This window comes from Lacrimispora xylanolytica (assembly GCF_026723765.1).
Taxonomy (GTDB): domain Bacteria; phylum Bacillota; class Clostridia; order Lachnospirales; family Lachnospiraceae; genus Lacrimispora; species Lacrimispora xylanolytica.
On record NZ_CP113524.1, the window covers coordinates 4,117,501 to 4,175,171 of the forward strand.

The 57,671-nt window shown below is 43.1% G+C and carries 52 protein-coding genes (2 of these 52 only partly in view); 19 read left to right on the forward strand and 33 right to left on the reverse strand.

What is annotated here, in order from left to right; all coding sequences use genetic code 11:
* Positions 1-1,275: the 5' portion of an IS1096 element passenger TnpR family protein gene (locus tag OW255_RS18985; RefSeq protein ID WP_268114987.1), read on the reverse strand. The gene continues 291 nt to the left of window position 1, outside the view; 1,275 of the gene's 1,566 nt are visible here — the first part of the coding sequence; it begins with the start codon at positions 1,273-1,275; the stop codon falls past the left edge of the window.
* Positions 1,276-1,663: 388 nt separating this feature from the next.
* Between OW255_RS18985 and OW255_RS18990 the strand changes: the two genes are divergently transcribed.
* From OW255_RS18990 to phoU, 5 genes are all read left to right on the forward strand, one after another.
* Positions 1,664-2,587 (forward strand): phosphate ABC transporter substrate-binding protein, encoded by a 924-nt coding sequence (locus OW255_RS18990; RefSeq protein WP_024838221.1) that lies wholly within the window; start codon positions 1,664-1,666, stop codon positions 2,585-2,587.
* A 78-nt stretch (positions 2,588-2,665) separates the two neighbouring features.
* Positions 2,666-3,601: a phosphate ABC transporter permease subunit PstC gene (pstC, locus tag OW255_RS18995; RefSeq protein ID WP_024838220.1), complete on the forward strand. Its 936-nt coding sequence runs from the start codon at positions 2,666-2,668 to the stop codon at positions 3,599-3,601.
* Positions 3,594-4,496 (forward strand): phosphate ABC transporter permease PstA, encoded by a 903-nt coding sequence (pstA, locus tag OW255_RS19000; RefSeq protein ID WP_268114988.1) that lies wholly within the window; start codon positions 3,594-3,596, stop codon positions 4,494-4,496. The genes pstC and pstA overlap by 8 nt, the downstream gene beginning before the upstream one ends.
* Positions 4,497-4,498: 2 nt before the next feature.
* On the forward strand, positions 4,499-5,263 hold the full coding sequence (gene pstB / locus OW255_RS19005; RefSeq protein WP_024838218.1) for a phosphate ABC transporter ATP-binding protein PstB: 765 nt from the start codon (positions 4,499-4,501) through the stop codon (positions 5,261-5,263).
* 35 nt (positions 5,264-5,298) lie between these two features.
* Entirely contained in the window at positions 5,299-5,961 is a 663-nt protein-coding gene (gene phoU, locus OW255_RS19010) for a phosphate signaling complex protein PhoU (protein WP_024838217.1), read from the forward strand.
* Between the two features lie 268 nt (positions 5,962-6,229).
* Here phoU and nagA read toward each other — a convergent pair whose 3' ends face one another.
* The 5 genes from nagA to OW255_RS19035 all read right to left on the reverse strand — a co-directional run bounded on the left by nagA (position 6,230) and on the right by OW255_RS19035 (position 12,982).
* Positions 6,230-7,369, reverse strand: coding sequence for an N-acetylglucosamine-6-phosphate deacetylase (gene nagA, locus OW255_RS19015; RefSeq protein ID WP_268114989.1), 1,140 nt, complete (start codon positions 7,367-7,369; stop codon positions 6,230-6,232).
* A 117-nt stretch (positions 7,370-7,486) separates the two neighbouring features.
* Positions 7,487-9,748 carry a sensor histidine kinase gene (locus tag OW255_RS19020; RefSeq protein WP_024838215.1) on the reverse strand — a complete coding sequence of 754 codons (2,262 nt, stop codon included), beginning with the start codon at positions 9,746-9,748 and terminating at the stop codon, positions 7,487-7,489.
* Entirely contained in the window at positions 9,720-10,433 is a 714-nt protein-coding gene (locus OW255_RS19025; protein WP_024838214.1) for a response regulator transcription factor, read from the reverse strand. Before OW255_RS19025 ends, OW255_RS19020 begins: the two co-directional genes overlap by 29 nt.
* Positions 10,434-10,680: 247 nt before the next feature.
* On the reverse strand, positions 10,681-11,625 hold the full coding sequence (locus OW255_RS19030) for a 3'-5' exoribonuclease YhaM family protein (RefSeq protein ID WP_268114991.1): 945 nt from the start codon (positions 11,623-11,625) through the stop codon (positions 10,681-10,683).
* Between the two features lie 46 nt (positions 11,626-11,671).
* Positions 11,672-12,982, reverse strand: coding sequence for a S1C family serine protease (locus OW255_RS19035; protein WP_268114993.1), 1,311 nt, complete (start codon positions 12,980-12,982; stop codon positions 11,672-11,674).
* A 204-nt stretch (positions 12,983-13,186) separates the two neighbouring features.
* Here OW255_RS19035 and OW255_RS19040 point away from each other — a divergent pair, with 204 nt between their 5' ends.
* The 5 genes from OW255_RS19040 (at position 13,187) to OW255_RS19060 (ending at position 20,795) form a co-directional block, all read left to right on the forward strand.
* Entirely contained in the window at positions 13,187-15,580 is a 2,394-nt protein-coding gene (locus OW255_RS19040) for an endonuclease MutS2 (protein ID WP_268114994.1), read from the forward strand.
* A gap of 20 nt (positions 15,581-15,600) precedes the next feature.
* Positions 15,601-16,311 carry a response regulator transcription factor gene (locus tag OW255_RS19045; RefSeq protein ID WP_024838210.1) on the forward strand — a complete coding sequence of 237 codons (711 nt, stop codon included), beginning with the start codon at positions 15,601-15,603 and terminating at the stop codon, positions 16,309-16,311.
* Positions 16,312-17,718: a sensor histidine kinase gene (locus OW255_RS19050; protein WP_268114995.1), complete on the forward strand. Its 1,407-nt coding sequence runs from the start codon at positions 16,312-16,314 to the stop codon at positions 17,716-17,718.
* 233 nt (positions 17,719-17,951) lie between these two features.
* Positions 17,952-18,791 (forward strand): BglG family transcription antiterminator LicT, encoded by an 840-nt coding sequence (gene licT, locus OW255_RS19055; RefSeq protein WP_268114996.1) that lies wholly within the window; start codon positions 17,952-17,954, stop codon positions 18,789-18,791.
* Between the two features lie 87 nt (positions 18,792-18,878).
* Positions 18,879-20,795, forward strand: coding sequence for a beta-glucoside-specific PTS transporter subunit IIABC (locus tag OW255_RS19060; RefSeq protein WP_268114997.1), 1,917 nt, complete (start codon positions 18,879-18,881; stop codon positions 20,793-20,795).
* Positions 20,796-20,864: 69 nt separating this feature from the next.
* On the opposite strand, the gene OW255_RS19065 is transcribed toward OW255_RS19060, so the two are convergent.
* The 16 genes from OW255_RS19065 to OW255_RS19140 form a co-directional block, all read right to left on the reverse strand.
* A complete protein-coding gene (locus OW255_RS19065) occupies positions 20,865-22,226 on the reverse strand; it encodes a PhoH family protein (RefSeq protein WP_268114998.1) in 1,362 nt (453 codons plus the stop codon).
* Between the two features lie 144 nt (positions 22,227-22,370).
* On the reverse strand, positions 22,371-23,468 hold the full coding sequence (locus OW255_RS19070; RefSeq protein WP_268115000.1) for a GntR family transcriptional regulator: 1,098 nt from the start codon (positions 23,466-23,468) through the stop codon (positions 22,371-22,373).
* Positions 23,469-23,489: 21 nt separating this feature from the next.
* Positions 23,490-24,656, reverse strand: coding sequence for a multiple monosaccharide ABC transporter permease (gene mmsB, locus OW255_RS19075; protein WP_268115001.1), 1,167 nt, complete (start codon positions 24,654-24,656; stop codon positions 23,490-23,492).
* Positions 24,657-24,658: 2 nt separating this feature from the next.
* Positions 24,659-26,206, reverse strand: a complete 1,548-nt coding sequence (mmsA, locus tag OW255_RS19080; protein ID WP_268115002.1) for a multiple monosaccharide ABC transporter ATP-binding protein — start codon at positions 26,204-26,206, stop codon at positions 24,659-24,661.
* 213 nt (positions 26,207-26,419) lie between these two features.
* Positions 26,420-27,598: a multiple monosaccharide ABC transporter substrate-binding protein gene (chvE, locus tag OW255_RS19085; protein ID WP_268115003.1), complete on the reverse strand. Its 1,179-nt coding sequence runs from the start codon at positions 27,596-27,598 to the stop codon at positions 26,420-26,422.
* Positions 27,599-27,974: 376 nt separating this feature from the next.
* The gene (gene trmL, locus OW255_RS19090) at positions 27,975-28,472 is read right to left on the reverse strand and encodes a tRNA (uridine(34)/cytosine(34)/5-carboxymethylaminomethyluridine(34)-2'-O)-methyltransferase TrmL (protein ID WP_035317739.1); all 498 of its coding nucleotides are present in this window, start codon (positions 28,470-28,472) and stop codon (positions 27,975-27,977) included.
* A gap of 6 nt (positions 28,473-28,478) precedes the next feature.
* Entirely contained in the window at positions 28,479-29,648 is a 1,170-nt protein-coding gene (locus tag OW255_RS19095; protein ID WP_024838200.1) for an aminotransferase class I/II-fold pyridoxal phosphate-dependent enzyme, read from the reverse strand.
* On the reverse strand, positions 29,645-30,127 hold the full coding sequence (locus OW255_RS19100) for an Lrp/AsnC family transcriptional regulator (RefSeq protein WP_024838199.1): 483 nt from the start codon (positions 30,125-30,127) through the stop codon (positions 29,645-29,647). The genes OW255_RS19095 and OW255_RS19100 overlap by 4 nt, the downstream gene beginning before the upstream one ends.
* Before the next feature lie 32 nt (positions 30,128-30,159).
* Positions 30,160-30,729: an AIR synthase-related protein gene (locus OW255_RS19105; RefSeq protein ID WP_268115007.1), complete on the reverse strand. Its 570-nt coding sequence runs from the start codon at positions 30,727-30,729 to the stop codon at positions 30,160-30,162.
* 9 nt (positions 30,730-30,738) lie between these two features.
* On the reverse strand, positions 30,739-32,235 hold the full coding sequence (locus OW255_RS19110) for a VanW family protein (RefSeq protein WP_268115008.1): 1,497 nt from the start codon (positions 32,233-32,235) through the stop codon (positions 30,739-30,741).
* Between the two features lie 53 nt (positions 32,236-32,288).
* The gene (locus OW255_RS21010; RefSeq protein WP_081752386.1) at positions 32,289-32,399 is read right to left on the reverse strand and encodes a synaptobrevin-B; all 111 of its coding nucleotides are present in this window, start codon (positions 32,397-32,399) and stop codon (positions 32,289-32,291) included.
* Between the two features lie 16 nt (positions 32,400-32,415).
* Complete coding sequence (locus OW255_RS19120; protein ID WP_268115009.1) at positions 32,416-33,123, reverse strand: 3'-5' exonuclease; 708 nt, start codon at positions 33,121-33,123, stop codon at positions 32,416-32,418.
* Positions 33,124-33,140: 17 nt separating this feature from the next.
* Entirely contained in the window at positions 33,141-33,803 is a 663-nt protein-coding gene (gene nth / locus OW255_RS19125) for an endonuclease III (RefSeq protein WP_268115010.1), read from the reverse strand.
* Positions 33,773-35,542, reverse strand: a complete 1,770-nt coding sequence (locus OW255_RS19130; protein ID WP_268115011.1) for a B12-binding domain-containing radical SAM protein — start codon at positions 35,540-35,542, stop codon at positions 33,773-33,775. Before OW255_RS19130 ends, nth begins: the two co-directional genes overlap by 31 nt.
* A 1-nt stretch (position 35,543) precedes the next feature.
* Complete coding sequence (locus tag OW255_RS19135; protein ID WP_024838193.1) at positions 35,544-36,038, reverse strand: deoxycytidylate deaminase; 495 nt, start codon at positions 36,036-36,038, stop codon at positions 35,544-35,546.
* Positions 36,035-37,114: an L-threonylcarbamoyladenylate synthase gene (locus tag OW255_RS19140; protein WP_268115013.1), complete on the reverse strand. Its 1,080-nt coding sequence runs from the start codon at positions 37,112-37,114 to the stop codon at positions 36,035-36,037. Before OW255_RS19140 ends, OW255_RS19135 begins: the two co-directional genes overlap by 4 nt.
* A 169-nt stretch (positions 37,115-37,283) precedes the next feature.
* Here OW255_RS19140 and asnA point away from each other — a divergent pair, with 169 nt between their 5' ends.
* From asnA to OW255_RS19160, 4 genes are all read left to right on the forward strand, one after another.
* Positions 37,284-38,291, forward strand: coding sequence for an aspartate--ammonia ligase (gene asnA / locus OW255_RS19145; protein ID WP_268115014.1), 1,008 nt, complete (start codon positions 37,284-37,286; stop codon positions 38,289-38,291).
* 20 nt (positions 38,292-38,311) lie between these two features.
* The gene (locus OW255_RS19150) at positions 38,312-39,019 is read left to right on the forward strand and encodes a LytR/AlgR family response regulator transcription factor (protein WP_268115015.1); all 708 of its coding nucleotides are present in this window, start codon (positions 38,312-38,314) and stop codon (positions 39,017-39,019) included.
* Between the two features lie 47 nt (positions 39,020-39,066).
* Entirely contained in the window at positions 39,067-40,284 is a 1,218-nt protein-coding gene (locus tag OW255_RS19155; RefSeq protein ID WP_268115016.1) for a sensor histidine kinase, read from the forward strand.
* Between the two features lie 116 nt (positions 40,285-40,400).
* Complete coding sequence (locus tag OW255_RS19160) at positions 40,401-41,144, forward strand: hypothetical protein (RefSeq protein ID WP_268115017.1); 744 nt, start codon at positions 40,401-40,403, stop codon at positions 41,142-41,144.
* A gap of 279 nt (positions 41,145-41,423) precedes the next feature.
* Here OW255_RS19160 and OW255_RS19165 read toward each other — a convergent pair whose 3' ends face one another.
* The 4 genes from OW255_RS19165 to OW255_RS19180 form a co-directional block, all read right to left on the reverse strand.
* A complete protein-coding gene (locus OW255_RS19165; protein ID WP_268115018.1) occupies positions 41,424-42,437 on the reverse strand; it encodes a hypothetical protein in 1,014 nt (337 codons plus the stop codon).
* Positions 42,438-42,667: 230 nt separating this feature from the next.
* Positions 42,668-43,093 carry a hypothetical protein gene (locus OW255_RS19170; protein WP_268115032.1) on the reverse strand — a complete coding sequence of 142 codons (426 nt, stop codon included), beginning with the start codon at positions 43,091-43,093 and terminating at the stop codon, positions 42,668-42,670.
* 70 nt (positions 43,094-43,163) lie between these two features.
* Positions 43,164-43,571, reverse strand: a complete 408-nt coding sequence (locus OW255_RS19175) for a hypothetical protein (RefSeq protein WP_268115033.1) — start codon at positions 43,569-43,571, stop codon at positions 43,164-43,166.
* A gap of 49 nt (positions 43,572-43,620) precedes the next feature.
* A complete protein-coding gene (locus tag OW255_RS19180; protein WP_268115034.1) occupies positions 43,621-44,055 on the reverse strand; it encodes a hypothetical protein in 435 nt (144 codons plus the stop codon).
* Between the two features lie 940 nt (positions 44,056-44,995).
* Between OW255_RS19180 and OW255_RS19185 the strand changes: the two genes are divergently transcribed.
* Positions 44,996-45,451: a tyrosine-type recombinase/integrase gene (locus tag OW255_RS19185; protein ID WP_268115035.1), complete on the forward strand. Its 456-nt coding sequence runs from the start codon at positions 44,996-44,998 to the stop codon at positions 45,449-45,451.
* A gap of 89 nt (positions 45,452-45,540) precedes the next feature.
* Here OW255_RS19185 and OW255_RS19190 read toward each other — a convergent pair whose 3' ends face one another.
* The 6 genes from OW255_RS19190 to OW255_RS19215 form a co-directional block, all read right to left on the reverse strand.
* A complete protein-coding gene (locus OW255_RS19190) occupies positions 45,541-46,209 on the reverse strand; it encodes an N-acetylmuramoyl-L-alanine amidase (protein ID WP_408643069.1) in 669 nt (222 codons plus the stop codon).
* Between the two features lie 105 nt (positions 46,210-46,314).
* On the reverse strand, positions 46,315-47,733 hold the full coding sequence (locus tag OW255_RS19195) for a metallophosphoesterase (protein ID WP_268115036.1): 1,419 nt from the start codon (positions 47,731-47,733) through the stop codon (positions 46,315-46,317).
* A 33-nt stretch (positions 47,734-47,766) separates the two neighbouring features.
* On the reverse strand, positions 47,767-49,428 hold the full coding sequence (locus tag OW255_RS19200; RefSeq protein ID WP_268115037.1) for a glycosyl hydrolase family 18 protein: 1,662 nt from the start codon (positions 49,426-49,428) through the stop codon (positions 47,767-47,769).
* Positions 49,429-49,626: 198 nt separating this feature from the next.
* On the reverse strand, positions 49,627-49,872 hold the full coding sequence (locus OW255_RS19205) for a hypothetical protein (protein ID WP_024838184.1): 246 nt from the start codon (positions 49,870-49,872) through the stop codon (positions 49,627-49,629).
* A gap of 87 nt (positions 49,873-49,959) precedes the next feature.
* Entirely contained in the window at positions 49,960-50,559 is a 600-nt protein-coding gene (locus OW255_RS19210; protein WP_268115038.1) for a hypothetical protein, read from the reverse strand.
* 20 nt (positions 50,560-50,579) lie between these two features.
* Positions 50,580-52,085 carry a serine/threonine protein kinase gene (locus OW255_RS19215; protein ID WP_268115039.1) on the reverse strand — a complete coding sequence of 502 codons (1,506 nt, stop codon included), beginning with the start codon at positions 52,083-52,085 and terminating at the stop codon, positions 50,580-50,582.
* A gap of 872 nt (positions 52,086-52,957) precedes the next feature.
* Between OW255_RS19215 and OW255_RS19220 the strand changes: the two genes are divergently transcribed.
* A complete protein-coding gene (locus OW255_RS19220; RefSeq protein ID WP_024838181.1) occupies positions 52,958-53,677 on the forward strand; it encodes an adaptor protein MecA in 720 nt (239 codons plus the stop codon).
* Between the two features lie 88 nt (positions 53,678-53,765).
* Here the strand turns inward: OW255_RS19220 and OW255_RS19225 are convergent, their stop codons facing one another.
* Positions 53,766-54,779: a substrate-binding domain-containing protein gene (locus tag OW255_RS19225; protein ID WP_268115040.1), complete on the reverse strand. Its 1,014-nt coding sequence runs from the start codon at positions 54,777-54,779 to the stop codon at positions 53,766-53,768.
* A 154-nt stretch (positions 54,780-54,933) separates the two neighbouring features.
* On the opposite strand from OW255_RS19225, the gene OW255_RS19230 reads away from it, so the two are divergent.
* The 3 genes in view from OW255_RS19230 to OW255_RS19240 are tightly spaced (at most 18 nt apart) and all read left to right on the forward strand, a layout consistent with a single transcriptional unit that may run on beyond the window.
* The gene (locus OW255_RS19230) at positions 54,934-56,334 is read left to right on the forward strand and encodes an L-fucose/L-arabinose isomerase family protein (RefSeq protein WP_024838179.1); all 1,401 of its coding nucleotides are present in this window, start codon (positions 54,934-54,936) and stop codon (positions 56,332-56,334) included.
* A gap of 18 nt (positions 56,335-56,352) precedes the next feature.
* Entirely contained in the window at positions 56,353-57,171 is an 819-nt protein-coding gene (locus OW255_RS19235) for a transketolase (RefSeq protein WP_024838178.1), read from the forward strand.
* Positions 57,168-57,671 carry the 5' portion of a transketolase family protein gene (locus OW255_RS19240; protein ID WP_268115041.1) on the forward strand. The gene runs 432 nt beyond the window's last position, so 504 of the gene's 936 nt are visible here — the first part of the coding sequence; its start codon is at positions 57,168-57,170; its stop codon lies beyond the right edge, outside the window. The genes OW255_RS19235 and OW255_RS19240 overlap by 4 nt, the downstream gene beginning before the upstream one ends.

Consider the following 57,671-nt stretch of genomic DNA (forward strand, 5'->3'; position numbering starts at 1 on the left):
AATCTGGCGTAGAATATATGGAAGCAAGTCCTCTGATACATTCATCTGCTCCTTTAAGAACTGGCTTAGCTGGTCTAACTCTGGTGTCATTAAGAAGCCGTCATTGTCAGCCATGAAACGGATTTCCTGCTGAGTCGGGATATAATATGGAACCTTCTTCTGCACGCCAAGAAGATCCTTGTAGCTTTTCTGCTCTGCCAGGGCCGCATCTACGAAGCAGCCATCAAGCCAAACCACAAGGCAGCGGTGTGGAAGCAGCTGTTCATATGCCTGCATCAATTCTTCCTGAGTGAGTTTTTTTGCTTCATATTTATTAAAGGTTTCCAATAATACAGATGGAGGCGTGATGGCGTAGAGAGAATTGGCAGCACAAAGATAATCTCCGATGCTTGCCAGACGGCTCCGCTCCTCCTGAAATTCAGGGGTGTTGATGGTGTTGTATGCTTCTACTACCTCTTTTGCCACTTTTAATCTGGTGTCAGACCCAGAGGTCAGGTAGCCACCGGCATAGAGGTAATCAAGCTCAGCCATATCTTCGGTCATAACCTGGGAATCATCTGCTGCCAGCTGCTCAAATAATTTCATTTCTGAGTCACGGACACAAAGGAAATACTTTCTCATGACTTCCTTATCTAAAATATAGGATATGGTCCGTTCTGTCAGCTCTTCCTTCTTTAATTTACCAAGCCCACTGATGCCATGTCTTTTGGCGATCTCTGCGATGCTGTTTTTATCATAGTAATGGAAGACCTCTTCCATATGAACTTCTTCTGATGAAGCTTCACCGCTATGGCCTAAATTTCTGTTAACGGCATCTACGTCATATTCCTTTATGCTTTGAGGGGCATTTTCAAGAAGATCGTAAAAAGCGGATAAGCCTCCGCAGTTTTCCGGAATGACATCTCCTTTGAATTTTATTACCTGGGCATAGCTTTCTTTATAATCGGAATGAACCTCTTCCACCTGAATGACATGTTCCCAGTTATCCTTGAAATCGTAGGTATATGTAAATTTAGCAGCCTGAGAAACCAGAGTATCAATGGTTTCACTCACTGGCATGGAGGTGAACTTTTTGGATTTACTTTCTCCGTAGGGGATAACCTGTATGCCCTCGGAACGGAACTCGAATTGGTACAGGTGTTCACCGCTCCAGGAAAATGCAGTCTGAATCACCTGATGTAGTCCTTCAAACGTAATCCCCTCCGGTACCAGAATCCTTCTCCATATCGGTGGCTTACTGCCTTTGATCGTGATTTTCAGTTGATATGCTCCCATGAAACGTCCTCCTGTCTCGTATCTTTCGTATCCGTTTTAAGGTAACGGATCTATTATGAAGTTTCTCTGTATAATAAAGCGCACGTTCCAATTTACCACACTTTATCCATTTCTGTCCAGTCTATTCCACATATTTTAACAGCGTAACTACAGGATTTTTTATGAAATGCTTCATTTTAGAAAGAAAGACTCCTTCTTTATAGAAGAAAAGGAATTGTAACGGTTAAAATGACAAATACTCCTTTATATAGAAGCAACTCAAATATACCTTCTTTACACAACCTTTACAATACTTATACAAAAACATGATATCAGGATGTTCGGCTGACTGTTATACTCCAACATGTAAGCGAAAGCAATTTATCTTAGAAAAGAGGAGATAGTGATTATGAAAAAAAATATGATGAAGACATTGGCAATTACAGGATTAACAATCCTTGCTATGGGTGCTTTGGCTGGATGTGGAAGCCAGAATGCAGAAACAAAAGCTGCTGATACAACCACCACCGCTGCCGCTGCAAATGATACAACTGCTGCCGGGTCTACAGCTGGTACAGAGGCTGCAAAAGGCGATTTAAAAGGCTCTATCAGCATGGTTGGTTCTACTTCTATGGAAAAATTTGCGACAGCTTTAGGTGAGGTCTTCATGGAGAAATATCCAAGCGTTACTGTTCAGACTGAATTCGTTGGTTCTGGTGCAGGCATTGAGGCAGTTGGAAATGGTTCTGCAGATATCGGTAATTCCTCCCGTAACTTAAAGGACGAAGAAAAAGCAAAGGGCATCAATGAAAATATTGTTGCTATTGATGGAATCGCAGTTGTTACTGATTCTAAGAATGCTGCTGAGAACCTGACGAAAGATCAGTTAATTAATATATATAACGGAACAACGAACAACTGGAAGGATTTAGGCGGCGCAGATCAGCCAATCGTAGTCATTGGACGAGAGTCTGGATCCGGTACCAGAACTGCTTTTGAAGAGCTGTTAAAGTTAGAGAACAAGTGTAAATACAGCAACGAGCTTGACAGCACCGGCGCTGTTATGGCTAAGGTTGCATCTACTCCTGGTGCTATCGGTTATGTATCTCTTGATGTTCTTGATGATACCGTTAAAACCTTAAAGCTGGAAAACACAGATCCAACCCCTGAAAATATCAAAGCTGGCTCTTACTTCTTAAGCCGTCCATTCGTTATGGCTACTAAGGGTGAGATTTCTGCTCAGAATGAAAATGTAAAGGCTTTGTTTGACTTCATTTACTCTGATGAAGGAAAAGAATTAGTGAAATCTGTTGGTTTAATCCCTGCAAATTAATGGACTGACAGAATCATTTTTCGGGGACGCAGCTGCTTAACTACGTTGCGTCCCTGTTTTTTGAAAGGAGCTGCTTATATGCAACCAAAGACATATTCCATATTCGGTGGCCATGGAAGTAAATCAGGAATCGAACGCGCTGCAGAGATTATCTTTACAATCTGCGGCTTCTTTGCTGTTCTGGCTGTGGCCTCAATCTCTTTATACATGCTCATAAGCGGTACTCCGGCACTTTTTAAGGTTGGTATTCTTGATATTCTTTTTGGAACCACCTGGATGCCGGATGCCGCTACTCCTGGTTTTGGTATTCTTTATGTTATTTTGACTTCTATCGTAGGAACTGCCCTGGCTATTTTAATCGGTGTTCCCATTGGTGTAATGACTGCTGTTTTCCTGGCTGAGGTAGCCCCTCCAGGGCTTACAAGGCTGGTACGCCCGGCGGTTGAGCTTTTAGCTGGTATTCCTTCTGTTATTTACGGGCTTCTTGGTATTTTGGTTTTGAATCCGCTGATGTATAAGCTGGAGCTTAAGATTTTTGCAGGGTCCACGACCCATCAGTTTACTGGCGGTGCCAACTTAATTTCCGCTGTTTTGGTTTTGGCTCTTATGATTCTTCCTACTGTGATCAACATCAGTGAAACGGCTCTTCGGTCTGTTCCACAGCATCTAAGAAGCGCTTCCCTGGCCCTTGGGGGTACACAGATCCAGACCATTTTCCATGTAGTCATTCCGGCTGCGAAATCCGGTATCATCACGGCTGTCGTTCTTGGAACTGGCCGTGCCATTGGAGAAGCCATGGCAATCAGTCTGGTATCCGGAAGCTCTGTAAATATTCCGCTTCCATTTAATTCGGTTCGGTTCCTGACAACCGCTATTGTTTCTGAAATGTCATATTCTTCTGGCCTTCACAAACAGGTTCTCTTTACCATTGGACTTGTATTGTTTGCATTTATTATGATTATCAATGTATCCCTTAACAGCATACTAAAGAAAGGAGGCGCACAGCATGATTAATCAAGTGGTACTGCCTGCTCCGCATGGAGCTTCTGCTTCTGGCAGCATTTATAATAAGAAGAGCCGTATTTCTGATACTATTTTACTGGTACTTATTTATCTTTGCGCTTCTATTTCTATCCTTGTACTGATTGGTATTATGGGATACGTATTTGTACGGGGCATTCCGGCCATCAGCCTTTCATTTTTAACAACCGTTCCCAGTACGATTAAAGGAACCTTTGGAATTGTTGGAAATATTGTAAATACTCTTTATATTGTGGTGATTACCCTGCTCATTGCTACTCCTCTTGGGGTCGGGGCTGCAATCTATTTGAATGAATATGCAAAAGGTGGTAAAATAATCCGTATCATAGAATTTACCACGGAGACCTTATCCGGTATTCCTTCTATTATCTTTGGTTTGTTTGGATATGTGTTTTTTGGTATTACTCTTGGACTTGGATACTCTATTTTAACGGGTGCACTGACTTTGGCCATTATGGTTCTTCCCCTGATTACCCGAACCACTCAGGAGGCCTTAAAGACCGTTCCCGCCAGCTATCGTTCTGGTGCTCTTGGTATTGGCGCGACTAAATGGTATATGATCCGCACCATTCTCCTCCCCAGTGCCATGCCTGGTATTTTAACCGGCATTATTCTGGCTATTGGACGTATTGTAGGAGAATCGGCCGCACTTTTATTTACAGCTGGAAGCGGATACCTTCTTCCCAAGGACTTTTTCGGAAAAATCTTTGAATCCGGCGGTACCTTAACCATACAGCTTTACTTATGCATGCAAAAGGCAAAATACTCGGAAGCCTTCGGAATCGCAGTGGTTCTTTTAGTCATTGTTCTGGCTATTAACGGACTTGCAAAATTCCTTTCCCATAAATTCAACACGGAGGTCAAATAATCGTGAATACTAACACCGTTAAAATATCTTCCAGCAACCTAAACTTATATTATGGCACCAACCATGCCTTAAAGGATGTTAATCTGGAGCTGTATACCAATAAAATTACTGCATTTATCGGTCCTTCCGGATGCGGTAAGTCAACCTACTTAAAAACTTTAAACCGAATGAACGACCTGGTTCCCAATGTAAAAATAGAAGGAGAAGTCCTTCTTGATGGAGAGAATATCTACGATCAAAGGGTAGACACTACCCTGCTTCGTAAAAAAATCGGTATGGTATTCCAGCAGCCCAATCCATTTCCCATGAGCATCTATGACAATGTGGCTTATGGCCCAAGGATTCACGGAATTAAGCATAAAGCAGAGTTAGATGCCATCGTAGAAAAGAGCTTAAAGGGAGCCGCCCTTTGGGATGAGGTATCAAGCCGTCTGAAAAAATCAGCCCTCGGCCTTTCCGGCGGACAGCAGCAGCGTCTTTGCATTGCCAGAGCCCTGGCCGTGGAACCGGAGGTACTTCTAATGGATGAGCCGACTTCCGCTTTGGATCCTATCTCCACCTTAAAAATTGAGGACTTAATGGATGAACTGAAAGAAAAATACACCGTAGCCATCGTAACCCACAACATGCAACAGGCAACCAGAATCGCCGATCACACTGCCTTTTTCCTTGTAGGGGAAGTTGTGGAATATGCTCCTACTACAGAGTTGTTTACAGTACCTAAGGATAAGAGAACGGAAGATTATATTACCGGTCGTTTTGGCTGATGGATATGATAGCAGAACAATAAAGGAGAATCGTAATGACAACCAGAGTGAATTATGAGAATGAACTAAACCTTTTAAATGAAGATATTAAAGAAATGGGACGTATGGTGGAGCATTCCATTGAACAGTGCTTTATTGCTTTCGAGGATCAGGATTTTGAGAAAGCAGAGGACATTATTAAGGGCGACAGAACCATCAACGATATGGAGCGTTCCATTGAAGCCCGCTGTCTCTCCTTAATTCTCCGTCAGCAACCAGTAGCTGGTGACTTAAGAGTGGTATCCAGTGCCCTTAAGGTGGTCACAGACCTGGAGCGTATCGGCGACCATGCATCGGATATTGCAGAACTGATTCTTCGGATTAAGGGAGAGCACGTATATCATGTCGTACGTCACATTCCGGCAATGGCAACTGCTGCCAGAGAAATGGTTCGTTGCTCGATTGAAGCTTTTATCACACAGAATATCGAGACAGCGAAACAGATCGAGCAGCAGGATGATGTAGTGGATGAATTATTCGATAAGGTAAAGACAGATGTGGTAGATTTGCTAAAGCAGTCTACAGAGCATATTGACCAGTGTATCGATCTTCTCATGGTGGCTAAATATTTAGAGCGTATTGGGGATCATGCGGTAAATGTATGCGAATGGACAGAATTCGCAAAAACCGGGGCTTTGAAGAATGTACGGATCTTGTAAAGCTACGAGCAGTGCGCCCTGAAAAGCGAAAATGCAGATAAGAATGCTGGCATTCTTATCTGCATTTTTGTATTTCAAGGCATACGGCGACAGCCGTCAAGCGAGAAGGAGCGAAGCGGATTCGAGCTTGGCACTGCGGACTAGCTCCCGAAACATCCTCTTTTAATCTTTTATCATTTATTCCTTCCAATCCCACCCAAACTATGGACAAAGAACCATAAAAACTGGGCAACCGACGCTCCCTCGCACCAGCTGCCCAGCCTGCCTATCATAACATAGCGATCCCACGACAATAAGTCTGAACCACATCATAAGAATCCGAAAGCACCACCAGATCCGCATCATACCCTGCTGCCACCCGTCCCTTCCTGTCATCAACCCTTAAACACCTTGCCGGATTTAACGTACAGGAATTCAGCGCAGTATCAAACGGAACCATAGCTTCCTCCACCAAAATCTGAAGCCCCCGATTCATATTCAGGGTACTCCCAGCAATGGTCTGAGTCCCCTTTAAGTACGCCAACCCATTATCCCGAATCTCAACATCGTGTCCTCCCAGCTTGTAGGATCCTCCCGGCGGACAATGCTTTGCCCGAAGAGAATCGCTGACCATAATGCCATACTCTCTTCCCTTGGCTGTAAAGAAGTTATTAAGCGCTGCCACATGAGAATGGCACCCGTCACAAATAATCTCTCCATAAATATCCCTGACCCGAAACGCCGTTCCCACCAGCCCGGGATTCCTATGATGATAAGGAGTCATCCCATTATAAACATGAGTCATAGATATCGCTCCGTTAGCAATTCCCATCAAAGCCTGCTCATAGGAAGCAGAGGAATGTCCCATACTAACCACCACCCCGTTCCTGCATAAATACCTGGTCAGTTCAAACCCTGCATCATGCTCCGGAGCAAGAGTAATATATCGAATCAGTCCCCTGGCTGCCTCCTGGTATCCCTGAAATTCTGCTATAGTTGCTTTGGCAATAGCCTCAGGAGGCTGAGCCCCCTTGTATTTCATATCAAGATATGGTCCCTCAAAGTGAATTCCAAGAATCTCAGCCCCATCATACTCACCTTCCGCCACATCCGCAACACTGGAGACAGCCTTTAAAAGCACTTCAGGAACCTGGGTTACTGTAGTCGGCAAGATGGAAGTAACCCCTTCTTCCGGAATCCGCTTCATCCACTCACGAAGCCCATCCGGCTCTCCATCATTGGTATCATAGCCGTATGCACCATGAGTATGAATGTCAATGAATCCCGGGACGATCCTGTCTCTTCCATAATCAGCGTCAACCGTCATTTTCCCATACTCATAAACTGCTTCTATTTTCTTATCTTCCACCTGTAACTGTGCGGGAATAAACTGTCCCCCGATCCAAATACGTTTGCTTTGTATGATCATAATTCTTATCCTCCCTTCACACGGTACTCTCTTTTCTTTAGTATACCAGTTCTGTCAGGGTTTTCAAGAATTTATGAAAATATTTTCTTTTTTCTTTATGCTTTTAAAAATTATATCCTAATCCACTGGCCAGCGTATGCTGACACGGAATAAATCTGCCTCGATTTCTACAAAAAGCTTTCCGTTTTGAAGCTCTACAAAGCTTTTGGCAATGGCCATTCCAAGGCCTGAGCCTTCCGTATTCCTGGACTGGTCTCCTCTTGCAAACCGCTCTGTGATTTCGTTTGGATTAAAGGTCAGCTCAGCGGCAGAAACATTTTTAAGGCTGATTACCACAAATCCGTCTTCCTTTTTCATATCAATATAGGCTCTGGTATTTGGCATGGCGTATTTTATGATATTGGTCAGAAGGTTGTCAAAGATGCGGTAGGTTTTCTGACCATCTAAGGGAAGAACAATTTTTTCATCCGGCAGATTCCAGCGAAAATCAATGGTGGATTCTTCAATTTTATCGCTTAACTCCAGGCTTACTTCCTTTAAGAGGCTGACTATATCTACCTCTTCCAAATTCAGGGTCACATTATTGCTGTTGGCTTTGCTAATCTCGAAAAGGTCTTCAATCAGGGACTTCAAACGCATGGACTTCTGTTCCAGTATATCAATATAAGCCTTACGCTGTTCCGGCGTCACTCTTTCATCCTTTAAGAGATTTACATAGGTGATGATGGCAGTCAGTGGTGTCTTTAAGTCGTGAGACATGTTGCTGATCAAGTCCGTTTTCAGCTTCTGGCTTTTCACTTCCTCATCAACTGCTACTTTAAACCCGCTTTGTATTTTTTGAATCTCCTTTTTAAATGGTTCGAACACACTTAGATCCTCCTCTATGGACACCTCTAAGTTTCCTTCCGCAATCTGGTTGGTGGCTTTTAAAAGCACTCGGTATTTCCCACTTAGGTCTCTGTAATACTTCCTCATAATAAAGAATAAAAGAATGGAATAAAAGAATAGTGCTCCAATTCCAAAAAACCACAGGCTGCAGAGAATGGCAAGGATAAGAAAGTTAACTCCAACAATACGAAATATGGTTTTGTCTGACTGTTCTTTTAAATTAATATCTCCTACATAATGGTAGACTTTAATGCATATCATCTTTAACCAGCCACAGAACCACCCGATTAAGGTACGTTCTCTAAGATAACGTTTGATACCAATACTAAGTACATCCCGCAGGCACAGAACTGCCCAATAGACGACTGCAAAAGGCAGTGACCACCAAAGAAGGTTCCATAGCTTTACCATGATCCCTGCCACACCGGGAAGAAAATTGGCCCTCAGAAGGGTTTCAAATAAATCTCCCTGATTGGTAACAATGACAAGATTGGTAAGGCCGGCACCAAAAGCAACTCCGCCACAGCCCACACCTGTTACGATTTCAAATGGAGTTCTGAAAATCCGGCTGCTGTCTGGCAATGTCACATCCAGAAAAGAGAACAGGAATGCAAGAACGGTAACGGCACAGATGAGTCCTACAAATATTTTCAGAATGCTGTCGGAATCGTCGTAAGTGTTAGAAAAACCAGCGGCTGTATCCTTAAAAGCAGTAATCTGATCTGCTGTCATTCCATAGGTGATGGTTATATTTTTAGGATTCTGAAGCCTTAGATCCGGTTCATATAAAAACTGCTCCCAATAATCCTCCATCATAGGGTCCTTATCCCCAAAATCCTGCAAAAGTGTAAGAAGCCTGGCTGTATTGTCTCCGTGAATGGAGACTACTTCCATTCTGCCCATGCCGTCGTACTTAAGTACGGTCTGGAACTCATATTTATCATTCCCCAGTATGGTCTTTCCACCGGAGTGGTCGGATATCACCTGCCCATTTTCATTGAGAATCTGGTAATCCAGAGAGTTTCTTATGCTGTCAAAGCAGTTTTTCCAGTTATTGTAGCTGCGCATGGTCTTCTGGCGAAGATGGGATAAATATTCAGAACGGGTTCCGCTATTACTCTCACTTAAATCCACCGTAATTTCATTCTCGATCGCCCCCTCCTGGACATCCGCATCCGCCTGATTCGTCTCCGCTGCGGCCACGGTTTCCTCTGTCTGGTTTTTCATCTCCTCTGCTGCTTTGGGAAAGAAAAACTGAAAGGGGGATATGATGTCGCCTTGATTATTACGGACCTGTTCCATGGAAAGAACATAATTTCCATATACAAGATATTTTAAAAATGTCTGCTGCTGGTATACCGGCTCCTCGTATCTGGCGGACTCATTCTTAAAAAAGGGATAGAGTCCTACCATGACAGCGGCAGCGGATACAATTACAACAATTGCAAGAAGTATGCTGATCTTATGCCTGTTTTTCAATTTTGTATCCAACTCCCCACACCACCTTTAGATATTTTGGTTCCTTAGGATCTATCTCAATCTTTTCCCGGATTTTTCTTACATGCACCATAATGGTATCTGTATTAATGGCACGTTCGTTCCAGACTCTTTCGTATATCTCTTCTGCCGAAAAAACTCTTCCGGGATTTTTCATAAGAAGAGCTAGAATCTTAAATTCAATGGGAGTTAACTTTACCGGCTTCTCATCTACGAACACCTCCACCGTGTCCTCGTTAAGCTCCAGTCCTCCGATGACATAGACATTGCTCCGTTCCTTCTCTTCCTTTGCTTCCAGCATATCCATATACTTTTTGTACCGTCTTAACTGGGAATTGACCCTGGCTAACAGCTCCATTGGGGTAAATGGCTTGGATACGTAATCATCCGCACCGATATTAAGCCCCATGATCTTATCCACTTCTTCTGATTTAGCTGATAAAATGATGACAGGAAAATCGTATTTTTCTCTCAGCTTTACGGTCATGGTGATTCCATCCATTCTGGGCATCATTACATCCACGATTGCCAGGTGAATCTCTTCCCTATCAAGAATCTTAAGCCCTTCTAACCCATCTGCCGCCTGGAACACCTCATATCCCTGGCTTCTTAAGTATATTTCCACTCCTTCTCGGATTTCTTTATCATCTTCCACTAATAAAATGTGATTTGCTTCCATGCTTTCTTTCCTCCTTGACCTATTCTGATATTATGGCACCTGCAAAAGCTGCATTGCCCTACCTGCATTTTTTGGCAAAATGTTCAATGACCCACGATCTTAATATTATTAGGATAAAGAACCATTCTTAAAATGATTGACAGAGAAACCGAAAGAAATTCTAAAAATATTTTTCCGGAATCGAAAAACAGAGGATGAAATATTTTCAACCCTCTGCTTTCCTAACGCCATATGGTAAAAACGGCGCTTATTCTGTCGTCTTTCTGATATTTGTGTCCATGAGACGGTTAAAACCAAGCCAGCCACTGTTATCTCCTGCCCCTCTTAACACTTCGATCATGCTTTCCATCTTTGCATCCGTATTATCTGCAAAATTAAGAGCAAGCGCTTCTATAATCGCCGGTTTTTTCGGCGAGCCGTATTCCAGTTCCCCATGGTGGGCCAAAATGCAGTGCTTAAGCTCAGTTGCAGTCTTTTCCGGGAATCCAGGAATGGTTTTCATTCTCTCACTGATCATCTCGGTTCCGATGATGATGTGGCCTAAAAGCTGTCCGTCGTCGGTATAATCATTTTCCGGAAATGCAGAGAGTTCCTTTGTCTTGCCCACATCGTGGAACATGGCTGCAGTTAAAAGCAGATCCCGGTTGATAAGAGGATAATATCCTGCATAGTAGTCACACAGCTTTACTACGCTTAAGGTATGCTCTAACAGTCCTCCTACAAACCCATGATGAACACTTTTCGCTGCGGAATGGAATTGAAATGCCTTGGCAAATGCAGCATCCTCTACAAAAAAGCTTTCTAACAGCTTCTTTAAGTAAGGATTCTTTAAGGATCTGATAAAGCCAAGGAGCTCTTCATACATGAGTCCAATGTCTTTCGTGGAAACAGGCAGATAATCCCCAGGCACATATTCTCCTTCTTCTGCTTTGCGGGCACGTTTGATGTTAAGCTGATTGGAATTCTGGAATACGGTAACATCTGCATCAATGAAAACGTAATCCATGGATTCAAAATTGCCGATTCCAGGAGAATTCAAATCCCATATCTTGGCATCAATCGTGCCTGTCTTATCCTGAAGGATCACATTGCCGTACTCTTTTCCTGATTTTGTCAGGCAAACCTGTCTGTTTTTACATAAATACACATCTGAAACATGCATCCCTTCACGGAATGATTCTATATATCTCATTTATTTCCTCCACATTTGACTCGGGTAACAAGGAGAGCCAGGAAGATCACCTGGCTCCGATGGTTACCTGAAATTGTATCTTTTTATATTCTTCCCTTCCGCTTCGGGAAACCGTGACAGGTATGACCTGTCCGGGGGTGGATTTTTCCAGTAGAATCTGAAAATCCTTCATGGTGACAATGGTATCTCCTCCCATGGAGGTAATGATGTCACCGCACTGGATTCCGGCGTTATAGGCTGGACTGTCCCCATTGACCTCAACTACATAAACTCCCAGCGGCATTCCGCTGCTGTTCATGGCGGCACTGACTTCCTGGCCTTTGATTCCAAAGTATGGATATGCCTCTCCGTTGCTGATCTTTTCCAAAATATTCTTGTAATCGGAAATGGCCATAGCAGCCGTCATATTTGTATTTCCTTCATTCTTATATTCATCCGTTGTCCAGCCGATGATCTGGCCCGACGTATTCATAAGAAAGGTTCCTGTTCCTGCATTCCCCTTTACATCCGTATAAAGGACACGGGTCATACCATCTGTAACCTGAACATTCTTTGTAATATAGGAAATAAATCCGTACCCCGAGGAATGAACCATGCCTGCGGGACCGCCAATGGCAATGACTAAATCTCCCTGCTTCACAGAATAGGAATTTCCAAGCTCAAGAGCTTTGATTTCTTCTAAGAGCGCCCTTCCAAGGCCCTCCGTGGACACGCTGACAATTGCCATTCCGGAAAGCTTATCTCTTTGCTTAATGGTACCCTGTACCTCAGTTCCGTCTGTAAATGCCACACGAATGGCATCTGCATCCTCAACCGCACCTTCCGGTGTAAGCACTAGAAGCTCCTGGTTGGCAAAGGCTGTGATCACACCTGCATAGAGGCCTGAATTCTCCACCGGATTGTTAAACCAGTCTTTCTGAGTTTTAACAGAATGAACCGTAACAATACCTTTGTCCGCCTTTTGAACCAATGTTTTCATGTTTCCATAAAGCGTGTTTAAATCTTCCATAGAAAACGGATACTTCTCCATGGCAGATTTTAAGATATCCTCGATGGGTTCTGTCTGGACCTCCGTAGAGGCTGCTAAAGCCTCTGAAGACGCTGCCTCAGGGTCATCCTTGGGTATGGTTACCGGAGTACCTTCCGTGGTGGCTTCTCTTACGAACCACCTTTCAGCAACTGGTCTTGATATGACAAATGTAACCGCCGCAACAAATCCGAAAACAACTGCAGTCGCCAAAAAACCCAGAGACCTTTTTAAAATATCTTCCTTTGACATAGGCTGCTTGACTATTTTTTCGTTAATAAACCGACGGGGCTCCGTCTTTCTATCATCTGGCCCGTTATGATCCGGCATACTTACCCTCCTTTGCAGAAGACCTACCTACTATTATAAGGTTCTTCCTGTCTTAATGCAAGAAAAACCTGTGAAACCCGAAAAACAGGGGCTTTAAGGCCATGAAAAACATCCTGAGGATTGCAGTTTTTATCTCACGTATGCTATACTGTAAACGGTACAAAGGTCAACATTTGGAAAGAAAGTTATGAAAAAGGTAAATATATGAATCAGAAAGCATTAAAAACGTTAGAATACCATAAAATCATTGGAACTCTTATAGAATATGCAACCTCTGACGCAGGAAAAGAGCTGTGCAAACACCTGGTTCCATCTACTGATTACCAGGAAATCGTACAGGCCCAGACAGAAACCACAGATGCGGTTTCAAGAGTTCGTCAGAAGGGGAATATTTCATTTAACGGAGTGAAAGATATCCGCCCTTCCATCAAGCGCCTGGAGGTGGGAAGTTCCCTTGGCATCATTGAAATACTTGCCATTAGTTCCCTGTTAACCATATCTGCTCGTGCAAAGGCTTATGGGCGCCATGAAGACTCAGAGCTTCCTGAGGATTCTCTGGAGGAATTCTTCCGGTTGTTAGAGCCATTAACTCCAGTGAATACAGAAATCAAACGCTGCATTATCTCAGAGGAGGAAGTCAGTGACGACGCTAGTCCGGGACTTCACAAGGTTAGACGGCAGATGCGGTCTATCAACGATAAAATTCATACCCAGTTAAATTCTATATTAAATTCCAACCGTTCTTATCTTCAGGATGCAGTAATTACCATGAGAGACGGCCGTTACTGTCTGCCTGTTAAATCAGAACACAAGTCCCAGGTTTCCGGTATGGTCCACGACCAGTCTTCCACTGGTTCCACCCTCTTTATCGAGCCTATGGCAATCGTAAAGCTTAATAACGAGCTTCGCACCCTGGAAATTCAGGAACAGAAGGAAATCGAGATGATCCTGGCTGATTTAAGCAATCAGCTTATGCCTTATTTAGAAGAGCTTGAGACCGATTATATCACCCTGGCTAAGCTTGATTTTATCTTTGCAAAGGCGGCTCTGTCTAAGCATTACAAGGGAAGCGAGCCTGTGTTTAATACGAAGGGACTCATTCATATTAAAGATGGACGCCATCCTCTTCTTGATCCTCAAAAGGTAGTTCCTATCACCATCCATCTGGGCCGTGATTTTGACTTGTTAATCGTAACAGGTCCTAATACTGGTGGTAAGACCGTTTCCATTAAGACGGTGGGGCTATTCACCCTTATGGGACAATCCGGCCTTCACATTCCAGCCTTTGACGGATCAGAGCTAGCTGTGTTTGATGAGGTCTTTGCTGATATCGGCGACGAGCAGAGCATTGAACAGAGTCTGAGCACCTTTTCCTCTCATATGACGAATATTGTCCAGATTTTGGGACAGGCAGACAGCCGTTCTCTTTGTTTATTTGACGAACTTGGCGCAGGAACCGATCCTACGGAAGGTGCTGCACTTGCCATTTCCATATTGTCATTCCTTCACAACATGAAATGCCGTACCATGGCTACCACCCATTACAGCGAGCTTAAGGTATTTGCCTTAACGACTCCGGGAGTGGAAAATGCCTGCTGTGAATTTGATGTGGAAACTCTAAAGCCTACCTACCGTCTCTTAATCGGTGTTCCGGGAAAGAGTAACGCGTTTGCCATTTCCAAAAAGCTGGGACTTCCGGATTATATCATTGAAGATGCAAAGACACATCTGGAAGCAAAGGATGAAACCTTTGAGGACCTTCTGGCTCATTTGGAGGAAAACCGTATTACCATTGAAAAGGAACGAATTCAGATTGAATCTTATAAGCGGGAGGTGGAACAGCTTAAGACCAGGCTGACCCAAAAAGAGGAGCGGTTAGACGAGCAGCGGGATAAGATGATCCGTACTGCCAAGGAAGAAGCCCAGAGAATTTTACGGGATGCCAAGGATACCGCAGACCAGACCATCCGCCAGATCAACAAGCTGTCTAATGATTCTGGAATCAGCAAGGAATTAGAGGCGGAGCGGAGCCGGTTACGGGGAAAGCTTCAGGATGTGGATGCTTCTCTTACCCTTAAAAAGGAGAAAAGCCGGCAAACAAAGGGAATTGACCCGAAAAAGCTGAAGCTTGGAGAAGGAGTCAAGGTGCTTAGTATGAATTTAAATGGTACCGTCAGCTCTCTTCCTAACGCCAAAGGAGATTTATACGTTCAGATGGGTATTTTAAGATCCCTTGTGAATTTATCTGATCTTGAGCTTTTACAGGAGGACTCTGTATCTTCATCAGGAGGCAAAAACGGTACGAGACAAGGGGGAAGCGGAAGCAGCTCCACCAGAATGTCTAAATCCTTCTCCATTTCACCAGAAATTAATCTCATCGGTATGACCACGGATGAGGCCATTCCACAGCTTGACAAGTATTTAGATGATGCTTATCTGGCTCATCTGCCTCAGGTAAGAGTGGTTCACGGACGGGGAACCGGAGCGTTAAAAGCTGCAGTTCATAAGCATTTAAAAAAGCTTAAATATGTAAAGGAATTCCGTCTCGGTGCCTTTGGAGAAGGGGATTCCGGAGTAACCATTGTTTCATTCAAATAAGAGTAGAAATGGAGTCTATTATGGCAGAGAAACAGCGGATATTGATTGTAGATGATGACAGCAACATTGCAGAATTGATCTCCTTATATTTAATAAAAGAATGCTATGACACGGAAATTGTTGGGGACGGGGAGGAAGCTCTCCGTGTCTTTCCGGAATTTAAGCCAAACCTTGTTCTTCTTGACTTAATGCTGCCAGGCATGGACGGCTATCAGGTATGCCAGAGAATCCGTTCCCAGTCCCAGATTCCAATTATCATGCTCTCAGCCAAGGGTGAGGTCTTTGACAAGGTTCTTGGCCTTGAGCTGGGAGCCGATGACTATATGATCAAGCCCTTTGACTCCAAGGAGCTGGTAGCCAGGGTAAAGGCAGTTTTAAGGCGTTACCAGACCATGCCCTCTCCTTCCTCCTCCCATACGGATCAACAGGGGGATTATGTAGAGTATCCGGATTTGATTGTGAATCTTACCAATTATTCTGTTATCTATATGGGGCATTCCATTGAGATGCCTCCAAAGGAACTGGAATTGTTATACTTTTTAGCCGCCTCTCCCAATCAGGTGTTTACCAGAGAACAGCTCCTTGACCATATCTGGGGGTATGAATACATCGGGGACACCAGAACTGTTGATGTTCATATCAAGCGTCTGCGGGAAAAGATCAAGGATCATTCTGGCTGGTCGCTTTCTACGGTCTGGGGAATCGGGTATAAGTTTGAGGTGAAGCGCTAAATGAGCCATTCTCTCTATACAAAATTTATCCTGGGCTACCTTATATTTGGTCTCCTTGGATTTATTACCATCGCTACCTTTTCTTCCGAAATAACCAATCAATACTTATTAAAACGTTATTCGGAAAACTTATATGATGAAGCAAACCAGATTGCCTCCTCTTACAGCGGAATGTATCATGGAAAGGATATGAATGTCACTGCCTCCTATCCGGAGCTTGTGAAGCTGGCTGGCTATTTAAATGCCCAGATTTGGATTGTGGAACGCCAGGGTACGATTATGGCTGACAGTGAATCAAAAGGGAAAAAAGGTGAGGTCATAGAAAATTTTGACCCGGTGGCCTTTGGGAATAAGCACTATACCACGGGAAATTATTACAATGAATTTACCTACGATGTTCTTAGCGTCCATGCTCCCATTACTGGCAATTATACCACCTATGGCTATGTAGTGATTCATCTTCCTTTGTCTTATCTACAGATAGAACGGGATAATATTTTAAATATTGTCTATATCACTGCCGCCGTTGTTTTTGGTCTGTCCCTTGTGATTCTTCTTGTATTTACAAAGAACGTGTATCTGCCCCTGAAAAAAATCACGGCAGGTGCCAATGAATACGCCCAGGGAAACTTGACCTATCATATTGAAGTGAATACCAGAGATGAGATGGGCTATCTTGCCGGTACTCTTAATTACATGTCCAACGAGTTAAATAAGATGGAGGAATACCAAAAGAATTTTATTGCCAATGTCTCCCATGACTTCAGATCGCCTCTCACCTCGATTAAAGGATATTTGGAAGCAATACTTGATGGGACCATTCCACCGGAAATGCATGAGAAATATTTAAACCGGGTGATATCCGAAACGGAGCGGTTGAATAAATTGACCCAGGGAATGCTGACCCTAAACTCTCTTGACAGCAAGGGCTATCTAAACCGGACCAATTTTGACATTAACCGGATCATTAAGGACACTGCGGCTTCCTTTGAAGGGACCTGCAATGAAAAGAATATTACCTTTGATTTAACCTTTTCTGACAACATTCAGATGGTGTATGCCGACTTAGGCAAAATACAGCAGGTGCTTTATAACCTCATTGACAACGCCATTAAGTTCAGTCACCATGATTCAACCGTGCTGATTCAGGCTTCTGGAAAATATGAGAAGATATTTATCTCCATTAAAGATACGGGAATCGGCATTCCTAAGGAAAGCATAAAGAAAATCTGGGAACGTTTTTATAAAACAGACTCCTCCAGGGGAAAGGATAAGAAAGGGACGGGCTTAGGCCTTGCCATCGTCCGGGAAATCATTCAGTCTCATGGAGAGAACATTGATGTGGTCAGTACCGAAGGGGTGGGCTCGGAATTTATCTTCAGCCTTCCAAGGGCAACGAATTTATAACAACAGATTTCTCACCATTGGTTGAAGGCGGGAAACGAGAGTCTTTTGTACTATTTTTATAATTCATTCTTTACATTTTCAGCTTTATATGTTAATATTTACTCATTGAAGTTGGGGACTAGGTGTAACTGTGGGGAACTTTACAGGCATAACTGGTCATATTTATATCTTTGCATAGGCAAAGTGTAGATATGACCAGTTATTTTTTTACCAATCTAGCATAGGGGTGACTTATGGAAGTAAAACAGGTATTAGGAAATAACATCATCAGCTCATGGGATACCAATGGCGAAGAGATTTTGCTTATGGGAAAAGGAATCGGCTTTTCAGTAAAGCCCGGCAGTCAAGTGGATGAATCCAAAATATCAAAGATATTTTCCTTAAGGACTCAGGAAATCAGCCGCTTCACAGAACTGCTCTCCCAGATTCCGGAGGAGCACATCCAGTGTGCCAGTGAAATCATCTCCTGCGCCAGGGATATATTAAATAAGAAGCTAAACGACAGCATTTACATTACCCTGACGGATCATTTGAATTTTGCATTTGAGCGTAAAAAGCTGGGAATTGAAGTGAGGAATGCGCTTTTGTGGGAGATCAAGCGGTTCTATCATCAGGAATTTTTAGTGGGATTAAAAGCTCTGGAAATTATAAAGGACCGGTTTAATATCCTGCTGTCTGAGGACGAAGCCGGAAGCATTGCCCTTCATATTGTCAATGCTGAGCTGGATACGGATATGGAGCAATCCATTGAGATTACCGGAATGATTCAGGACATCTTAAACATTGTCCGTTACCATTTTACCCTCTCTCTCAATGAAGAGACCCTGTCATACGAAAGGTTTGTCACCCATCTGAAATTCTTTGTCCAGAGAGCGGTGAGAAAACAATTCTACGAAACCGGTGACCCGGAGTTTTGCAATATGATCTACCGCCAGTATCAGGAAGCGCATCAATGTGCATTAAAGGTGGAGGCATATATGATGAAGAAAAAGGATTACGTCTTGTCTGATGAAGAGCTTATGTATTTAACGGTACATATCAGAAGAATTATTAAGGAACATCGAGGCGAGTAACCATGCTTTAAATCACTGTGGACATGGCCGATCACGTGATGGAAAGATAGATAAAGAAATACAAACCACGAAAAGGAGAAAACAGATATGGCAAGTAAATATGATGGACTGGCAAGGATTATTATCCAAAATGTGGGCGGGAAATCCAATGTAATCAGCCTCACACACTGCATTACCAGACTGAGATTTAAGTTAAAGGACGAATCCAAAGCGAACACGGATATACTTAAAAATACCGAAGGCATTGTAACTGTTATGAAGAGCGGCGGTCAGTATCAGGTTGTGATTGGTAATCACGTTCCTGATGTTTATGCCGTTGTATGTGAAATCGGTGGCTTTGGAGGTGACTCCTCAGAGGCTGAGTCAGAGGCTCCACAAAAGCATCAGAAGCTTTCTGCGGCACTGATTGATACCATATCAGGCGTATTCCAGCCTATCTTGGGTGTGTTCTGTGCAACTGGTTTGATTAAAGGCATACTTGCGATTCTTACCTTTACAAAAGTCCTTTCGGTAGAGGATGGAACTTACCAGCTTCTTTATGCTGTGGCAGATGGCTTTTTCTACTACCTGCCGGTTATTTTAGGCTATACGGCTTCTAAAAAATTTGGGCTCAATCCCTTTACCGGAATCGCCCTTGGCTGCGCGCTGGTGTATCCCAAGGTAGTAGCACTCTCCACAGGGGATGTACAGCAGGTTCTTTTTGCAGGCAGCATGTTTGAATCAAATGTCTATGCCACCTTTTTAAAAATTCCTGTGATTATGCCAAAAAGCGGTTATCCCTCTTCGGTTGTGCCCATCGTGCTTTCGGTGTATGCGGCATCGAAGATTGAGAAGATGTGGAAGCGTATCATACCTGATGTTATTAAAAACTTCCTGGTCCCTACCTTGACGCTTTTGGTTGCAGCTCCTCTCACCTTTGTCCTGGTTGGACCCGTAGCCAATTCTATTGCTGCTGTCATTGGTTTCCTGACTCAGGCCGCTTATAATGCAAGCCCGGTACTGGAAGGAGCCATTGTAGGTGCATTCTGGCAGGTACTGGTTATCTTTGGTCTTCACTGGGGACTTGTACCGATTTATATTATGAACTTAAGCACCCAGGGCTTTGACAGCTTTATGCAGCCCTATTTTGCAGCTTCCTTTGCACAGACAGCGGTTGTGTTTGCCGTTATGTTACGAACAAAGGACAAGAACTTAAAGAGCCTTTGTATTCCTGCCGTAATCTCCGGTTTCTTTGGGGTTACAGAGCCAGCCATCTATGGTATCTCTCTTCCAAAGAAAAAACCTTTTGTTATTTCCTGTATTGCCGCCTCCATTGGTGGTGCTATCATTGGATTTGGTAATGTTAAGAAGTACATGTCTGGTGCACTTGGTATCTTTGGTTTTACTACATTTATTAATCCAGCCAACAATGACGCTTCCAGTATTCCATGGGTAGCGGCGGGCGTATTAATCGCATCTTTGGTGGCATTTATTGCCTGCTTCCTTACTTATAAAGATGTGGTAAAAGAAAAAGGTGTAAGTATTTCACCGGAAAATACTAAAAATGGCGGTAAGACACAGACTCTTGTCAGCCCCTTAAAGGGAAATACGGTTTATCTTGAGGATATGGAAGATGCGGCATTCTCATCCGGTGCTCTTGGAAAAGGAATTGCTATTATGCCGGAAGAAGGAATCTTATATGCGCCTGCAGATGCCACTGTAACTGCCATATTCCCAACGGGTCATGCCATTGGTATGGTTACGGATGATGGAGCCGAAATTCTGATTCACATAGGCATGGATACGGTAAAGCTTGAGGGAAGAGGTTTTACTCCCCTGACGGCGGTGGGAAGCCGTGTGACCAAGGGGCAGGAAATCCTTACGTTTGATATGGAAGCCATTCAAAAGGAAGGCTGCTCCCTGTTAACGCCTGTGTTAATCTCCAATTTCTCCAGCTTTTCAGATATCATTCCAACGGATGCTGAAACAGTACGGGTTGGGGAGCCTCTTATTACAATCTTATAATGAAATAATTCAGGAGAAATTGAAACCTGTTACTCCATAAAAAAGAGTCTGGCAAGCCAGACTCTTTTTTTACAGCCGTTTTACTGCATCCATGGCAAGAAGAGAGCGTTCGCATTCCTCAGCGGTCAGGGTTACCTGCCAGCACAGGGAGCTTCCTTTCATGTGTTCTGCCGCAAAACTTAAGCCGTTGGTTCTCTCATCAAGAAATGGTCGGTCTATCTGGTTTGGATCTCCAAGGAGAATTATCTTAGTTCCCTTTCCAGCACGGGTGATGATTCCCTTTACTTGATTGGGTGTCATATTCTGGGCTTCATCTATAATTAAATAGGTCTGTACGATGGAGCGGCCCCGAATGTAGTTGAGGGCTTCGGTCTTTATGAGGCCGCGACCAAATATCTCCTCTATTTTTCCTGCCAGCTCCTCTTCCTTTTCATACCGCTTCTCTTCGTTGGAATCAATGAGCTGCTCCAGGTTATCAATGACAGGACGCATGAGGGGTGATATTTTTTCCTGTTCATCTCCTGGCAGGAATCCGATGTCTGAATCAAACTGGGCATTCGGACGGCTTATCATGATACGGCGGTATTCTCCGGTAGGATTGTTTAAAAGCTTTTCCAGGCCAACCGCCAGAGAATAAAAGGTCTTAGCCGTTCCAGCCATTCCCTTTACGATTACAAGGGGAGCGGTTTCTGCCGGCTGCATTAAGGCTTCCTGGAGAAAATACTGGCCTGCATTTCTGGGCGATATACCATAAGGCTTATGCTTTCCATACTCCAGGGGTACAATTTTTGTTTTGCTCACCCTTCCCAGCACTGTTTTTTTCGTGGACTGGTCAGCCTTTAATAGAATAAACTGGTTTTCTGTAAGTTCTGGTTTTCTTTTTTCTCCTGTTTCATCCATGACATAAACTTGATCTATGGGAATTCCTTTTTTCTTATAATCCTTAAAACTTTCTTCCGGTACATAGACCTCAGTTCTTCCTTGATACTGGTCGGACCGTTCCGGCACCTGCTCTGCAGTGAAATCCTCTGCCTTAACGCCGATGATCTGAGCTTTGATCCGAAGAAGAATGTCTTTGGTCACAAGGACTACGTCCCCCTCCAGCCCCTTACAGACCTTTAAAATCCGGTTATCCATCTTATCATCAGGCAAATCAGGAGGAAGCTTTACATCTACGAAGTTTGTTTCAATCCTTATAGAACCACCCTGCTCCAGCTTAACGCCGGATAGCAAATCACCTTTATGACGGAGCTGCTCCAGATTCCTGATGGCTGCTCTGGCATTGGCCCCCTTTTCTCCTTCCGCCTTTTTCAGATGATCCAGTTCTTCTAAAACCACCACCGGAAGCACCACCTGATTGTCTTCAAAGCAGTATAGGGCATCAGGGGCCTGAATCAGTACATTCGTATCTACCACATAGGTTTTTATCATCTACCGGACTCCTTTTCTTTATCAGAAATATGTTTCCTGCAATTCTCATTATAGCGAAAGAAAAGGGCTCCTGTTACCATGAACCTGTAAAGGCAGTGTAAAAATCAAGGCACTTTTCTGGAAAATACAGGGGCTGACTCCAGTTTATGTCCTATCCAGGCTTATGACTTTGACGGAATTTCGTTCCACTACCTCAGAGTCAAAAAGGTATCCTGCTTCGAAGCTGGGATTTTCAATGAGCTTAATCATATTTTTTGCCGCCTTTTTTCCAAGGGATTCCATCGGGTGAGGAAAGGAAGTGATGGGAACATCTCCAATAACAGACAACTCTGAATTATCAATTCCTACAATGGATATGTCCTCTGGAATCCGGATGCCCCTATCCTTACAAATAGCGGCAAAGCGATATGCTACCTCATCGTTATAGCAGACCAGACCAGTACAGCCGGATAGCCTTTCAAACAGATAATCGGACCATATCTCCATATCCGTTTGGCTTTCAGAATCCATCCACAGAACATTTCTCCCATCTGCCTTTAATCCGGCCTTTTCCAGCGCCCGGATAAAGCCCAAATATCTTAAATGTCCCTGACCGTCGTCACATTTAAACAATCCGCCCAGCTTCCTGTGTCCTGCACCAATGAGATATTCTGCTGCCTTTTCTCCCACCTGGGCGTCGTTTAAGGAGACGTATGGCATATCCAGCGTCTGATATTTGCTGTTGATGAAGAGGACGGGGATTTCCTGCTTCTTTAGCTGCTGATAAAAATGGAGGTTGGGATTTGGGATGGCACTTTTGGCTGGTTCTGCAATGAGACCGTCAATCATGCCCTTATCCACGATCTTTCTAAGGATTTCCCCTTCCCGTTCCACCTGGTTTCCCGTAAAAGCCACTTGCATGGTGTATCCGGACTTTGAGAGCATCTGTTCAATACCCTTTAACACGGAAGGAAATATGTAGCTGTCCACATAGGTACTGACCACTGCTATGTTATAATACCGTTTCAGCCGTTCGGTCCGTCTCTCGGAACCTACATAGGTGCCGCTTCCCTGAATCCGGGTGAGCAGATTTTTTTGCTCCAATACATCAATGGCGTGGCGCACGGTCTGCCGGTTTAAATGAAACCGGAGACACAGCTCGTGTTCTGACGGAAGTCTCTCTCCCTCTTTAAATGTACCATTTTCAATTTGGGATAGCACCCAGTCAGCAACTTCCATATATTTTGGTTTCTGTGTCCCCATACTCTCTTCACTGCCCCTCGGTTATTTTTTCCGTTTCGATAATAAGTCTACCGTAACCGCACCAAGAAGCACGGCTCCTTTTACAATCTTCTGAATATCCGTAGACCAGCCATACAGGGACATACCATTGTTTAAAATGCCCATGATAAAGGCTCCTACCACGGCTCCGATAATGGTTCCTATGCCTCCGGTGGTGGCGGCTCCGCCGATGTAGCAGGCAGCTATGGCATCAAGCTCAAACTGGTCTCCGGCTTTTGGCGTTGCGGATGCATTACGGGCAGAGAGAACAATTCCTGCAATGGCACAAAGAATTCCCATGTTGGTATAGACCCAGAAATAAACCTTATCCGTATTGATTCCGGAAAGCTTAGCAGCTTTTGCATTGCCGCCTAAGGCGTAGATCTGGCGTCCTGCCACGGTCCGGCTGGTGATGAAGTGATAAAGGGCAACAAGAACTCCCATAATAACCAGGACGAATGGAATTCCATTGTATCTGGCAAGTTTGTAAAAGAAGAACCAGACAATGAGAAAAATAACACCGATTTTTAAGGCTGTCTGCCATAGAGGATTCACGGGAAATCCGTATTTCTTCTTGGTCTTTATACTCTTCATCTCAAAGAAAATGATAAGGGCAAAGGCAATGAGTGCCACCCCAATGGATACTAAGTCAATGGTTCCTTTCCCTATATTGACCTTAAGCGTAGGAAGGAATCCAGCTCCAATAAAGGTATAATCTGCGGGAAGGGGACCTTTTGTCTGAGCTTTTAAAAGAGTATAGGTAAGCCCTCTGCCCATGAGCATGGTTGCCAGGGTGACGATAAAGGGAGGAATGGACAGCTTGGAAACAAAGAAGCCTACGAACATACCGGAAAGGGCCCCTATGACAATGGCTGCCAGGATTGCCACCCACATGCTGGTCTTGTAATCCACGATCATGATTCCTACAGAAGCACCGCATAAGGCTACGATGGAACCGACTCCAAGGTCAATGTTTCCGGTTAATACGCACAGAAGCATTCCCACTGCAAGAATGACAATATAGCTGTTCTGCATGATTAAGTTATTGATGTTGGCAGGTGACATATTTTTTCCGCCTGTCATCACTGAAAAGATGAGAAATACTGCAATGAGAGCCAGTATCATTCCATATTCTTTCATATTAATATTTACTGTTTTCTTCTTATCCATCTCTACGCTTCCTTTCCGCTATCTGCCATGATGCATTTCATGATCTTTTCCTGGGATACATCATCCTTTGACATCTCACCGGAGATGTGGCCTTCATTGATGACATAAATCCGGTCACAGGTTCCTATGACCTCTTCAAGCTCTGATGAAATCACTATGATTGCTTTTCCAGCCTTTGCCAGATCATTGATGACGCAGTAAATCTCATACTTGGCTCCGATGTCAATGCCTCTGGTTGGCTCATCTAGAATGAGAACATCTGGCTGGGTGAGCATCCATTTTGCAAGGACTACCTTTTGCTGGTTTCCTCCGGAAAGGGAGCTGACCGTCTGGTTGATGGAGGAAGCCTTTACGTTGATTCGTTTTTTATATTCTTCTGCAGCAAGAATCTCACTGTTTTTATTAACAATCCCCCGTTTGGAAAAGAAGTTACGGAGAGAAGCCAGAGTCATATTTCCTCTGACGCTGTCAATAAGAATGAGGCCATAGCTTTTCCGGTCCTCGGAGACATAGGCCAGCCGGTTATTAATGGCATCCTGAACGTTCCGAATGATGACCTGTTTTCCATGGATCTTTATAGTTCCGCTTATCTTCTGGCCGTAGGATCTGCCAAAGAGGCTCATGGCAAGCTCTGTTCGTCCGGCTCCCATCAGTCCTGCAAAGCCTACCACTTCCCCGGCTTTTACATGAAAGGAGACATCTTTAATGACCTGCCTTCCTGGATCTTCCGGGTGGAACACATTCCAGTTTTCTACTTCAAACATCTTTTCTTTAATGCTGCTGGTTCTGATTGGATAGCGGTTGGTCAATTCTCTTCCTACCATTCCTTTTATAATCCGGTCCTCGCTAATGTCATCGGTTCCCTTTACCAAGGTCTCTATGGTCTTTCCATCCCGGATTACCGTTATGGAATCTGCGATGGAACTGATTTCATTCAGCTTATGAGAAATCATGATACAGGTGATTCCCTGTTTTTTAAGCTCCTTCATAATGGATAGAAGGCGTTTGCTTTCCTCATCGTTAAGAGCTGCTGTGGGCTCGTCAAGGATTAAAAGCTCCACCTCTTTTGCCATGGCTCTTGCGATTTCGATCAGCTGCTGCTTTCCTACGCCAAGGGTGTTTACCGGGGCGTTTAAGTTCTCATTTTCAAGGCCTACCTTTTCTAACATCTCCTGTGCCTTTTTATGGGTCTTTGTCCAGTCCACCACGCCTTTTACTTTTCTTTGCTCATTTCCCAGAAATACATTTTCAGCAATGGATAAATAGGGACTGAGCGCAAGCTCCTGATGGATGATAACGATTCCTTTTGCTTCACTCTGCCTGATGTTGTGAAACTGGCATACGGTTTTGTTGTATGTAACATCTCCGCTGTAGGAGCCGTAGGGATAGACTCCTGACAGTACATTCATGAGTGTGGATTTTCCAGCACCATTTTCCCCGCACAGCGCATGAATCTCTCCTCTTTTCACCTTGATGTTTACGTCATCTAAGGCCTTCACTCCATAAAATTCTTTGGTGATGTGATTCATCTCCAATATATAATCGGACATCTTCCCAGCTCCTTTTCCTTCTTGGCCGATACAAGAGTCTGACTTGTCAGACTCTGGCGCTGACGCGCCGTCACTTTAGTGATATCTTCCTCTTAAACGTCATGTGCATCCTCAATGGAGTGCTTTTTATGATATAGGGGAGTTCGTAGAACTCTCCTATATCATAAAAAACAGGCGGCTGCTCTCCCGCCGCCGCCTGTTTTTTCTTCCCTGTTATTTAGACAGCTGATCTTCGGTGTAATAGCCGCCGTCAATAATAATCTTCTTATAGTTATCCTTATCAACCGCTACCGGTGTGCAAAGATAAGAAGGTACGACGATTTTCCCATTGTTATACTGTTTGGTATCGTTGATTTCCGGTTCTGCACCTTCTAATACGGCCTGAACCATCTTTACGCATTTCTCTGCCAGAAGCCTTGTGTCCTTGTAGATAGACATGGTCTGATAGCCTGAAATGATATTTTTGGTTGCCATAAGCTCTGCGTCCTGACCGGTAACTAATGGCCAGTCGACTCCTACTTTATAGCCAGCTCCCTCTAAGGCTGCCTTACATCCATAAGCGAAACCATCAAAGGCGGTAGCTGCGATATCCAGCTTCTTATCTGCATAAAAGCCGGTTAAGTAGTTTTCGCAGTTCTGCTGGGCTGTTTCCTGAGACCAGCGGAGAATACAGGTATCTTCAAAGGAGGTACGGCCGGATTCACATACCAGTGTGCCGTCATCCAGATATGGCTTTAAGACTTCCATTAAACCGTTGTAAAGGAATAAGGCATTGTTATCATCCGGGGAACCCATGAAAAATTCAATGGTGTAGGATTTTCCTTCTGCTTTTGCCTTATCCAGCTGCTTTGTGTCTTTTATGTATTGGCCGATGGCTGTTCCTACTCCCTTGTTATCAAAGGTCGCATAATAGGAAACGGCATCGGTATCCATGAGGAGACGGTCGTAGGCAATGATGGGAATGCCGGCATTCTTTGCCTGCTCTTCCACATTAACAAGGGCTGAGGAGTCAATGGAGGCGATAACCAGACATTCTACACCGGAAGCAATCATGTTCTCAATCTGGGATACCTGCATCTGCACATCATCTTCGGCATATTGGAGATCCACTTCATAGCCAAGTGCTTCCAGCTGTTTCTTCATGTTTGCGCCGTCGTTGATCCAGCGCTCGGATGACTGGGTGGGCATGGCGACTCCAACCTTTCCTCCCTTTCCTGCTGCCTTTGTTGCTTCTGTGACAGCATTTTGTGTAGCTTCCTCTGATTTAGCGGCTGTGGTGGTGCCCCCATCAACTGCTGCAGTGGTTGCGGCTGCTTTGGAACCTCCGCACCCTGACAAGGAAGATACCACCAACATGGCTCCCAGAATCATACTTAAAATTCTTCGTTTCATAACAATTTACCCCTCCTATGGCTTTTTTGTATATACAATTTACGTTCTTCGTAAAATTGCTATTGATTGGATTCCATACATCTTGTCACTACCCACGTTATATTATGATTGCGATTTTTTATTTATACCTGGATTATTTAATTTACTTTGTTGCATTTGTATGATTTTATTTTGTATTTATTACGCTCTCTCAACATACTGCTTGTATTATTTGCTTTTTGATTTGAGGGTAAGTTGTATATACAAAAAACCTTATGGCGGATAATCCGTATGAACCTTTCAGAGAGGAATAAAGACATAAAAAATGCGTCCTTTACCGGTCAGCTGCCATAGCTGATCTAGTAAAAAACGCATTAAACATTATATCTTTATAACTTTATGATTCTTCCCAATGCAGATGATGAAGCTCTCCCTGCATGGTCATATGTTCAAATCCATTCTGTCTCAATGCCTCATAAAGCATAATAGAAACAGAGTTGGAGAGATTTAAGGAGCGGATATCTCCCCACATGGGAATCCTCACACACCGGTCCTGATTGTCTAAGAGGATTTCTTCCGGGATACCGGCACTCTCTTTTCCAAACATCAGATAATCATCTGGTTCATAGGCCACGTCAGAGTAAACGTGACGTCCCTTCGTTGTTGCCATGTAAATTTTCGCGCCGGGATTTTTATCAAGAAAGTCCTGAAAATCACTGTACACCGTGACGTCAAGCTTATCCCAGTAATCCAGTCCTGCCCGCTTAATCAGCTTGTCGGTAAGCTTAAAGCCCAGAGGCTCTATTAAGTGAAGCTTGGTGCCTGTGGCCACACAGGTACGTCCGATGTTGCCTGTGTTTGCCGGCATCTCCGGCTCTAATAGTACGATATTCATGATTCTTTACGCCTTCCTGTCAAGATTCTTTATAAAACGGTCCATGCGGCTTAAAGCCTCCTTTAAATTCTTTAAGGAGTATGCATAGGAGATACGAAGAAAGCCCTCTCCGCAGTCGCCAAATGCAGTGCCAGGAACGACCGCTACCTTTTCTTCCCGTAAGAGTCTGGTGGCAAACTCATCTGAGGTCATGTGAAACCGCTTGATGCTTGGGAACATATAAAAGGCGCCGTGAGGTTCAAAGCACTCTAAGCCCATCTCGTTAAATGCATGGATGAGATAACGTCTTCTCTGGTCATAGGATTCCCGCATTGCCTGAACATCCTTATCCCCGTCCCGCAGTGCTGCTACTGCTGCATACTGGCTGGTGGTGGGCGCGCACATGATGGCAAACTGATGAATTTTAAGCATCTGCTCTAAGATCACTCTTGGCGCGGCTGCATAGCCAAGACGCCAGCCGGTCATGGCGTAGGATTTGGAAAATCCATTGATTAGTATGGTGCGGTCTCTCATTCCAGGGAAGGAGGCAATGGTGGTATGGTCTCCGCCGTAAGTAAGCTCTGCATAGATTTCATCGGATAATACGAACAAATCCTTTTCAATCACTACTTCCACAATATCTTTTAATTCTTCCTTTGTCATAACCGCACCTGTTGGGTTATTAGGGAAAGGAAGGATAAGAACCTTCGTCTTATCTGTTATCTTTTCTAAAAGCTTTTCCTTGGTCAGCTTAAACTGATCCTTTTCTTCTAAATCAATGGTAACTGGAACTCCATTGGCCAGAATGGTACAGGGCACGTAGGAAACGTAGCTTGGCTGGGGAATGAGCACCTCATCTCCAGGGTTTAACATGGCACGAAGTGCGATGTCAATGGCTTCGCTTCCTCCTACGGTGACCATGACCTCATGGTCAGGATCATAAGTAACTTCAAAGCGTCTGCTTAAATAGCTGGAAATCTCAACCTTTAATTCCTTCAGTCCCGCATTGGAGGTATAGAAGGTACGGCCTTTTTCAAGGGAATAGATGCCTTCCTCTCTGATATGCCAGGGCGTATCAAAGTCAGGTTCTCCTACTCCAAGGGAAATGGCATCCTTCATCTCGCTTACAATATCAAAAAACTTACGGATTCCGGATGATGGAATCTCTACGATTCTGTCTGATAATGGGTTTCTCACGGTGTAATCAACATCCTTTCATCCGGTGTCTCTTCTGAGAGGACGGTTCCGTGGTCCTTATATTTTTTAAGGACAAAATGAGTGGCTGTGCTGAGCACCGATTCCATGGGAGATAACTTCTCGGAAACAAACTGAGCTACCTGTCTCATGGTCTTTCCTTCAATGAATACAGTAAAATCAAAGGCACCGGACATAAGGTATACTGCGTTTACTTCATTATACTGATAGATTCTTTCAGCGATTTTATCAAATCCCATACCTCTTTGAGGCGTTACCTTTACCTCTATTAAGGCTACTACCTTTTCATCACTGGTATTGTCCCAATTGATTAAGGTATGGTACCCGCAGATGATATGTTCTTTTTCCATTTCCGCAATTTCATTGGCAATGGCAACTTCGCTTTCTCCCAACAGTATAGCCAGGTCTTTTACGTCGATTCTGCTGTTCTTTTCAATAATCGCTAATATCTTTTCCCTCATATCCTTACCTCCGGTGATGTTTCATCAAATGATTATTCTATAACTTTATATAACTCATCCTTTGTGGGACGGTCCAGATATCCAACACCATCTCCATGATCCAGGATTCTTCCAATCCCTTCTGTTACCTTACCGATAACAGCTCCCTCTATGCCATGCTCTTTTAAGGCCTCTAAAAGATCTGCCCCGTTATCTGCTGTCATAAGAAAACATCCGGCTGAGTAAAGGCGGTATGGGTTTAAATCGTACCGCTCACATAACTCAATGGTTTCTTGCTTTACGGGTATCCGACGAAGGGAAAAGCGGATTCCTGTCATATAGGCACCGGATAAGTCCCAAAGGGTCTTTAAGATGCCTCCCTCTCCGGATGGCTCCCATTCCGTGGCACCCCATTTTTTCAAATCAGCAAAGTCAATGACTGGTTCTTTTCCTTCCTGACTTAAAATCCGGTCCACGTAATCCTTGGAAAACCACTGATAAAGCTCTTCTTTTTTATGTCCGGCAATCTTTATGGTGCCGGAAAGCCCGGCGTATCCTGCAACCACCAGATCCTGACCGGGCTTTATTTGTCCTGTATTGTCTCGTTCAATGCGTCTCATCATTCCAATTGCCTACATTCCCGGTCCCTGAGGAACCACATCATCTCCAGGAAATACTTCTGGCTGAGCTGGAGCCTGAGTCTCTGCCGGCTGGGTTGCTGGCTGAGTCGCCGGTTCCACTGCTGGCTGATTTTCCTGTGGCTGAGGTTGTACCGGAGTTACCGATGCCGGAGCTGCCGGCCCTACCTTTATAATCGCCTTGGAAGGATTATAAGTGTCGGTATGGAGAATCTCACGGCTCTGTTCCACGCCATCTATATAAACAACTTTCCACAGTCTTGATTTAATTCCTGTATGAGCAGACTGTACCTGTTTTCTGCTACCGGGAGGCATGGCCGGATCCACCACTTCTTTTGGAGCACCTGGATCTGTTACGCTCAGCGTCTCGGATACGAAATCAAAGGTACGGTTCGCCGGTCTTGTCTCTTTGCCATAAATGGTAAAGGTAATGGTCTTCCCAGAGGTATATCCCTCTATATAAATAGGAGTGCTGTAATTGTTTGTGAACTTTAAATCTTTATAAGTTCCTGCAATAGCAGCATCCTGGGAAGGCTTTACATAGCTGACTACCATGGAATGGTTCTGTCTCTGGGCGACTGCAAGCTCTGCCCTTAATACAGCATTATAAAGAGTTGTGGAAATCTGGCAGACACCGCCTCCTACACTATCCACCACCTGGCCGTTTTCATAAGCGGCTGCTGTGGCATAACCGTTGGATACGGTAAATGGATGCATGCATTCATATCCGGATAAGGTTTCTCCTGGCATCAGGATGCGTCCGTTGATTTTTGAAGAACCTACCTGAAGATTTTTTGATCTGGAGGCGCCACTGGATGAAAAACTGGTGGAAAAGGTTCCAAGTGTATCATTAATGGTAGACAAATCCTCTGTGGTAATGGCTGGCTTTACTTCTGCAACGACTGCGGTAGCTGAAACCGGCTTAGAAAGTCCATTTGCCAATGCAGCATTTAAAGCATCTTTTGTTGCCTGAATGTCAACATTCTTACCAGTTACCGATGGAGTGACTGTAAATGCACCGTTTGCGCGGGTAATGGAAGCGTTCTGTGGTGCCACGATTGTAGCCGCACACTTTTCATTGATGAAGGCTTCCAGTCTTCCATCGTCAAGAGCTGTTTCCAACGGAATGATCACATGATTTTTCTCAATATCTTTTTTATTCAGATAACGTTTGATTAAATTACCGCCCTGCCAGGCAGAAGCTGCCTGATTCACTGCTTCTGGGTTGCTCCAGTGAAATCCCAGCTCTTTTGCTGTTGTTTCCATGGGCTGCCCGTCAACCGTTAAGGTAATTTTTTGATTTTCCATCTCAGCTACCTGATCTTGAATCTTTTTGTTGGCTTCTTCTTCCGTCATACCTCCTAAATTATACTCTCCGACATAGATACCATCCGGAAGTGTATCAGCCATGACATATACCGGAGAGAGAAATCCAATTCCTGCAGCCAGCAGAACTGCTGCCAGGCTAATGGATAAAGTCTTCTTTTTCATATTCATTCCTCATGCTCTACTGTGTCTGTATGATGTGGTGATGCCCCCAATGCCTAGAATCTAAGCATAATAGGAAGTATCATGGAAACGATTAATAATACTACAACTCCCATTAAAACGACTGACATAATCTTTCTGTTGTTTTTATTGTTAAAATTCATCATATTGCTATCACCTCTCTTATATTCTTCCATACTGTGCTATGATTTTATCCGTGATTCTTGATATTTCATTTCTGGATAAATGATCCGTTTGCACAGATAAAACTATTTTATGATATTTTAATAAATCCTGCAAGTGTTCTTTTTGCCTTTTTGAGGCTGGCTGTTCCCTTTTTACCTTGTAAATCAAAGCCTGCGGTTCAAATGCTTCCGGCTCCTGACTTCCATATTGCTTTTTTAATTCCTGGTATAAGTCATGAGCAGCCATGCTGTCTGATAAGGCACGGTGACTTTTTTCCTGTTTGATACCAAAATATACGCAGGCATCCTTTAAATTCTTTTTTTCGTCTGGGGGCATAAATCGTCTTGCCAGCTTCAAAGTATCAATTCCCTGACGTTCAAATTCTTTTCCTTCATTAACTGCCGCCCGTTTTAAAAAACTAAAATCAAAAATAACGTGATGCCCTAAAATAGGAAGATGGTCTGCAAACTCTAAAAATTCTCCGATAACGGTTTGAATTCCCGGTGCCAATTCAATCTCTCCATCCGTAATTCCAGTCAGGGCTATGACCCGTTCTTCCAGCTTTCTGTAGGGATTTACAAAGGTTTCATAGCGGGCTGTTACCTTGCCGTCAACTACCCGCACCGCACCGATTTCAATGATCTTATCCGCCTTGGGATCAAGACCTGTTGTTTCTAAATCTACCGCAATATAAGATGAAACCATGGATTCCTTCCCCTCTCCTAGGATGGCTGAATCTGGGCACTTGGGCATAATTTCCTTAAAAAGCATTCCACACATTTGGGGCTTCTGGCTACGCAGATGGACCTGCCCAGTGTTATAATCTGTATGTTCCAGAGTATCCAGTGTTCCTTTGGAAGCACCTTCATCAGTTCATACTCTATTTTTTCCGGATCGTCTGATTTTGCAAATCCCAGCTTTTTTGAAATTCGTTTTACATGGGTATCCACCACAATACTTGGCTGGTTGTAGATATTACCAAGGATTACATTGGCTGTTTTTCTTCCTACTCCTGCAAGGGAGAGAAGCTCCTCCATGGTATCAGGGACATTACCTCCAAACCGGCTCATTAAGTCCTGACAGCAGGAAATGATATTCTTGGCCTTCATGTGGTAAAAGCCAAGGGAGTGGATATCCTTTTCAAGCTCCCTTAAATCTGCCTCAGCAAAATCCTTAGGTGATTTGTATTTCTGAAACAGATCCACTGTAACCATATTTACTCTGGCATCCGTACACTGAGCACTTAAAATAACGGCTATCAGAAGCTGCCAGGGAGTCTCATGATTCAAATAACAGATATACTCCGTTCCATATTCCTGATCAAGGGCTTTAAGAACCTTTTCTACCCTTTCTTTTAACTCTGCTTTTGTTTCTCGTTTTGCCATTCCTTCCTCCAAATGTCAACTTCATATACCGCTGCGTTATGGGTTAAGGGATCTCTTTTCTTATAATCAAAAAGTACCGCCCGTTTTCCTCCAAACACTTCTACATGGGCCATTTTAATTAACTGTCTGGCCTCATAGCCTTCATATCCTTCTTTTAAATACTGAAACGTTTTTGCTTCCTCTGCAAAAAAGGCTCTCACCTTTTCTTTAAACGGCTCCTGATCAGAGGCAAAGGATGGCCGGCTCTTTAGATTTTCTCTTAAGTATAAGTCATACACCAAAAGGTCCTGATAAAGAGGCAATCGTTTTGGTGCCAGTCCTTCAATAAACTGTGACAATATCTCATATCGGGCCATACGGCTGTGACTGATTCCTGTCAGCTCCTGTTTATCATAGTATTCAGCAAGAGCCTCAAACATATCAAAAGGAGATGGAAACTCCGTTAAAAGCTCCTTAATGGTGGTATTGAACTGTCCGCTGTTTCCGTACACCTCAAGCATCTCTTCTAAGTTCTTAAGCTTCAGCACCTCTCCGTAATCCAGCCATCTGGTAGAAAGCACCTCATAGGGAGCCTGTTCCTTATACTTTACCTCATACTCTTTTGCTTTCTGGGACATATAAGAGCCTTTTAACACCTTTAAAAATCCCAGCTGAAGCTGTTCTGGTTTCATCTCATAGACCTGATTAAAGGACCGTCGAAAACTCTCATAATTTTCATAAGGAAGTCCGGCAATCAAATCCAGATGCTGATGGATATTTCCAAAGCTGTTGATCTTTTCAACAGTCTCTTTTAAGCTTACCAGATCCATGGTCCGCTTAATTTCCCTTATGGTGTCCTGGTTGGTACTTTGTACACCGATTTCCAGCTGGATGAGTCCTGGCCTCATGCGGGAAATTAAGTCTAGCTCCTCCTCTGTCAGAAGGTCAGCGGAAATTTCAAAATGAAAGTTGGTCACTCCATTGTCATGCTCCAGCAGATGCTTCCATATCCCCATGGTATGGGCATGGTTACAGTTAAAGGTTCTGTCTACAAACTTTACCTGAGGAACCTTTCTCTGAAGGAAAAAATCAAGCTCCTTCTTGACCAGCTCCGTATCCCGGAATCGGACGGATTTATCAATGGAGGAAAGACAGTAGCTGCAGGAAAATGGACACCCCCTGCTGCTTTCGTAATAAATAATCCTGTTTTCAAAGCCGGAAATGTCTTTATAAAGGAAGGGGATTTTACTTAAGTCCACGGCTCTTTTTAGGGGTCGTTCCACTGGAGTTCCGTTTTTATCCCTTACGGCAGCGCCGTCTATGGTTGAAAAATCTCCGTTTTCCTTATCCAGATAACATTCCACCACCTTTTTAAAGGTTTCTTCTCCCTCGCCCATCATGATACCAAATACCCCAGGCTCTTTTAAAAGAATCTGGGCAGCATCGTAAGACACTTCAGGACCTCCCAGCCAGATCTCCACTTGAGGGAGAACCTTCGGAAGGTCCCGGACAAGTTCCAAAACGTAAGACATGTTCCAGATGTAGCAGGAAAACCCTACTGCATCCGGTTTTTTTAGATATATGTCTTTTAAAATATCATCAAGCTGGCTGTTGATGGTATATTCTCCAATCTCAATCTGGAAGCTTCCGTCTTTTAGCTCAGGTCGGTTTACATAAGTTTCCGCATAGGCCTTTAAGCTGTAAATTCCCGGATTGGAATGGATATATTTGGCATTCATTGCCGCCAGTAAAAATTTCATGTTAAACCTCTATCTCTATTTTTCTTCCGGTGGGCTGATACTGGTAATACCGGACTCCTGCTGCATTTAGCATACGCTTGGAGGCATTGACCTCAGGAGTATCTGCATACTTATCTGAACCATAGACAATGGTTTTAATGCCTGATTGAATGATTGCTTTTGCACATTCATTACAGGGGAATAAGGTCACATAGAGCTTGGAGCCTTCCAGACTTCCCCCTCTGTAGTTAAGGATAGCATTTAATTCACTATGGGTGGAGTAGAAATATTTGGCATTGTAGGGATCGTTATCGTCACTCTCTCTGTTCCATGGAAATTCATCGTCAGAGCAGCCCATGGGAAATCCGTTATAGCCCATGGATAAAATCTTGTTGTCCTCACTTACGATACAGGCTCCCACCTGTGTGCTTGGGTCCTTGGAGCGCTTCCCTGAAAGGAGGGCAACTCCCATAAAATATTCGTCCCAGGTAATATAATCTTCCCGCTTTCCGGTCATAATGTCTCCTCCTTTTGTATCTTAACAATGTGATAGCCTGCTGCTTTTGTCAGCCGGTTCATAATGGCCTGTCCCAGATGGTCCTTGGAAAAGCTTTCGGAGTAGATAAAATCTGCCTCCAGATCATCAAATTCTCTCAGCACCCCGTAAAGGTTATGGGCAATGGTATCTTCCTTGGCCCGGACTCCCATGCTTTTTATAATTCCGTTCCTGTAACTCTCCCTGCTTTCTTCCGTACAGATAATTCCCACTTGAAAGCCCTCTTTCAGCTTTTCTTTAGCCAACCGGTTGATAGTCTCAATGACATCCTTTGTATCACCCTCTACCAGGGTAAGGGATGCTTTTGGGGCGTAATGTCTGTATTTCATTCCAGGTGCCTTTGGCTTTACATCTTCCTTTAAGGGACCGGATACAATGGCCGGATCAAGGCAGACTACTTGTCCCAGTACTTTAGATGCCATCTCCTGCGTAATGGCTCCCGGCCTTAAGATCATGGGCTCCTCACCAGACACATCAATAATGGTGGATTCCACACCGATACCAACGGCACCTCCATCTATGATCATTTCTATTTTTCCGTTCATGTCCTGCCACACATGATCCGCTGTGGTAGGGCTTGGACGTCCTGAGGTATTGGCACTGGGTGCTGCAATGGGAACTCCGGATAGGCGAATGAGGGCACTGGCTATGGGGTCATTTGGCATTCTGACTGCTACGGTATCAAGACCTCCCGTAGTCCCGTAGGGAACCAGGTCGCTCTTTGGAAATATGAGAGTAAGGGGTCCCGGCCAGAAGGCTTCCATCAGCTTAACGCCTGCTTCCGGTATCTGTTTGACCAACGGCTTTAAATCCTCTTTATCCGCAATGTGGGCAATCAGCGGATTATCCGATGGTCTTCCTTTTGCTTCATAGATTTTCTTTGCTGCCTCTTCCTCTAAGGCATTGGCTCCCAGACCATAGACCGTCTCTGTGGGAAATGCAACCAGACCTCCGTCCTTTAAAATCTGGGCGGCACGCTTTAATTTCGCTTCTTCCGGGTGCTCTTTATCTTCTATATAAATTCGTTCTGTTTCCATATCGTATTACTCCTTTTCACTACCATTTATCATATCACAGGCCATGTAACCGTGCAACTTTTTTGCTGATATACAAAGGCTCCAGGGAGCATGGATGCAAAAAACAATAGTTGCAGGTTCCTTCTAAAAATGATACCATGAAAAAAACATTGAATTGGGAGGAAGAAATTTGAAACTCATCATACCAGAACATTATGACCCAAAGCTTTCTGTCCGCGAAACACAGGAAGCAATCAAATACATAAGAGATACCTTTCAAAAGGAGCTTGGAAAGGAAATGAACCTGGAACGTATCTCTGCCCCTCTGTTCGTAGACAAGGACAGCGGACTCAACGATAACTTAAACGGTGTAGAACGCCCCGTTCAGTTCGACCTTCTGGGAATTCCAGGACAGACTATGGAAGTAGTTCACTCTCTTGCCAAGTGGAAACGTATGGCCCTTCACGAATACGGCTTTCAGCCGGGAGAAGGTCTCTATACCAACATGAACGCCATCCGAAGAGATGAAGAATTTGACAATCTCCACTCCTGCTACGTGGACCAGTGGGACTGGGAAAAGGTAATTACCAGAGAAGAGCGTACCCTGGATACCTTAAAGGATACCGTTCGGAATATTTTTAAGATCATCAAGCATATGGAGCATGAGGTATGGTACAAATACCCTCAGGCAGTAAAGAAGCTTCCAGATGACATTACCTTTATTACCTCTCAGGAGCTGGAGGATAAGTATCCTGACAAGACACCAAAGGAACGGGAGAATCTCATTACAAAGGAGCTTGGCTGTGTCTTCCTTATGAAAATCGGAGACAAGTTAAAAGGGGGAGAACCTCATGACGGAAGAGCTCCTGACTATGATGACTGGCAGTTAAACGGCGATATTTTATTCTGGTTCGAGCACTTAAACTGTGCCCTTGAGATATCCAGCATGGGAATCCGAGTGGATGAGACCTCTCTGGCAGAGCAGTTAAAGAAGGCAGGCTGTGAGGATAGAAAAGAGCTTCTTTACCACAAAATGCTGTTAAACAGTGAACTTCCCTGCACCATCGGAGGTGGAATCGGGCAGTCACGCCTTTGTATGCTCCTTTTAGACCGCGCTCATATTGGTGAAGTGCAGGCAAGCATCTGGCCGGATGATATGCGGGATACCTGCAGAGAGCATAAAATATTTCTTCTGTAAGATAAAATAGGAAAAATGCCATGAATCTATTCCTTTGCGATGATCAACCCGAATTTACAAATAAATTTACCAAACAGCTGGAAGGGTACTTTTTACTTAAAAAAGTGCCCTTCCAGTTAACTGTGTTCTCAAACGGAGAAGACTTATTAAATACTGATATTACCCCGGATATTATTTTTCTGGATATTAAGATGGGTGGGATTTCCGGCATAGAGACAGCCAGAATACTAAGAAAAAAACTTATTCGCTCTAAAATAATATTTCTGACAGCCTATAAGGAATATGTATTTGAAGCCTTTGATGTGGACGCGTCTCATTACCTGATAAAGCCTGTAAATACAGATAAGCTGGAGGCAGTTCTTGATCATGTAATCGGACAGCTTCGCGCTTTACATGAGGAGTATCTCACGATTCAATCAGGTTCCTCCATTCAACGTTTTTCTTATTCTGAAATTCTTTATCTGGAAGTGAGGAACCGAAAGGTGACAATCCATACACGGAATACAAATCTTGAATTCTACCAGCAGCTGGAAACTCTGGAAAAAACTCTCCCAACTCAATTTTTCAGGTGCCACCGCAGCTTTATCGTAAACATGGACTCTGTCATGCGCCTTAGCAAAACGGATATTTTTCTTACAAATGGGGAATGCATTCCTATCAGCAAGCGGAAATACTATGATTTCTCCATCGCATTTATGAAGCAGATGCAAAAGGAGGGATTAACATAATTTATTCATTATTCTCTGTACTCATTGAATATCATTTTTTAAACAGGATGCTAAAAGCCAGATTCAGTCATGCTCTCACCCTTCTTGGAATCGCAGTAACTCAGGCGCTGGTAAGCTTTATCAACATAAACTTAGGATTATATAAGGTTTTTCCACAGGAAGTGTTCTTTCTTCTCACTACCACCGCTATGATACTGATTCTGTTTGAGAATCAAACGGGTAAGAAAATCATGATCGCAATCTTTATGGACGGTCTTGGATACACCTCCAACTTTATCTTTCTTCCGCTGATTCAATATACTGCAAAACGAGTGGCCGGTCATCTGTTATGGTATGACCTCCTCTATGGTCTCTGCGATGGATTGACCATTCTATTCTTCGCTTTGGTTCTGGAATGGGTGGCAAGAAAATACAGGAATCTGAAAGGAGAAATCTCCCTCGAAGGAAATATTTATCTCCTTTTACTGTCCTGCTTTATCAAATACTCTGTGATTTATTACGGAACCAGAAGTATGGCCTCTGATAACAGTCTTTGGACAAACCTTCTCATTACACTTGCCGCCATAGCCGGAGTGATCCTTCTGCTGTTCTCTCTCTATTACGTAGATCGCAGGCTGGTATTGGCTCTGGAAAAACAGCAAAACCTGTTTCTGGAGCGACAGATGACGGCCTGGAAAGAGGAAGAAAAGCAGTTGTCCTCATTTCGTCATGATTTTAAGAACCATATGCTTTGCATTAAAAATCTCATAAGCGACGGAAAAGAGACAGAAGCGCTGGAGTATCTTAATTCCATGACGCATACAGTCAATTCCTTATCTCCTCATATTTCCACAGGAAATGTTTACGCAGATGCCATAATCAGAGAAAAGCTGGTCCTGGCACAGGCAGAGGGAATTCAACTGGAAACCGATCTCATCTTTCCGCCCTCTGAGATGCTGTCTCCCATGGACTTATGCATCATATTAAGCAATGCTCTTGACAATGCCCTGGAAGCATGCTCAAGGCTGTCAGAAAAGGAAACAAAAGCCGTACAAGCTGTCTCCTATGTCCGTCATTCCTGTCTGATGATTGAAATTAAGAACCCTCTCCCCTCCCCCAAACTGGATAGAGCCGATATTTTTGTGTCAACAAAGGAAGATTCCAGACTTCACGGTATTGGTCTCACAAATATCCATCAGGCCGTAGAACGCTGCCACGGAACTCTGTCATTATCTGCCCAGGATAATATCTTTCATTTTTCCCTCATGATCCCTTTAACTCTTTAAAACCGGGGAGTTATGACCCGTTTACTTCTGTAAATGTACCGTTTACAACATGCCTCTTATATTGATGGACCTATATCCGACAAATTACATAGAAAATAAAGTCAGGAGGGTATGTTATGAATATCAGTACGCTCAGTTCGAACGCTGGTGGACTTAATATCCAGTCCATAAACCGTTCGGCTGCAACGAAGAACGAGGCCTTAAATGGGATTAAAGCAGAAAAGACAGGAACCGATGTGGCCACAATTTCTCCCGCAGGGAAAAAGCAAAGCATGATCGAACAGTTGATGAAACAAAAGGAATATTTGCAGGAACGAAAACAGTCCTTAATTGATTCTGCTGCAGAAAATGGATCAACCGACCTGGAACAGCAGCTGAAAGAATACGAACAGCAGATGAAGGACATTGATGAACAGATTACGAAGCTTCAAACGGAGGACAGGGAAAAGAAAGAATCTGATGATACCACTGGCATGATTTATGAAAAACCAAAAACAAAAGAAGAAGTCGAAACAGATCAGTTAAATGGCTTAACCGCTTTATCTAGTGGAACAGACCAGACAGAGGTACTCTCTTCCGTAAAAGGCAAGTTAGATGGACAGATAAATGTAATGACTGCTGAATTCCACTCCATAAACGGAAGCACGGAATCTAAATTAGAAAAAATCAGTGAGCTAAAGAGCCGTTCCCAAAAAATATCTTCAGATATCGCAGAAAAACTTGGAGATTCCTTAGACGCAATATCCAGCAGAAATGAAGATATCATAAAGCTGGAACCTGAAGCTGTTACAGCCGAAAAGGTTACATCATTAACCGCCGACTCCCTGGAACAGTCAGAATCAAATATTTCCCAAGCTTAATAAAATACCCTGATGGTCAGGTACAGCCTAAAAAGAGACACCTGTTTGGTGCCTCTTTGATAAATTAGATACACCAAACAGGTGTCTCAATATAATTTTTTAATTTTAAATCTATCTCTTTGCTTATAGCTGTGACTTTTACTATTATAAAACAAAAAAGTGTCTATATATTCTAGTGCTCTTTTTATAATATTAATTATTTGCACAACAACGTTTATCATAGCTACTTCATCTCCTTTGTAATTATACATATGTGCTAATACACTAATGTATTCGTGATTACGAAAAATAGCTTGCAACAATGTTACATACTACATCAAAAAAAAATGTAAAAGCTATATTTCCTACTATTTTTAACTTTTTGTGCTTAATTCTTTTTTCAACCTTTTTACAAATTTTACTGTCACCATTAGTAATATTAAAAGTATGACTATCGCCTTTCGAACGAAGAGTTGAAAAAACAATATTTGCTATGACCTCGAAAATTTTATATGTAACCATACATATAAGTATTCCAAATATAAAATTATTAAAAAGCTCTCCAAATTCACTGATAGATATCTCTCCAATAGATTTTACATCTAAATTTGACACTTGTTTATCAAGCCAATTGATTAAATGCCATGCAACAATAATTACTGAAATATAATTTATAGCATAAGCTATTAATCTGCTGTATTTTTTCAATGTATTATACATTTTATGTTGTTCTAAATCAGCAGTCTCTAAACCGTCTTGCCATAATTCAACAATTCTTAATAGCTCATCTCCCAAAATTGAATTTATAAAATCTACACGTGCCACAATAGCGCAAGTTTCTTGATCCATTTTATCAATTTCTTCCAATTTTCCTGAAATAACTAAATTAAGCATTTCTTCTGGTCTAATTCCATCAGCAAGTCTTACAGTCAAAGTATGCTTTTGAGGAAGCGGAAACTGTGGCAAATTTATATTGAATTCCCACACTATAAGAATACTGTTAATGGATTTTTCTATTTTAAAATCATATTGTTCAAAAGTTGCCCAGCTATCAAATTCAATTATTTCATTACCTTTAAGATTTACAATAACATTAATACGGAAACCATCATTATCATAATGTGCTTTAAATTTTTCAGTAATTTTATAATTCAGATTTTTTATATCCTGCATATTTATTACTACATTATTATCAAATAATTTAGATTTACAATCTGGTTTTGCATTCATTGCATAATACAAGGACTGATAACTTTTTACAAGGTATTCAGTGTCTGGTATCTGCATAATTTGTACATCTTTATTTTCACTCATATAACTTATCCCCTTTTCTTCCATCATACACCATATTTTACCAAAAGAAAACACCCAACCGTTAAAAAACGACAGGTATTTTACAAGAGGAGATTAGTATAAATTGAAATCGAGTTTTTATAAGTAATTCTTAATCACTGCTTTCTATTCGATTTGAAAAGCCATGAAGAAAACATAAGAACGTCGGCTTTAATCAGCCGCCAAGCTGTTACACCTGGCAGCTGCGCAAATTACTTCATTCCGTAGATTCTTAAAATAGCTACTTCATCACGTCCATTGTTTACGCCTGTAACCGTGTCAGCACCGATTGACACATTGTCGCATACAAATGTAGATTCATCAATAAAATGCCATATAATTCTCCAACGATAGCAATGGTTATCTTTGTAATAAACATTCATCAACTTATCATGCTTTGCGGTTAATGAATCACTAGTATAAAGGATAAATTCATGTTTTTCAACGTTACTGCCATCTATACGAGAACCATATACTACAACTAATGCCTTATAGTCTGTAAGTGGTTTCTGAAGCTTATAATCTTTACTTTCAGTATCGGCTGTTCCATCAAATAAAATATCTGCATCAGAAAAGCCAGAACTATCCTTTTTGCCACAGCAACCACAATTCACAACAATATTATTACTTCCACACATATTTTTTCCCTCCCGTTATTTTACTTCTTATAAATCAATCACCAAATAATGTTTCAGGCAACCGTATGGGTTATTTCTTTGTGTATTCCAGAACTACATAAGCTGTACTACCAGAATAAGTTCCATTAGTGTTAATAAAATTATAATATACGTTTTCAGAATCTGCATTATAGAACATATTTACTGCTGTAAATAAGCCGCTTGGTCGGTTATAGGAAGTCTGTAATATCATATGATCCGCAACTGTTTTACCAATTGCATTTCCGTACAAATTAATTAATTGATTAATTTTAAGATCGGATACATTTGCAAATGAAATACCGTTACCACTATCATTTGCAAGCTTTCCAGTAATTACCTTTCTGTAAATCGGCTTACCATCTACCCATGTACCAATCTCAATTTCGTCAAAGGAATAAACATCTTTAGAATTCCCATCACATTCTGCAAGCTGAATACAATATTTTTTGTCTAACATAATAAGTCCTCGCTTTCATAAATTTTAGTTAAATGCCAATATAAAAGCATTATTTCTTTGTGTATTCGATAATTACAAAGGCCTTATAGAATTCCGGTGGATAAGTAGCAGCACTGTCCATGGTTATCGAAACACCAACCACTCCAGTAGTTTTGTTATAGTTCACATATGCATTACTTCCATATTTTACAGAACTAAATGAAACCGGCATCTCAAGTTCCTGTTTCATAATAGCGTTATAAGCAGTAATTTCTCCTCTTAAATCAACTACAGTATCAATGTCTTCAATAATTCCCATTGTCCAAGAGCCAGTATATGATGTAAAATCGCTCTTTTTAATCACCTTCCGGTAAATGGGCTTTCCATCAATCCACTTGCCGCATACAGTCTCTTCTGTAAAATAAGCATTGTCTGCCGCAGTACCACCGTTGCCACCACAACCATCACCGCACCTTACCATCTGTAAACAAAATCTGTCTTCCATAAATAAATCCTCCTCTATTTGTTTTCCAGAACTACTACTACTGGATAACATTATTGTAAATCAGCCATAAGCCCATTAACAGGACACGAATAGGATGCGGTTTGCCCACTTTGGGCCAAATTTTATACGCAAAAACGCCCATCAAGACTTAATCAAGATAGGCGTTTCCAAATTTATGCAGTTTTGTATAATATACTATTATAACTCCTCTATATTGCCACGTCAACGGCAGCTTTATGACACGCTTGTCAATCCCCTTAATCCAGCACGATGGCATCTGCTCCAAACAGATAAACACTTAGAATGCTGGTAAGATCAGATATCCAACGCCATATAGTCCTTCCTACACAAGGCCAAGGCAACCTACGACAACGCCGGTCAAAAGTTTACCCCCCCCTCAGAGATCAGTTTCTCGGATTATATTGATTATTGTTATGATAAACACGTTTGTATTAATGGAACCATTAATACCAGAAATGGGTATAAGAATATCATTGAAAGGCACATCAAGCCTACACTCGGAAAATATTTCCTATAGTCATTGAGCAGTGATGTCCTCCAAGATTTTGTTAACTCTATGAAGAAAAAAGGACTTTCTAAAAATACAGTTAAATACATCAAATCATGTACTTCCAGTGCATTAAGCTACACCGTTTCTCCCTGCCGTTATATTTCTGTCTCTCCCATGATAGGCGTACGGTTACCGGTATATAAAAAAGAGCCCAAAAAAGAGTATATCATCAACAATAGTTATTATAAAAAATTGTTTATTATTTTCCTCCGGGGTCAAACTTTTACATACCTTTTATGATCGGATATTATACCAGTGTCCGCTTAAATGTATGCTTTGGCCTAACCTGGACGGATATAGACTTAAAATAAGACTATCACTATACGTCGACAGCTATCGCACGTTTCTAAGCAATGGTGCTTTTCTTCCTTGAAAACACCAACCTCTTACCGCACGATATTGTTCGGAGATTCGCTTCATACCGCCTTAAGAGCTGAAAATAGGCTGCAGTCAGAAAACCGGTTAAAATATGGAGAATATTATTATAAACATTACCTCACAGATTCCGGAATAGTAATCACGCAAGAATTCTTAAGCATCGATGAAATCGATTTCGTCTGCCGACAGGAAAACGGAAAGCTGTACACCTCAGAGAGCATGAAGAACGCTATTAAGGCTGGCCACGATAAGATAGGTATTAAGGAATTCCATTTTCATAGTCTTAGACATACACACGCAACAATATTGGCCTCCCACATTTCCAATCCCGCTATTGTGCAAAAGCGGCTTGGGCATTCTGATATTGAAACAACAATGAAATACTATATTTTCGATGTAGAACTTGGAGATCAAAACGCAGTAAATATTTATGAGGAATTCGCATAATTTATCTACTACTTATAAAAAGCGTAGACAAGAGGTAGTCAAATATGTGCTTTTTAGTACCCCGGGCGCTTATAAGTCTCTTGTTTCTGTTATCTTGCATTTAAATATTCCATGATCCCCATATGTATCGTCCAGGCCAGACGGTCCTGGTATTCGTCTGAATTTAGCAGACCGGCTTCCTTCCAGTTGGTCAAAAATCCGCATTCCACAATAACAATAGGAGTTTTTACATGAAGCAGTAGATAGTAGTTATCATTGGGTTTGGCAAGTCTGGTATTTTTATCTCCCAGAACGTAATCAAACCGTTCCTGCAGAATCTCGGCCAGCCGTTTTCCCTTATCTGACCGCTTATAATAAAACACCTGACCTCCGGAAATCTCTTCCTGGTGATAACTGTTTTGATGAATGCTGACGGTAAGGTCCGGACTCGTATCATTAATAATGTCACATCGCTTGGTCATATCCGCCATCTTCTTTTTGCTGTCCCGTTCCGTATATAAACCATTGTCATTCTTTCTGGTAAGAACCACGTCAACGTCCGAGGCTTCCAGATATTTTTTCAGACGATATGCGATCTGCAGATTGATATCCTTTTCCAGAGTCCCATCAACTCCGATTTTACCCGGGTCGTTTCCTCCGTGTCCGGCATCGATGACAACCACTGGCTTTTCCTTTCCAGCCTTCACACTGACTCCAGCCGTCATTTTCCCGGCCTGACTTGATATGACATATACTAATACAAGCAAAATCACCGCCATAAACGGTTCCCATTTTTTTAATTTCACATTTTCTACCTGATACACATTCTTAATGAATTATATCTTCCTGTGAAATAAAAAAGAACCAGTTAAGACGACTTTCCGTCATTCTTTGTCCAGCAGATTATAGTCCTTTGTCCCATCAGAGGTAATCCATTGCACATACTCTGAAAGAATGCTCTGATAGCCCTCTTCCAGCCACATCCCATAGCCTGCCTTTTGCATCACCTTATCCCGTATGGAATAGACCTTTCCCGACGTACATGCCACATTAAGCTCTGCATAAACCTTCGCCATCTGGTCTCTTTGGTACTTGGTAAGATTCTTTAACACATCCCGGCGGTCAAATTCATCCTGAGCCTGATTATAGAATACTTTACTTAAAAACTGCTTTCCATATGTATCAAAGTTCAATAGATTCTTATCCCTGTTCCCTGTTTTTTCCGCCCACGCTTTCATATCCAGGGCTTTTGTATGGTAGCGGAAGCCCCCATCTTTTTTATACTCCAGCACTCCATACTGGCAGGGCGGGGTGGCCAGGGAACTGGTGACGATTTCATCGATTCCGGAATCTTTGGCTGACTTCATATAATGCTGGACATGAAGGTGACCGCTTAGATAAAGAGGGACTTCCCAGCTTTCCAACTGATCAATCAGCTGTTCACTGTGCTCAATGGTGCAATCCTGTAAATATACCTCACTTTCATCAAGAAGGTTGTGGTGACTTACAGGAAGCACCTGCATCCCAAGCTCATGGGCCTCCTCCATCTGCTCTTCGATCCAGTCATAGGTATCATCCTTTATCATGCCTCCAACCAGGTTTTTTGGCTCGTACTGACAGCTGTCAAGCATGAATGCCCTGGTGGTATCGTTGATCTGATAAACATAGCTAAGAGAGGCGGTATCCCGGCTGACTGCCTCATTATAGCCAAAATCCTCATAAATCTCCTCAAATTCTTGAGAAGTAATGGATTCAGCTTTTTCTACAGTATCTCCTGCAAATCTGGCCGCCAACTGATTATTGATATCGTGATTTCCTGGAATCACGATGACTGGAATGCCTGCCTCTTCTATCTCATACAGCTTAGATGCAAATTCCTCATGGCTTTCTTTTTCTCCGTTATAGGTTAAGTCACCGCTTAATATGACCAGATCCGGCCTTTCTTCCTTTACTTCCTCAATAAAGGCATCCGTGATTTCCCAAACATACTGCATCACCTTTCCGTCTCCGTGATCCACGGTATACTGAAAGCTTTTTTGAAAATCCGTCAAATCTCTTGCAAGATAATGCATATCGGTAGCAATCGCAATTTTCACACCTGGTTCCTCTTCTGCCTCCGGTGTTTCAGCTTCTGTGGTCTGCTGGGTGTCCTTTGTTGTGGGGATTTCTGTGGTGGGAGCTTTCGTTTCCCTCCTGCTCTCCTCACTCTCCTTCGTGTTTTCCGGCACCTGCTCCTTAAGGGAACATCCTGCTGTCACACATACAGCCACTATGACTGCTGCCAATATGAACCTCTTCTTCATGACATGACCTTCCTGTCTCTAACTCTCATTCGTTTATTTTTTATCCAGCTTTATAACATCCCATATATCAGCCGGCTCAAATCCAAGCTTCCAGCAGGCAACTCCTGCAAGATCATACTGTTTGATTACATTCATCTTTAATCCTATGGAACGCTCTTCTTCCAGCCAAAGCTTTTTCATGCCATCCGTGGACTTAAGCTCTCCGTAATACTGGCCTGATTCCTCCAGCCAGCTGAGTTCTACTTTATTTTCAGTGACCCAATCCTTTGCTTTTGCGATTCCAATGGAGGATGAGGTGGTTTTTCCGCTCTCGTCTTCGGTCCAGACTCTGGTGTATAATGGAATGGCAAGGACGACCTTTTCCTTTGGAACCTCTAATAGAGTGTCCTTAACTCCATTTTCTACATATCCAATCGAGGCAACGGAACCGGCATCTCCTCCGGCATAATGTTCGTCATATCCCATGATAATGACGTAATCTGCTACAATGCCCTGTTCCTTCCGGTTATAGAACTTATTCCCCGCCATAGGCACATAGTTGTCCACAGATAATACAAGTCCATCTTTCCGGCAGGATATGGACAGCTCCCGGATAAACTGTATGTAGTGTACTCCGGCTTCTTCCTTAATTCCTTCAAAATCCAGATTAATCCCATCATAACCATACTTTTTGGCCTCTGCCATCAGGGATTCAATGAGCTTCCGCCTTGTAGAAGTCTTGGATAACAGTATCTCTGTATTCACGTCCTTACTGAAATTATTGATAAGAGCCCAAACCTTCAATCCCTTATCATGGGCTTTCTTTACATATCCCGCGTCTGCCAGGGACTTAAAATTCCCTTCGTTATCGGTAAGCTCATACCAGGTAGGGGATATGACATTGACTCCTTTTGTATTGGCAATCAAGCTGTCAAAGGAAGCATTTCCGTCTGAACTGGTCAGCTGATGCCAGGCCAGATTCACTGGCTCATCCATAGTTATGCTTTTATAGACAGGCGCTTCAAAGGTGCTTTTTAAAGTCTCACTTGTTCTTTCGCCAAGATGTCTGTGCTCCACATACCCAACAAATCCGTCTTCCGTCCTTACCTTGTCCCACCGCTTCATGGATTCAAGGACTGTGACATGGCTCCCTTTGGCGCTCCAGGTCACAATGGGGCTTTTAACCCCTCCCTTTACACGGATATTGCTGTCATTCTTTACGACTGCTTTATTTAAGGCATCCCATGTGTTATTGATAAAAATCCGTTTATTAAGTGCGCTGTCATAGGCAGACACCCGGATGTCTGTATAGTTAGCCACCAGGCCGGCAGAAAGATATACTGCATCTTTATCCACCCAGATCAGGGGCTTACCAGTACTCCCCACGGTGGAATGATCCGCATAGACAATGGAGTCCGGCAGCGCATATACGAGAAGCTTTTCATTGGTATCCCAGTAAAAACGTTCATTTAACGTACGGTTGACCCAATCAATGGGAAGATACGTCTGTCCTTCTACAAATATCCCTTTCTCTTCCTGCAATTCCTCATTAAGATACAGGGCTACTTCGTCATCTTTTACTCCCAGCAGCTCTGTCATATCTGCTTTTTGATTGGTGGGGATATATCGCTCTATAATCCGGGTTCCAAAGAAACCGGCAATTATGATTAAAATCAATCCCAGCGCCACGAGAACCGGGACGGCTTTCCTATTCATCTGCTTTCCTCCTGCTATTGGATCGTGTTGTCTGCATATAGTTCTACATTTTTCTTTACGATTATATCATATTTCCTGATTTTTGGAATTTACATTTTCATTACGTTAATTTTCCCCGATCCCACCCTGATGCTCAAGCTAAGCCAACTTTAGGCTGAAGATGGCATCCCATTGCGCACCCCTTATGCTGACGGAAAACTACCGGTTATAAATTTTATCAAATCTTATTTCCTTAAGCTTTCCAGTTGTTTCATTCGGAACATAGTCCGCCATGTAAAAGCAATCCTCCTCCTTTACTTTAAATATCTTGTTCCAGTCTTCTTCCGGAGATTCTTTTCCATCTATTATAATGGGAATCCCCTGATCCCGGTATTTCTTAAGCCCCTCCAGATACTGGGATTCTTTGGTATCTTCCACCCGTTTTCTGGCTTTTCTTTTTTTCATATGCATCTCCCCTGTAACTTCATTTGTAAAGAACCGCATGGGAGAGGACCACAAGGACAGTTTCGTGACACAATCCTCTCTGCAGTCTTAAAATATCTGTTGGTAAAATTTAATCATTTCTCCAGTGACAGCAAAAGCGTCTACTGAAACTGGAATTCTTCGTACCGGGCACTTCAGCCTCTTTTCCATATTTTTTCTGGCTTCTTCACTGCCAAATGTCAGGAAGGTCTCCCAGCTTTTCTCCGCCTTATTCCCTTTACTATCAAACTCCAGAAACGCCTTCATCTGCCACTCGCTAAGGCTTCCCAGGAGAAACTGTCTGTCACATCTTAAAAATTCCTTAAAACCGTCTTCCTCTGCCGTACCATAATCCACAATTACAGTCTGGAATTCTGACTTTTTGCACAGCAAAAGTGTATTGATCCCCGCATTCTCATAGTACTGGGTCTCCAGAAGCTTGAAACTTCCTTTCTGAAACTGTTCTTTTGCGCATACCTCTCTCATTCTGGCAAAATCACCATGTCTGTTCCATTCCAAAACTGCACATCTACGTCTTAAAATACCGCTTAAATATCCTGCTGTCATGACTGCAAAATGAGTCACCCCTACGCTATGTCCTGCACCAATGATGCCGATGATCTCCTGTCCCGTCTCTTTCTTTCCATTTCTAAAAAAACGCTGGAACATTCTTTTCTTTCCTTTTATAATTACCATCCCTTCCAGATGCTCTTTGCTTTTCCTGAAACCATTGGATCAAAAAGCCCTGTAACCCAGGACACCAGCCTGCCTCTTATTCCGGCCAACCATCTTTGTTTCATATTCTTATCTTTTAGCAGCCTGGAAAGAAGTGCCTTATAAAACTGTAATTCTCCCTTTTCAATAGAAAAAGGGTCAGGAAAATAAGGCGCACGAAAACACCGGGCGGCTTCGCCACCTTCCGGCAGCCGGATTCTGGCCCCTGGAACCGTGTGATTATATATAATTCCATAGGGCAATCCTTTTTTCACTGCCCTGCTTGCCGCCTGCCACGACGTTTCACTGCTCCACTGGCTTCCGTCACAAACCATGAGGATGGCGTCAATTTCCCCGGAAAGAACGGCTTCTTCACAAGCACCGTAATCCAGAATCTTCACGTGAATAGGAGGTTCCTTAAGCTTTACTCCAGGACCGTAGTAGGGCTTCCAGACAAATCCATGATGACGCAAAAGACCATATTGGTCCCGTACTCCTCCGGCATAGGCAAAGAGACCAGCTCCCATACCGGAATCTGTTTTTTCTTCTAATAAATTGGGGTAACCTAGATTTCTAAGATAGACAGACAGGCCGATTCCGATGTGAGTAGCTCCGGCCCCTGGCTTGCTCCCGAACAGAGCAATCGTAAGAGATGATGATTGTAGACGGTCTTTCGCAGCCGTTCCCATGTTTTTAAGCTGTATTAGCCTTTCACCAAGCGCTTGTGCCGTTGAAAAGCGGTCTTCTTTTTCTTCCTTGAGGCAACCGGATAGAATGGCTGACAGAGCAGGCTCCACAGTTTGGCCCGGCTTATATGGCAGCTTTGGAAATGTTCCTGTGTATAAATAATGGAGGATCGTACCAATGGCATAGATATCTGTTCTCTCATCCAGGATTCCGTCTTTTTTGTATTGCTCCGGTGCCGCACATCCTACGGTCCCGTACCGCTCGCCTGGCTCATTGGCAACATCCATGGATGCGGCAAGTCCAAAATCAATCAGCTTCACCGTATCATGGCACAACAAAAGGTTCTTCGGCTGTAAATCTAAATGTAAAATGGGGTTTGGTCCTGCGGAATGCAGGTAATGAATGATGTTGGTCAACTGGATCCCATAATATATGGCCAGTTCCCTAGACAGATGGCCCTGCTTTTTTACAAGGTCAAATAAAGATTCTCCTTCCAGATACTCTTCGATTAAATAACTATATGATTCGTCTTCTTCTACGTCATAAACAATGGGGATTCCGGGATGGCGAAGCTCCTTTAGAACAAGTGCTTCTCGTCTGAAACGATCGTAATTGAGAATGCTTTTGGGTACCCGCTTGATTGCACGGTATTCCTCAAGCCCAAGATGAACCGCCAGAAATACTGTTCCTGCCCGACCGGTTCCCAAGATGCCACGTAGCTGATATTTTCCAAACAGAACGGCGCTTATTGCAGCCACCTCCTTAATTGCCTGTCCAATATCATCTCTTGGCATCCATTTTATTTCATTTTTTGATTTTTAGCAATTAATTTTTTGTTAAATTTATTTTCTCTGTTCAAATACTATCTTTCTTAATAATCATCGATTGTAAGATTATCTATGTTTTCTGTATTAAAAAGCAAGCAGGAATTACCGATTACTAGCAAATTATTATATATACATAATTGCGCTTTTATCAAGTTGACATGAAGATATATAGATGATATATTAGTAATATAAAAGAGTAACCGCCACACAAGGTGGAAGCTCCCAGACAAAGCAAAATGTCCTAATGGACACCGCCTATCCTGTTCGCTGCAGGGTAGGCTATTTTTTTAACTTATCTATGTAAGTCAGCAATGCCAGGATAAAGGTTGCAAATAAAAGCACGTCTGCAAATGAAAACATATCCGACACCACCTCCCATCTCGTTATGACGTAAAGACATAAAAGCTGGAGGGTACCACCCTGTATTCGGTTACTCCTGATACAATACTACCATATATTACCATTAACTACAATATTTGTTATCCTAAATTTACAGGAAAAATAAGCGTGTCTTAATGCTTTCATTTTTCATATTATACATCAAAAATATTACAATATAATGTATTTAAAAAATACATATGTGACCATTTATAACCAGACTCTAATCTATCGTTAAAAGGTAAACTACAAGATATAAAATCCCAAAAAATCATATCAAAAACAAAACTGATAAATCCCATGAATTACATAGGATACCCGGTTTTTTGCATATAAACCTTAAATTTATATAAATTTTTTCACATAGTAATTGCCTTTTTGCTATATTATATAGTATAGTTATGTTGAGGAAGTATGTAAATATTCATATACCATTTTTAAATAGAACAGGAAGTGATCCTATGAAGATAGAACGTATCAATGAAAATCAGATCCGTTGTACGCTTACCAGCTTTGATTTAAGTGTCCGAAACCTAAATTTAGGCGAGCTTGCTTACGGCAGTGAAAAAGCCCGCAACCTGTTCCGCGAGATGATTCAGAAAGCCTCTAACGAAGTGGGATTCGAAGCAGAAGACATTCCTCTCATGGTAGAAGCGATCCCATTATCCAACGAAAGCGTAATGTTAGTTATTACAAAGATTGAAGATCCGGAAGAATTAGATACAAGATTTGCAAAATTTTCACCATCTACTGATGAAGACTTGGATTCCATGCCAGGAGATCTGGCCAGCGAACTATTAGAAGGTGCTGACGGCTTGTTAAATCTGCTGGGAATCGATAAGAAGAACGAACCGGAAGCCGAAAAGCCAAAAGAATCTACTGGTGCTTCCTCCATACGAATCTATAGTTTTCAAAGTTTGGATCAGATTTCCGACGCCGCAAGGGCAATCGGACAGGTTTATGACGGAGAGAATACATTATATAAAAAGCCATCTACCAGACAGTATTTCCTGGTACTGCGCAATTCTCCTGACAAGACAACAGAGTTTAACCGTATCTGCAACCTGCTTGCAGAATATGGCTCTAAGATTCGTCAGGATTACGCTTCCGAAGCGTACTACAAGGAACATTACGAGGTTCTGATTGAAGGCCACGCCCTTCAGTCATTAGCCAGACTTTAATCCGTCCCTTTGTTCATAGTACTTCATCACAAATCAGAGAAAGGTGTCATAAAGCAGCTTCATCGTTGCTTCATGACACCTTTCTTTTTTATACAGATTTTCGTTTTATCAGAGTTGTGCCTGCCAATATTTTCACGGGATCTTTACTTTTATCCCCAATTAACTCCACCAGTCTTTTGGCCGCCAGTATCCCAATACTTTGCTTTGGAACGTGTATGGTAGTGAGCGGCGGCTCGATCATTGTACTGATTGGTAAATTATCAAAACCAGCAATGGCTACGTCCTGGGGAATGCGGTAGCCATAATCACGAAAGGCCCTCATAGCTCCCGCAGCGATGAAATCATTGTCCGCAAAATAACATCTGGCTGGGACTTCCCCCTGGGTTAGAAGCGCAGTCATGTCGGCATAGGCTCCTTCCATGGAAGGAGTCAGCCGGTGCACCTGAGTTTTTGAGGCAGACATTCCATTTTGCCGCACGGCTTTATAAAAACCATCGGACCGCTCCAGAAAATTGGTTATGGGATAGGATGACTGTAAGTATCCTGGCTGGACCTTTAATTTTTTGATCAGATAACGAGTTGCAAAATATGCCCCTTGTACATTGTCGATAAGGACGTAGTTTCCACTGATATTTTCAAAACTGGTATCCAGAACCACAAGGGGAATCGGAAGCTTTAAAAATGGCTTGAAATCATGCTCCTGCATTTCCGTTCCCAGCAAAAGAATGCCTTTGCTTCCGGAGCGAACCACATCAGAAAGCTGTTCCTCCACCCGGTCATCGCCATAAAGGTAAGTCACATTCAGATGATAGGGAGACTCCTTTAAGCCCAGGCCTACCCCCTCCGAAAGCTGGGAGAAAAAAGGAGTGTCCCCTACCACTGCCCCACTTCTTTTATAAATAATAAAATGTACGGTGCCCTGATACCCTGTCCGGAAAGATGGTTCCCCAATTCTGGAAAAATCATATCCCTGTGCCTTCGCCGCCTCAAGCACCTTTTTCCGTGTTCCGGTACTGACTCCTGGCTTATTATGAAGGGCCATGGAAATGGCAGCTTCAGATAGATTAAGTAGTTTAGCAAGCTCTTTTGCCGTTATGGACATCCCGAATACTCCTTTCAGCAAATCATTTGAGAACACTGTATCAGATTAAGTAAATTAAGTCAATTAATCACTGAAGTTTGCTTAATTATTGATTGATATTAAGTAGATATAAGCAAATAATAGGGGTATCAAATGAGTGGCAGGAGGTCATGCAATGGCAAATGTAGTATTGGGGGTCGCCCCTACCAGAAGGAGTATCTTTTCGGCTCCGGATGCAGTGAAGTATGCGGATTTAACAAGAGCACGGTTGGAAGAACTTGGAGTATCCTTTGTGGATATAAAGGATATTTCAGAAGATGGACTGCTTCACCGGGAAGAAGACCGGGTCAGAATTGAAAAGAAATTTAAAGAACAAGGGGTGGATGGCTTATTTGTACCCCATGGTAATTTCGGCACGGAATATGAAGTGGCCAGACTCGCAAAAGAACTTAATGTACCGGTACTTCTCTGGGGGCCAAGGGATGAACGTCCTGATGAAGATGGCATTCGTCTTAGAGACAGTCAGTGCGGACTGTTTGCTACTGGTAAGGTACTTAGAAGATTTCGGATTCCATTTACCTATTTATGCAATTGCAGGCTGGAGGATGAAGAATTTGAGAGGGGAATCCGTAACTTTCTTGCTGTCTGTAACGTGGTGAAAACATTTCGGAAAACAAGAATTTTGCAGATCGGACCAAGACCCTTTGATTTCTGGTCCACCATGTGTAACGAAGGTGAACTTTTAGAGCGATTTCAGATACAGCTGGCCCCTATTCCCATGCCTGAACTGACAGCAGAGATAAAGAGGGTACGGGAAGATAAGGAAACGATTCAAGAAATCATGGCGTACTGCAGAGAAAATTTCAATGTGGCTATTAACGAGGAAGAACTAGAGATGGTGGCAGCCTTAAAAATAGCCATGAAAGCTCTGGCTAAACGCTATGGCTGTAATGCAGTGGCAATTCAGTGCTGGAATGCCCTTCAGTCAGAAATCGGAATCATGCCCTGCGCCGCCAACAGCCTGTTAAATGAAGAAGGACTTCCCGTTGTGTGCGAAACCGATATACACGGGGCAATTACCGCTATTATGTGCGAAGCGGCTGGAATGGATGAGGCCAGAACCTTTTTTGCGGATTGGACCGTGCGCCATCCGGACAATGAAAATGGAGAGCTTCTCCAGCACTGCGGCCCCTGGCCCTTATCCTGTGCAGCCTGTAAGCCAACCATAGGATACCCTCTGGCATTTTCTCACCCCGGCGCTGTAGAAGCACAGGCTAAGCTTGGAGACATGACTCTGTGCCGGTTTGACGGAGACAATGGAGAGTACTCTCTACTCCTTGGAAACGCCAAAGGGATTGAAGGTCCTTACACCAAGGGGACCTATGTGTGGGTGGAGGTAAAGAATTTAAAGCGCCTGGAAGCTAAGATCGTGGAAGGCCCTTACATTCATCACTGCGTGGGCATCCATAAGGATGTGGTCCCGGTCCTCTATGAAGCCTGCAAATATCTTGGCATTACCCCGGACCTGTATGACAACAACGAGGAAGAAATAAAAGCATATATTCGCGGAGAATAAACTGAATTGGAGAAAATTATGGAACGACTGAAAAAAAAGGCCTATGAGCTGCGCCGGGATATTATTGAGGAAATCTACAATTCCAAAGCAGGCCATGTAGGAGGAGATTTAAGCGTTGTGGACATTTTGACCGTGCTTTATTATCAGGTCATGAATATAAGTCCTAAAAACATGAAGGATGAGAACAGAGACCGGTTTCTTCTAAGCAAGGGTCATTGTGTGGATGCCCTTTACATGGTTCTTGGCGACCTGGGATTTTTTGACAAGGAAGAGGCCATTCACTCTTTTTGTGCTTTCAATTCCCCTTACATCGGACATCCAAATACCAGCGTGCCAGGAATCGAGATAAACTCTGGGTCTTTGGGTCACGGACTTTCCTTAGGCGTGGGAATGGCTCTTGCCGCAAAAATGGATGAAAAGACCTATCGCACCTATGTGGTTCTTGGAGATGGTGAAATGGCGGAAGGCTCCAATTATGAGGCCATGATGTCCGCCTCCCACTATAAGCTTGATAATCTATGTGCCACGGTAGACTTAAATGGACTTCAGATCAGTGGAACTACCAATGAAGTTATGTGCACAAGCGACCTTGGAGAGAAGTTCCGGGCCTTTGGCTGGAACGTCATCGATGTGAAAGATGGCAATGACTGTGACAGTCTTCTCTCTGCCTACCAGCAGGCGGCTTTGTGTAAGGGACAGCCCACAGCTGTAATTGCCCACACGGTAAAAGGAAAAGGAGTTTCCTTTATGGAGAATCAAAAGGGATGGCATCACGGGGTGATGAACGAAGAACAGTATCAGACGGCTGTCAGAGAATTAGAGGAGGTGCTTTCATGAACCACATAACAAACCGCCAGGCAATTTGTGAAACTCTTATGGAAGCTGCGGAAAATGACCGAACGATTGTTGTGGCATGCTCGGATTCCAGAGGCTCTGCCTCTCTTGCCCCATTTGCCCAGGCATTTCCCCGGCAGTTTATTGAGCTTGGTATTGCAGAGCAGAATCTTGTTTCTGTATCCGCTGGTCTGGCTTCCTGCGGAAAAAAAGTCTTTGCAGCCTCTCCCGCCAGCTTTCTTTCCACAAGAAGCTATGAGCAGGTAAAAGTAGACGTTGCCTATTCCGGTACCAATGTGACCCTGATTGGCATCAGCGGCGGCATAAGCTACGGCGCTCTTGGAATGACACACCACTCCCTCCAGGATATTGGGGCCATGGCCTGCCTTCCTGATATGCGGGTCTATGTCCCAAGCGACCGGTTTCAGACTGCCCGTTTAATCCGGGAACTGTTAAAGGATGAAAAACCTGCATACGTAAGAGTCAGCCGCTCTGCTACCGAA

Excerpts from the sequence above, each read along its gene's own strand:
- OW255_RS18990 (WP_024838221.1), top strand. The coding sequence starts at position 1,664 with ATGAAAAAAAATATGATGAAGACATTGGCAATTACAGGATTAACAATC.
- pstC (WP_024838220.1), top strand. The coding sequence starts at position 2,666 with ATGCAACCAAAGACATATTCCATATTCGGTGGCCATGGAAGTAAATCA.
- pstA (WP_268114988.1), top strand. The coding sequence starts at position 3,594 with ATGATTAATCAAGTGGTACTGCCTGCTCCGCATGGAGCTTCTGCTTCT.
- phoU (WP_024838217.1), top strand. The coding sequence starts at position 5,299 with ATGACAACCAGAGTGAATTATGAGAATGAACTAAACCTTTTAAATGAA.
- nagA (WP_268114989.1), bottom strand. The coding sequence starts at position 7,369 with ATGATCATACAAAGCAAACGTATTTGGATCGGGGGACAGTTTATTCCC.
- OW255_RS19025 (WP_024838214.1), bottom strand. The coding sequence starts at position 10,433 with ATGGAAGCAAATCACATTTTATTAGTGGAAGATGATAAAGAAATCCGA.
- OW255_RS19030 (WP_268114991.1), bottom strand. The coding sequence starts at position 11,625 with ATGAGATATATAGAATCATTCCGTGAAGGGATGCATGTTTCAGATGTG.
- OW255_RS19035 (WP_268114993.1), bottom strand. The coding sequence starts at position 12,982 with ATGCCGGATCATAACGGGCCAGATGATAGAAAGACGGAGCCCCGTCGG.
- OW255_RS19040 (WP_268114994.1), top strand. The coding sequence starts at position 13,187 with ATGAATCAGAAAGCATTAAAAACGTTAGAATACCATAAAATCATTGGA.
- OW255_RS19045 (WP_024838210.1), top strand. The coding sequence starts at position 15,601 with ATGGCAGAGAAACAGCGGATATTGATTGTAGATGATGACAGCAACATT.
- OW255_RS19050 (WP_268114995.1), top strand. The coding sequence starts at position 16,312 with ATGAGCCATTCTCTCTATACAAAATTTATCCTGGGCTACCTTATATTT.
- licT (WP_268114996.1), top strand. The coding sequence starts at position 17,952 with ATGGAAGTAAAACAGGTATTAGGAAATAACATCATCAGCTCATGGGAT.
- OW255_RS19060 (WP_268114997.1), top strand. The coding sequence starts at position 18,879 with ATGGCAAGTAAATATGATGGACTGGCAAGGATTATTATCCAAAATGTG.
- OW255_RS19065 (WP_268114998.1), bottom strand. The coding sequence starts at position 22,226 with ATGATAAAAACCTATGTGGTAGATACGAATGTACTGATTCAGGCCCCT.
- OW255_RS19070 (WP_268115000.1), bottom strand. The coding sequence starts at position 23,468 with ATGGGGACACAGAAACCAAAATATATGGAAGTTGCTGACTGGGTGCTA.
- mmsB (WP_268115001.1), bottom strand. The coding sequence starts at position 24,656 with ATGGATAAGAAGAAAACAGTAAATATTAATATGAAAGAATATGGAATG.
- mmsA (WP_268115002.1), bottom strand. The coding sequence starts at position 26,206 with ATGTCCGATTATATATTGGAGATGAATCACATCACCAAAGAATTTTAT.
- chvE (WP_268115003.1), bottom strand. The coding sequence starts at position 27,598 with ATGAAACGAAGAATTTTAAGTATGATTCTGGGAGCCATGTTGGTGGTA.
- trmL (WP_035317739.1), bottom strand. The coding sequence starts at position 28,472 with ATGAATATCGTACTATTAGAGCCGGAGATGCCGGCAAACACAGGCAAC.
- OW255_RS19100 (WP_024838199.1), bottom strand. The coding sequence starts at position 30,127 with ATGAGGGAAAAGATATTAGCGATTATTGAAAAGAACAGCAGAATCGAC.
- OW255_RS19105 (WP_268115007.1), bottom strand. The coding sequence starts at position 30,729 with ATGATGAGACGCATTGAACGAGACAATACAGGACAAATAAAGCCCGGT.
- OW255_RS19110 (WP_268115008.1), bottom strand. The coding sequence starts at position 32,235 with ATGAAAAAGAAGACTTTATCCATTAGCCTGGCAGCAGTTCTGCTGGCT.
- OW255_RS21010 (WP_081752386.1), bottom strand. The coding sequence starts at position 32,399 with ATGATGAATTTTAACAATAAAAACAACAGAAAGATTATGTCAGTCGTT.
- OW255_RS19120 (WP_268115009.1), bottom strand. The coding sequence starts at position 33,123 with ATGGTTTCATCTTATATTGCGGTAGATTTAGAAACAACAGGTCTTGAT.
- nth (WP_268115010.1), bottom strand. The coding sequence starts at position 33,803 with ATGGCAAAACGAGAAACAAAAGCAGAGTTAAAAGAAAGGGTAGAAAAG.
- OW255_RS19130 (WP_268115011.1), bottom strand. The coding sequence starts at position 35,542 with ATGAAATTTTTACTGGCGGCAATGAATGCCAAATATATCCATTCCAAT.
- OW255_RS19135 (WP_024838193.1), bottom strand. The coding sequence starts at position 36,038 with ATGACCGGAAAGCGGGAAGATTATATTACCTGGGACGAATATTTTATG.
- OW255_RS19140 (WP_268115013.1), bottom strand. The coding sequence starts at position 37,114 with ATGGAAACAGAACGAATTTATATAGAAGATAAAGAGCACCCGGAAGAA.
- OW255_RS19150 (WP_268115015.1), top strand. The coding sequence starts at position 38,312 with ATGAATCTATTCCTTTGCGATGATCAACCCGAATTTACAAATAAATTT.
- OW255_RS19155 (WP_268115016.1), top strand. The coding sequence starts at position 39,067 with ATGCTAAAAGCCAGATTCAGTCATGCTCTCACCCTTCTTGGAATCGCA.
- OW255_RS19160 (WP_268115017.1), top strand. The coding sequence starts at position 40,401 with ATGAATATCAGTACGCTCAGTTCGAACGCTGGTGGACTTAATATCCAG.
- OW255_RS19165 (WP_268115018.1), bottom strand. The coding sequence starts at position 42,437 with ATGAGTGAAAATAAAGATGTACAAATTATGCAGATACCAGACACTGAA.
- OW255_RS19170 (WP_268115032.1), bottom strand. The coding sequence starts at position 43,093 with ATGTGTGGAAGTAATAATATTGTTGTGAATTGTGGTTGCTGTGGCAAA.
- OW255_RS19175 (WP_268115033.1), bottom strand. The coding sequence starts at position 43,571 with ATGTTAGACAAAAAATATTGTATTCAGCTTGCAGAATGTGATGGGAAT.
- OW255_RS19180 (WP_268115034.1), bottom strand. The coding sequence starts at position 44,055 with ATGGAAGACAGATTTTGTTTACAGATGGTAAGGTGCGGTGATGGTTGT.
- OW255_RS19190 (WP_408643069.1), bottom strand. The coding sequence starts at position 46,209 with ATGGCGGTGATTTTGCTTGTATTAGTATATGTCATATCAAGTCAGGCC.
- OW255_RS19195 (WP_268115036.1), bottom strand. The coding sequence starts at position 47,733 with ATGAAGAAGAGGTTCATATTGGCAGCAGTCATAGTGGCTGTATGTGTG.
- OW255_RS19200 (WP_268115037.1), bottom strand. The coding sequence starts at position 49,428 with ATGAATAGGAAAGCCGTCCCGGTTCTCGTGGCGCTGGGATTGATTTTA.
- OW255_RS19205 (WP_024838184.1), bottom strand. The coding sequence starts at position 49,872 with ATGAAAAAAAGAAAAGCCAGAAAACGGGTGGAAGATACCAAAGAATCC.
- OW255_RS19210 (WP_268115038.1), bottom strand. The coding sequence starts at position 50,559 with ATGTTCCAGCGTTTTTTTAGAAATGGAAAGAAAGAGACGGGACAGGAG.
- OW255_RS19215 (WP_268115039.1), bottom strand. The coding sequence starts at position 52,085 with ATGCCAAGAGATGATATTGGACAGGCAATTAAGGAGGTGGCTGCAATA.
- OW255_RS19220 (WP_024838181.1), top strand. The coding sequence starts at position 52,958 with ATGAAGATAGAACGTATCAATGAAAATCAGATCCGTTGTACGCTTACC.
- OW255_RS19225 (WP_268115040.1), bottom strand. The coding sequence starts at position 54,779 with ATGTCCATAACGGCAAAAGAGCTTGCTAAACTACTTAATCTATCTGAA.
- OW255_RS19230 (WP_024838179.1), top strand. The coding sequence starts at position 54,934 with ATGGCAAATGTAGTATTGGGGGTCGCCCCTACCAGAAGGAGTATCTTT.
- OW255_RS19235 (WP_024838178.1), top strand. The coding sequence starts at position 56,353 with ATGGAACGACTGAAAAAAAAGGCCTATGAGCTGCGCCGGGATATTATT.